General features: G+C 73.0%; 57 protein-coding genes and 5 pseudogenes (1 of these 62 running past the window's edge). 38 read left to right on the top strand and 24 right to left on the bottom strand.

What is annotated here, in order from left to right; all coding sequences use genetic code 11:
• The 3 genes and pseudogenes from ACFWPI_RS17015 to ACFWPI_RS17025 all read right to left on the bottom strand — a co-directional run.
• Positions 1-2,258, bottom strand: a pseudogene (locus ACFWPI_RS17015) (hypothetical protein); the annotation flags it as partial.
• 594 nt (positions 2,259-2,852) lie between these two features.
• Positions 2,853-3,395 (bottom strand): AAA family ATPase, encoded by a 543-nt coding sequence (locus ACFWPI_RS17020; RefSeq protein ID WP_380376132.1) that lies wholly within the window; start codon positions 3,393-3,395, stop codon positions 2,853-2,855.
• Positions 3,396-3,436: 41 nt separating this feature from the next.
• The gene (locus tag ACFWPI_RS17025) at positions 3,437-4,084 is read right to left on the bottom strand and encodes an AAA family ATPase (protein WP_380376131.1); all 648 of its coding nucleotides are present in this window, start codon (positions 4,082-4,084) and stop codon (positions 3,437-3,439) included.
• A gap of 173 nt (positions 4,085-4,257) precedes the next feature.
• Here ACFWPI_RS17025 and ACFWPI_RS17030 point away from each other — a divergent pair, with 173 nt between their 5' ends.
• Positions 4,258-4,914, top strand: a complete 657-nt coding sequence (locus ACFWPI_RS17030; protein ID WP_380376130.1) for a carboxymuconolactone decarboxylase family protein — start codon at positions 4,258-4,260, stop codon at positions 4,912-4,914.
• 73 nt (positions 4,915-4,987) lie between these two features.
• On the opposite strand, the gene ACFWPI_RS17035 is transcribed toward ACFWPI_RS17030, so the two are convergent.
• Positions 4,988-5,509, bottom strand: a complete 522-nt coding sequence (locus ACFWPI_RS17035) for a DUF6328 family protein (RefSeq protein WP_380376128.1) — start codon at positions 5,507-5,509, stop codon at positions 4,988-4,990.
• A 171-nt stretch (positions 5,510-5,680) separates the two neighbouring features.
• Here ACFWPI_RS17035 and ACFWPI_RS17040 point away from each other — a divergent pair.
• From ACFWPI_RS17040 to ACFWPI_RS17070, 7 genes and pseudogenes are all read left to right on the top strand, one after another.
• Positions 5,681-5,887, top strand: a pseudogene (locus ACFWPI_RS17040) (zinc ribbon domain-containing protein); the annotation flags it as partial.
• Positions 5,888-5,918: 31 nt separating this feature from the next.
• Positions 5,919-6,401, top strand: a pseudogene (locus tag ACFWPI_RS17045) (EamA family transporter); the annotation flags it as partial.
• 260 nt (positions 6,402-6,661) lie between these two features.
• The gene (locus ACFWPI_RS17050) at positions 6,662-7,558 is read left to right on the top strand and encodes a neutral zinc metallopeptidase (RefSeq protein ID WP_380376127.1); all 897 of its coding nucleotides are present in this window, start codon (positions 6,662-6,664) and stop codon (positions 7,556-7,558) included.
• A gap of 176 nt (positions 7,559-7,734) precedes the next feature.
• Positions 7,735-8,109, top strand: a complete 375-nt coding sequence (locus ACFWPI_RS17055; protein ID WP_063352941.1) for a hypothetical protein — start codon at positions 7,735-7,737, stop codon at positions 8,107-8,109.
• Positions 8,110-8,450: 341 nt separating this feature from the next.
• Positions 8,451-9,545 carry a sugar ABC transporter substrate-binding protein gene (locus ACFWPI_RS17060; protein ID WP_380376125.1) on the top strand — a complete coding sequence of 365 codons (1,095 nt, stop codon included), beginning with the start codon at positions 8,451-8,453 and terminating at the stop codon, positions 9,543-9,545.
• An 87-nt stretch (positions 9,546-9,632) separates the two neighbouring features.
• Positions 9,633-10,418, top strand: a complete 786-nt coding sequence (locus tag ACFWPI_RS17065) for an ATP-binding cassette domain-containing protein (RefSeq protein ID WP_063352939.1) — start codon at positions 9,633-9,635, stop codon at positions 10,416-10,418.
• Complete coding sequence (locus ACFWPI_RS17070; RefSeq protein WP_380376123.1) at positions 10,415-11,677, top strand: sugar ABC transporter permease; 1,263 nt, start codon at positions 10,415-10,417, stop codon at positions 11,675-11,677. The genes ACFWPI_RS17065 and ACFWPI_RS17070 overlap by 4 nt, the downstream gene beginning before the upstream one ends.
• A 305-nt stretch (positions 11,678-11,982) precedes the next feature.
• Here ACFWPI_RS17070 and ACFWPI_RS17075 read toward each other — a convergent pair whose 3' ends face one another.
• Both ACFWPI_RS17075 and ACFWPI_RS17080 read right to left on the bottom strand, forming a co-directional pair.
• Entirely contained in the window at positions 11,983-12,540 is a 558-nt protein-coding gene (locus ACFWPI_RS17075) for a hypothetical protein (RefSeq protein WP_380376122.1), read from the bottom strand.
• Positions 12,541-12,553: 13 nt separating this feature from the next.
• Positions 12,554-12,994: an ATP-binding protein gene (locus ACFWPI_RS17080; protein WP_380376121.1), complete on the bottom strand. Its 441-nt coding sequence runs from the start codon at positions 12,992-12,994 to the stop codon at positions 12,554-12,556.
• A 180-nt stretch (positions 12,995-13,174) separates the two neighbouring features.
• Here ACFWPI_RS17080 and ACFWPI_RS17085 point away from each other — a divergent pair, with 180 nt between their 5' ends.
• The 4 genes and pseudogenes from ACFWPI_RS17085 to ACFWPI_RS17100 all read left to right on the top strand — a co-directional run bounded on the left by ACFWPI_RS17085 (position 13,175) and on the right by ACFWPI_RS17100 (position 14,828).
• Entirely contained in the window at positions 13,175-13,966 is a 792-nt protein-coding gene (locus ACFWPI_RS17085) for a helix-turn-helix domain-containing protein (protein WP_380424880.1), read from the top strand.
• Positions 13,959-14,156 carry a DUF397 domain-containing protein gene (locus ACFWPI_RS17090; protein ID WP_380376117.1) on the top strand — a complete coding sequence of 66 codons (198 nt, stop codon included), beginning with the start codon at positions 13,959-13,961 and terminating at the stop codon, positions 14,154-14,156. Before ACFWPI_RS17085 ends, ACFWPI_RS17090 begins: the two co-directional genes overlap by 8 nt.
• 35 nt (positions 14,157-14,191) lie before the next feature.
• Entirely contained in the window at positions 14,192-14,374 is a 183-nt protein-coding gene (locus ACFWPI_RS17095; RefSeq protein ID WP_380376115.1) for a hypothetical protein, read from the top strand.
• A pseudogene (locus ACFWPI_RS17100) lies at positions 14,361-14,828 on the top strand (NUDIX domain-containing protein). Before ACFWPI_RS17095 ends, ACFWPI_RS17100 begins: the two are co-directional and overlap by 14 nt.
• A gap of 103 nt (positions 14,829-14,931) precedes the next feature.
• Here the strand turns inward: ACFWPI_RS17100 and ACFWPI_RS17105 are convergent.
• Positions 14,932-15,117 (bottom strand): hypothetical protein, encoded by a 186-nt coding sequence (locus tag ACFWPI_RS17105; RefSeq protein WP_380376113.1) that lies wholly within the window; start codon positions 15,115-15,117, stop codon positions 14,932-14,934.
• 394 nt (positions 15,118-15,511) lie between these two features.
• Between ACFWPI_RS17105 and ACFWPI_RS17110 the strand changes: the two genes are divergently transcribed.
• Positions 15,512-16,393 carry a S41 family peptidase gene (locus ACFWPI_RS17110; RefSeq protein ID WP_380346002.1) on the top strand — a complete coding sequence of 294 codons (882 nt, stop codon included), beginning with the start codon at positions 15,512-15,514 and terminating at the stop codon, positions 16,391-16,393.
• 138 nt (positions 16,394-16,531) lie between these two features.
• Here ACFWPI_RS17110 and ACFWPI_RS17115 read toward each other — a convergent pair whose 3' ends face one another.
• Positions 16,532-18,169, bottom strand: a complete 1,638-nt coding sequence (locus ACFWPI_RS17115; protein ID WP_380376111.1) for an alkaline phosphatase D family protein — start codon at positions 18,167-18,169, stop codon at positions 16,532-16,534.
• 512 nt (positions 18,170-18,681) lie between these two features.
• Here ACFWPI_RS17115 and ACFWPI_RS17120 point away from each other — a divergent pair.
• Positions 18,682-19,131 carry a hypothetical protein gene (locus tag ACFWPI_RS17120; protein WP_159398753.1) on the top strand — a complete coding sequence of 150 codons (450 nt, stop codon included), beginning with the start codon at positions 18,682-18,684 and terminating at the stop codon, positions 19,129-19,131.
• A gap of 125 nt (positions 19,132-19,256) precedes the next feature.
• Here the strand turns inward: ACFWPI_RS17120 and ACFWPI_RS17125 are convergent, their stop codons facing one another.
• Positions 19,257-20,252 (bottom strand): helix-turn-helix domain-containing protein, encoded by a 996-nt coding sequence (locus tag ACFWPI_RS17125; RefSeq protein ID WP_380376109.1) that lies wholly within the window; start codon positions 20,250-20,252, stop codon positions 19,257-19,259.
• Between the two features lie 174 nt (positions 20,253-20,426).
• On the opposite strand from ACFWPI_RS17125, the gene ACFWPI_RS17130 reads away from it, so the two are divergent.
• The 8 genes and pseudogenes from ACFWPI_RS17130 to ACFWPI_RS17165 all read left to right on the top strand — a co-directional run bounded on the left by ACFWPI_RS17130 (position 20,427) and on the right by ACFWPI_RS17165 (position 28,735).
• A complete protein-coding gene (locus ACFWPI_RS17130) occupies positions 20,427-20,741 on the top strand; it encodes a hypothetical protein (protein ID WP_380376107.1) in 315 nt (104 codons plus the stop codon).
• 195 nt (positions 20,742-20,936) lie between these two features.
• The gene (locus ACFWPI_RS17135; protein WP_380376106.1) at positions 20,937-21,200 is read left to right on the top strand and encodes a hypothetical protein; all 264 of its coding nucleotides are present in this window, start codon (positions 20,937-20,939) and stop codon (positions 21,198-21,200) included.
• 184 nt (positions 21,201-21,384) lie between these two features.
• Positions 21,385-23,151 (top strand): hypothetical protein, encoded by a 1,767-nt coding sequence (locus ACFWPI_RS17140; RefSeq protein ID WP_380376104.1) that lies wholly within the window; start codon positions 21,385-21,387, stop codon positions 23,149-23,151.
• Positions 23,152-23,284: 133 nt separating this feature from the next.
• Positions 23,285-23,618 (top strand): annotated as a pseudogene (locus ACFWPI_RS17145) (transglycosylase family protein); the annotation flags it as partial.
• 1,415 nt (positions 23,619-25,033) lie between these two features.
• Positions 25,034-25,903, top strand: coding sequence for a sphingomyelin phosphodiesterase (locus tag ACFWPI_RS17150; protein ID WP_380376102.1), 870 nt, complete (start codon positions 25,034-25,036; stop codon positions 25,901-25,903).
• A 58-nt stretch (positions 25,904-25,961) separates the two neighbouring features.
• Positions 25,962-27,119, top strand: a complete 1,158-nt coding sequence (locus tag ACFWPI_RS17155) for a hypothetical protein (RefSeq protein ID WP_380376100.1) — start codon at positions 25,962-25,964, stop codon at positions 27,117-27,119.
• A 251-nt stretch (positions 27,120-27,370) separates the two neighbouring features.
• Positions 27,371-27,913 (top strand): hypothetical protein, encoded by a 543-nt coding sequence (locus tag ACFWPI_RS17160; RefSeq protein WP_380376098.1) that lies wholly within the window; start codon positions 27,371-27,373, stop codon positions 27,911-27,913.
• Between the two features lie 156 nt (positions 27,914-28,069).
• On the top strand, positions 28,070-28,735 hold the full coding sequence (locus ACFWPI_RS17165) for a 2OG-Fe(II) oxygenase (protein WP_380376097.1): 666 nt from the start codon (positions 28,070-28,072) through the stop codon (positions 28,733-28,735).
• Positions 28,736-28,738: 3 nt separating this feature from the next.
• Here ACFWPI_RS17165 and ACFWPI_RS17170 read toward each other — a convergent pair whose 3' ends face one another.
• Complete coding sequence (locus tag ACFWPI_RS17170) at positions 28,739-29,311, bottom strand: SMI1/KNR4 family protein (protein WP_380376095.1); 573 nt, start codon at positions 29,309-29,311, stop codon at positions 28,739-28,741.
• A 175-nt stretch (positions 29,312-29,486) separates the two neighbouring features.
• On the opposite strand from ACFWPI_RS17170, the gene ACFWPI_RS17175 reads away from it, so the two are divergent.
• Positions 29,487-30,227, top strand: a complete 741-nt coding sequence (locus ACFWPI_RS17175; protein WP_363378152.1) for a hypothetical protein — start codon at positions 29,487-29,489, stop codon at positions 30,225-30,227.
• Positions 30,228-30,236: 9 nt separating this feature from the next.
• Positions 30,237-30,668: a hypothetical protein gene (locus ACFWPI_RS17180; protein WP_380376093.1), complete on the top strand. Its 432-nt coding sequence runs from the start codon at positions 30,237-30,239 to the stop codon at positions 30,666-30,668.
• Between the two features lie 45 nt (positions 30,669-30,713).
• Here ACFWPI_RS17180 and ACFWPI_RS17185 read toward each other — a convergent pair whose 3' ends face one another.
• On the bottom strand, positions 30,714-31,457 hold the full coding sequence (locus ACFWPI_RS17185; protein WP_380376091.1) for a class I SAM-dependent methyltransferase: 744 nt from the start codon (positions 31,455-31,457) through the stop codon (positions 30,714-30,716).
• A gap of 270 nt (positions 31,458-31,727) precedes the next feature.
• On the opposite strand from ACFWPI_RS17185, the gene ACFWPI_RS17190 reads away from it, so the two are divergent.
• On the top strand, positions 31,728-32,042 hold the full coding sequence (locus tag ACFWPI_RS17190; protein ID WP_380376089.1) for a hypothetical protein: 315 nt from the start codon (positions 31,728-31,730) through the stop codon (positions 32,040-32,042).
• Here ACFWPI_RS17190 and ACFWPI_RS17195 read toward each other — a convergent pair.
• A complete protein-coding gene (locus ACFWPI_RS17195) occupies positions 32,026-32,517 on the bottom strand; it encodes a Ser-Thr-rich GPI-anchored membrane family protein (RefSeq protein ID WP_380376088.1) in 492 nt (163 codons plus the stop codon). The genes ACFWPI_RS17190 and ACFWPI_RS17195 overlap by 17 nt on opposite strands.
• A 240-nt stretch (positions 32,518-32,757) precedes the next feature.
• On the opposite strand from ACFWPI_RS17195, the gene ACFWPI_RS17200 reads away from it, so the two are divergent.
• Complete coding sequence (locus tag ACFWPI_RS17200) at positions 32,758-33,018, top strand: hypothetical protein (protein WP_063352920.1); 261 nt, start codon at positions 32,758-32,760, stop codon at positions 33,016-33,018.
• A 50-nt stretch (positions 33,019-33,068) separates the two neighbouring features.
• On the opposite strand, the gene cynR is transcribed toward ACFWPI_RS17200, so the two are convergent.
• Complete coding sequence (gene cynR / locus ACFWPI_RS17205) at positions 33,069-33,977, bottom strand: transcriptional regulator CynR (protein WP_380376086.1); 909 nt, start codon at positions 33,975-33,977, stop codon at positions 33,069-33,071.
• Between the two features lie 123 nt (positions 33,978-34,100).
• Between cynR and ACFWPI_RS17210 the strand changes: the two genes are divergently transcribed.
• From ACFWPI_RS17210 to ACFWPI_RS17220, 3 genes are all read left to right on the top strand, one after another.
• Positions 34,101-34,715 (top strand): carbonic anhydrase, encoded by a 615-nt coding sequence (locus tag ACFWPI_RS17210; RefSeq protein ID WP_380376084.1) that lies wholly within the window; start codon positions 34,101-34,103, stop codon positions 34,713-34,715.
• 89 nt (positions 34,716-34,804) lie between these two features.
• Positions 34,805-35,275: a cyanase gene (gene cynS, locus ACFWPI_RS17215; protein WP_063352917.1), complete on the top strand. Its 471-nt coding sequence runs from the start codon at positions 34,805-34,807 to the stop codon at positions 35,273-35,275.
• A 77-nt stretch (positions 35,276-35,352) separates the two neighbouring features.
• Positions 35,353-35,853: a nucleoside deaminase gene (locus ACFWPI_RS17220; RefSeq protein ID WP_380376082.1), complete on the top strand. Its 501-nt coding sequence runs from the start codon at positions 35,353-35,355 to the stop codon at positions 35,851-35,853.
• A 137-nt stretch (positions 35,854-35,990) separates the two neighbouring features.
• Here the strand turns inward: ACFWPI_RS17220 and ACFWPI_RS17225 are convergent, their stop codons facing one another.
• The 3 genes from ACFWPI_RS17225 to ACFWPI_RS17235 all read right to left on the bottom strand — a co-directional run bounded on the left by ACFWPI_RS17225 (position 35,991) and on the right by ACFWPI_RS17235 (position 37,307).
• A complete protein-coding gene (locus ACFWPI_RS17225; protein ID WP_380376081.1) occupies positions 35,991-36,206 on the bottom strand; it encodes a DUF397 domain-containing protein in 216 nt (71 codons plus the stop codon).
• 68 nt (positions 36,207-36,274) lie between these two features.
• On the bottom strand, positions 36,275-36,487 hold the full coding sequence (locus ACFWPI_RS17230; protein WP_380376079.1) for a DUF397 domain-containing protein: 213 nt from the start codon (positions 36,485-36,487) through the stop codon (positions 36,275-36,277).
• Entirely contained in the window at positions 36,471-37,307 is an 837-nt protein-coding gene (locus ACFWPI_RS17235) for a helix-turn-helix domain-containing protein (RefSeq protein WP_380376078.1), read from the bottom strand. Before ACFWPI_RS17235 ends, ACFWPI_RS17230 begins: the two co-directional genes overlap by 17 nt.
• A 118-nt stretch (positions 37,308-37,425) precedes the next feature.
• Here ACFWPI_RS17235 and ACFWPI_RS17240 point away from each other — a divergent pair, with 118 nt between their 5' ends.
• The 3 genes from ACFWPI_RS17240 to ACFWPI_RS17250 all read left to right on the top strand — a co-directional run bounded on the left by ACFWPI_RS17240 (position 37,426) and on the right by ACFWPI_RS17250 (position 38,417).
• Positions 37,426-37,626, top strand: coding sequence for a hypothetical protein (locus ACFWPI_RS17240; RefSeq protein ID WP_371515316.1), 201 nt, complete (start codon positions 37,426-37,428; stop codon positions 37,624-37,626).
• A complete protein-coding gene (locus ACFWPI_RS17245; protein ID WP_380376076.1) occupies positions 37,626-37,874 on the top strand; it encodes a hypothetical protein in 249 nt (82 codons plus the stop codon). The genes ACFWPI_RS17240 and ACFWPI_RS17245 overlap by 1 nt, the downstream gene beginning before the upstream one ends.
• A 75-nt stretch (positions 37,875-37,949) precedes the next feature.
• On the top strand, positions 37,950-38,417 hold the full coding sequence (locus ACFWPI_RS17250) for an NUDIX domain-containing protein (RefSeq protein ID WP_380376074.1): 468 nt from the start codon (positions 37,950-37,952) through the stop codon (positions 38,415-38,417).
• Between the two features lie 175 nt (positions 38,418-38,592).
• Here ACFWPI_RS17250 and ACFWPI_RS17255 read toward each other — a convergent pair whose 3' ends face one another.
• On the bottom strand, positions 38,593-39,315 hold the full coding sequence (locus ACFWPI_RS17255; protein ID WP_380376072.1) for a histone deacetylase: 723 nt from the start codon (positions 39,313-39,315) through the stop codon (positions 38,593-38,595).
• Positions 39,316-39,638: 323 nt separating this feature from the next.
• Between ACFWPI_RS17255 and ACFWPI_RS17260 the strand changes: the two genes are divergently transcribed.
• From ACFWPI_RS17260 to ACFWPI_RS17275, 4 genes are all read left to right on the top strand, one after another.
• Entirely contained in the window at positions 39,639-43,622 is a 3,984-nt protein-coding gene (locus tag ACFWPI_RS17260) for a Pls/PosA family non-ribosomal peptide synthetase (RefSeq protein WP_380376070.1), read from the top strand.
• Between the two features lie 97 nt (positions 43,623-43,719).
• The gene (locus ACFWPI_RS17265) at positions 43,720-43,932 is read left to right on the top strand and encodes a DUF4287 domain-containing protein (RefSeq protein WP_063352910.1); all 213 of its coding nucleotides are present in this window, start codon (positions 43,720-43,722) and stop codon (positions 43,930-43,932) included.
• 321 nt (positions 43,933-44,253) lie between these two features.
• Positions 44,254-44,841 carry a hypothetical protein gene (locus tag ACFWPI_RS17270; RefSeq protein WP_063352909.1) on the top strand — a complete coding sequence of 196 codons (588 nt, stop codon included), beginning with the start codon at positions 44,254-44,256 and terminating at the stop codon, positions 44,839-44,841.
• 101 nt (positions 44,842-44,942) lie between these two features.
• Positions 44,943-45,449 carry a DUF6882 domain-containing protein gene (locus tag ACFWPI_RS17275; RefSeq protein ID WP_380376069.1) on the top strand — a complete coding sequence of 169 codons (507 nt, stop codon included), beginning with the start codon at positions 44,943-44,945 and terminating at the stop codon, positions 45,447-45,449.
• A gap of 108 nt (positions 45,450-45,557) precedes the next feature.
• Here ACFWPI_RS17275 and ACFWPI_RS17280 read toward each other — a convergent pair whose 3' ends face one another.
• The 4 genes from ACFWPI_RS17280 to ACFWPI_RS17295 form a co-directional block, all read right to left on the bottom strand.
• Complete coding sequence (locus tag ACFWPI_RS17280) at positions 45,558-46,199, bottom strand: flavin reductase family protein (protein ID WP_380376068.1); 642 nt, start codon at positions 46,197-46,199, stop codon at positions 45,558-45,560.
• Between the two features lie 201 nt (positions 46,200-46,400).
• Complete coding sequence (locus tag ACFWPI_RS17285; RefSeq protein ID WP_380376067.1) at positions 46,401-47,033, bottom strand: carbonic anhydrase; 633 nt, start codon at positions 47,031-47,033, stop codon at positions 46,401-46,403.
• 227 nt (positions 47,034-47,260) lie between these two features.
• Positions 47,261-47,881 carry a PASTA domain-containing protein gene (locus ACFWPI_RS17290; RefSeq protein ID WP_380376066.1) on the bottom strand — a complete coding sequence of 207 codons (621 nt, stop codon included), beginning with the start codon at positions 47,879-47,881 and terminating at the stop codon, positions 47,261-47,263.
• Entirely contained in the window at positions 47,881-48,420 is a 540-nt protein-coding gene (locus tag ACFWPI_RS17295) for a SigE family RNA polymerase sigma factor (RefSeq protein ID WP_380376134.1), read from the bottom strand. Before ACFWPI_RS17295 ends, ACFWPI_RS17290 begins: the two co-directional genes overlap by 1 nt.
• A gap of 347 nt (positions 48,421-48,767) precedes the next feature.
• Here ACFWPI_RS17295 and sigK point away from each other — a divergent pair, with 347 nt between their 5' ends.
• The gene (gene sigK / locus ACFWPI_RS17300) at positions 48,768-49,361 is read left to right on the top strand and encodes an ECF RNA polymerase sigma factor SigK (protein WP_380376133.1); all 594 of its coding nucleotides are present in this window, start codon (positions 48,768-48,770) and stop codon (positions 49,359-49,361) included.
• 188 nt (positions 49,362-49,549) lie between these two features.
• A complete protein-coding gene (locus ACFWPI_RS17305; RefSeq protein WP_380376064.1) occupies positions 49,550-50,584 on the top strand; it encodes a MerR family transcriptional regulator in 1,035 nt (344 codons plus the stop codon).
• A 597-nt stretch (positions 50,585-51,181) separates the two neighbouring features.
• Here ACFWPI_RS17305 and ACFWPI_RS17310 read toward each other — a convergent pair.
• From ACFWPI_RS17310 to ACFWPI_RS17320, 3 genes are all read right to left on the bottom strand, one after another.
• Positions 51,182-51,856, bottom strand: a complete 675-nt coding sequence (locus tag ACFWPI_RS17310; protein ID WP_380381021.1) for a fasciclin domain-containing protein — start codon at positions 51,854-51,856, stop codon at positions 51,182-51,184.
• Positions 51,857-51,929: 73 nt separating this feature from the next.
• Complete coding sequence (locus ACFWPI_RS17315; protein WP_380381023.1) at positions 51,930-53,543, bottom strand: molybdopterin-dependent oxidoreductase; 1,614 nt, start codon at positions 53,541-53,543, stop codon at positions 51,930-51,932.
• Between the two features lie 180 nt (positions 53,544-53,723).
• On the bottom strand, positions 53,724-54,293 hold the 3' portion of the coding sequence (locus tag ACFWPI_RS17320; protein ID WP_380424885.1) for an anti-sigma factor domain-containing protein. Its footprint extends 180 nt past the window's final position; the window shows 570 of its 750 coding nt (coding positions 181-750); its start codon lies off the right edge, out of view — the gene reads right to left on this strand; the stop codon is at positions 53,724-53,726.

A 54,293-nucleotide genomic window follows, 5' to 3' on the forward strand; every position in this document is an offset into this window, starting at 1 on the left:
GCCGGGCAGGTGATCACGGGCGGGGTGCCGCTGCCGGAGAACGCGGTCTCGTTCACGGTGACGTTGGTCAGCGTGACGTTGCCGGTGTTGGTCACGAGGAAGCTGTAGTCGACGACCTGCCCGACGGCGGTGACCGTGGTCGGGGACGCGGTCTTCATGATCGTGAGCGAGGGCGTCGCGGGGACGGGTGTGTTGGTGAAGGTGCAGACCACCAGCGGGCTGTTCTTGCCCTCCACCGTGGGTGGGAACGGCAGGTTGAAGGTGGTCGCGCCGGTGCCCGAGGCGACCGGGGCGTTGCCGTTGGCCGTGTCGACGCAGTCGTAGGCGGTGGTGTAGTTGGCGAGGCTGCCGGAGGCGGCGGTCTCGGTCAGCGTGTAGGTGGTTCCCGACACGGCGATGACCGGGCCGGCGGGGGGTGTCTGGATGCCGGTGCTGGTGCCGGTCGTGGTGGCGGTGTTGCCCTGGGTGATGCCGCCGCCGGTGATCGCCAGGTTGAACTGGTCGTTCGACGTGGTCGACGAGGCGAACCGGCCGACGATGTTCTTCTGCAGGGCCAGGGTCGGGTTGGTGGAGCAGGCGCCGAGGTCCACGGACAGGAACGCGTTGTTGGAGTACGGCGTGGGCCCGGCCGTGATCACGCCGGTGTTCGGGTTGAGCTGCTCCAGGAAGGTGGTGGTCCCCGAGGCGAACTCGATGTAGAGCATTCCGGCGTTGTCGAAGGCCGCCCCGTTGAACGAGTTGCTGTCCGGGTTGGGCAGGGTGCTCAGCACCGTGTCGGTCAGCGGTACGCCGGTGGCCGACCCGGTGGTGGGGATCGGCCCGGCGACCCGGCCGATGGCGGCGTCGGTGCCGACGGAGGAGAGGACGTAGAGGTTGCCGCCCGCGTCGAAGGTGATGTCGCCGTTGGGGCCGGAGGCGCCGGTGACCGGCAGGTCGAACGTGGCGATCACGCCGGGGATCGCCGTGTTGGTGGTGGTGTTGAAGCCGTAGAGGGTGGCCACGCCGGGCGTGGTCGCCGTGCCGGGCTCGAAGCTGGCGTAGTAGTAGATGCCGTTGACCGGGTCCACCGCGCCGGAGACGAAGGAGTCGGTGGTGGCGCCGGCGGATCCGGTGTAGGTGGTCCAGGTCTGGGTGGCCGCGTTGTAGCCGTACACGTTGACGGACCCGGCGACGGTCGGGGTCTGGTCGACCACGTAGGCGGCGGTGCCGCCGTCGGTGATCCCGAGGGCGTTGGTGAAGCCCGACCCGGCGGGGAGCGTGCTGACCGTCGTCGCGGTCACGCTGGATCCGCCGACGCTGCCGGCGGCCAGGGCCAGCAGGGTGCCGTTCGCGGCGGTGGAGGAGCCACGCTGGATGGCGTAGATCGTGTTGCCCGTGCAGTCCAGGGGGTCGCCGGGTGCCCGGGGCAAGCGGCCGAGCGGGGCGGCGCTCGGCGGGGCGGCCGCGCTGCTCGGCCCGGCCGGTCCGGCCGCTGCGGATGGCGCGGCCTCCGGGGACGGGGCTCCTGGAGCGCTGCTCCGGCCGGTGGGCGCGGGAGCCGCTGACGGGTCGGCCTTCGCCGCCGTGGCGTCGGTGACGGGGTCCTTCCACTCCAGTACGACGAGGCCGTTGCCGCCGTCGCCGCTGTGGCCGGCGCCGCTCTTGGCCGCGTCGGCGCCGTTGACGCCCGTGATGGACGGGGCGAGGCCGCCGAAGGCCGCCCCGGTGACGTACTGGCGCTCGGTCACGTGAGGCGCGAGGCCTTGCGACCCGTCTTCAGGACCGGCCCCGGCGGCACCGGCGGCATCGGCGCCGCTCGCGGTCTCAGTCGTGCTCGCGCTCGCGGCCGTGCCGCCGTCGGCTGTCAGCAGGGTGTCCGCGGGGGTGTGCGACTGGCCCGACCGGATGACGGAGGCGCCACCGTTGCGGGCCTCCGGGGAGTCCGAGCCGTCGGGACGCGACCGCCCGCCCTGGCCCGGTACCACCGTCAGCCGCTGTCCGGCCGTCACCTCCAGCAGCGTGGTCGCGTAGGCGCCGGCGGCGCCCGGCCGGTTCGCGTGATCGCGGCCGGCCGCGGCGGTGTCGCCGTCGGCGGCCGCACCCGCACCCCAGGCCTTCGCCCTGATCGAGGAGACCCCGGTGGGGACGGTGAAGTCCTGGTCGCTTCCGGTGTAGGCGAAGGACAGGCAGTCGGTGTAGCCGGCATCCGCCGGGCACGTCTGAGCCGCGTGCGCGGCGGGGGCGGCCAGCAGCGGGACGAGCGGCGTCGGCGCCAGCATCAGCACGGCCGCGAGAACTCCGGACCAGCCGCGCCGATGCGGAGCGGCTCTCCCTGGTGCCTCGAAGGCTCGGGCCAAGCCCCAGCGGCGTCTGACTTCAGGCATCGGGGACTCCCCAGGGTGTTCACGGGACTCGTGGATGACGTCATAAATGCGCCATAAGGTGACGAAACGACTATGCCGTATACACCATCCGGGCCGATTCGGCACGCGGGGGAAGTCATCCCGGCGGCTCACAGGGACGGGCCGACAACAGCGGACGGACCGTCAAGGTACGGCCGTCGGGTGGCGGCCGGCGCCGCGGCGATCACGGAGGTCGCGGCGCCTCACCCGCAAGCGGTGCCCGCAAACGGCCGGCCGGGCCCGGCAGGTTCGCAGAGGCGCCGTCCGAGCGAAGCCCGTCGAACGCCTGCGGGAATCTGAACTCGCCTGCCCCTGCGCTGAGTTGATCCGGCGCGAACCGCTGGGCCCACTGGCGAACCGTCACCCGCGCCTCGGCGTCATGGTCAGGCAGGCCATGATCGGGGCGCATCGCGCCCGGCGGCGATGGACGAAGAGGCCGTGTCGGACTAGGCCGAGCAGTTCGACAGCCCGTCAGGTTCCGGTGCCGGCACCGGCACCGGTGGCGAAGGCGGTGATGTCCGCCAGCGGCGGCCGGTAGCCGTGGGTGGTGTCCACGTGCAGGTGCGGCACCGGCAGGGACGGCGGGGTGAAGTCGTCCAGCAGGTTGCCCGGGCCGGGCGGGGCGGCGAGGAGCGCGCGGTCGGCGTGCGCGGCGCGGCGCGGGTGCGTCGTCAGGCGGGCCCGGATCCGGGCGCGGGCCACTGCCGGGTCCACCCGGCAGTGCACGATCCGCAGTTCGGCGTGCTCGGCCAGCGGGGTCAGGCCGGGCCGCCACAGCCGGTCCTGGAACGCGGCCTCCGCCACCACGCTCACCCCCGCGCGCACCAGGACCTCCAGGACGTCGAAGAACGCCGCGCGCACCGCCTCGTCGGGGTTCCCGGCCCGGGTGCCCGCGTGCACCAGGCCCTCCTTCAGCTCGTCCCGGCACACCGCCGGGCAGCCGAGGGCCTGTGCCAGCGCGTGGGCCAGCGTCGTCTTCCCGCTGCCCGGCCCGCCGCTCACCACGATCAGCATCTGTGGACCCCATTCGTCAGGTCAGGCCAGGCCAGGCCACGTCAGGCCAGGGCGCGGAGCAGGCGGTCGGCGAGGGTGGGGTAGGGGCGGCAGTCCAGGACGGGCAGGTGGTGAGTGCGGGCCTGGTCGGCGAGCCAGTGGGAGTAGCGGGCGCTGACGGCGGCGCGGCGTTCCTGCGGGCCACAGTCGGGCTCCCGCCGGGCGTAGTTGGCGCTGATGCCGGCCGCGTCGCCCTCGTGCAGGAACACGGCGCGCACGACGCGGCCCTGCCCGGAGGCCTCGGCGGCGGCGCGGGCGGCGGCGGCCGGGGTGAGGTAGTCGCCTTCGACGATCGCGGGCACGTCGACGGTGAGGCGGTTGCGCACCACGCCGAGCAGGGCGTCGTCCAGGGCGCGGGCGGTGGCGATCTGCAGTTCCAGGACGCGGTCGGCGGGCAGCGCGTCGGGGTCGTCGAGGCCGTCGAAGTGGTGCAGGCCGGGGTGGCCCTCGGCGGTGGTGGCGGCGTGCAGGGCGGCGACGACGTCGTCGAACTCGACCACGAACGCGCCGCTGTGCCGGGCGAGTTCGGCGGCGGCGCGACTCTTGCCGAGGCCGGAGGCGCCGCCGAGCAGCAGGACGTCCCAGGTGGGGGCGCTGCCGTTGCCGTCCCCGTTGGCGCTCCCGCTGCCGTTGGTGTCGTTGCTGTGCATCCGGGCACGGTACCCGCCGCGCGGGGTGGGGCGGTAAGCGGTTTCGGTGGCGGGCGGGCTCTGAGGGGTGAGGGAGGTGTGGGCCTTCCCCGCCTGGCCCCCGGCGCCCGACAGCCGGCCCCGGCCCGGTCCCGTCCGTCACCCGCGCCGCGCCCGCCCCCGGCGCGGCGCGGGTGACGGGAAGCGGGTCGCGGGAGGCGGAAGCGGGCGTCAGGCCTCAGGCGCCGCGCGGCGCCCCGTGCCCCGCCGGCGCGGCCCCGAGGCTCGCGCCGCGGCCCGCCTCCGAGGTCGCCGCCCTGGCCGGACGCCTGGAGGGCCCAGCGGCGCAGGTCCTCGCCGGCGGCGCCGGGCCGCTGGCGGGCCGTCCGGTGCTCAACGTCCTGGCGACCATCGGCCACCACCCCGACCTGCTGGTCGCCCTGGTGCCCCTGCTCACCCAGCTCGCCCAGGGCCTGATCCCGCCCCGCGAACGGGAACTGGCGATCCTGCGCACCGCCCACCGCACCGGCTGTGCCTACGAGTGGCACCACCATGCCCGCCTCGGCGCCGCCGCCGGCCTGACCGGGCCCGAGATCGCCCGCGTTCTCGGCGGGCCGGACGCCCCCGGCTGGAGCGAGGGCGACCGGGCGCTGCTGCGGGCCGTGGACGAGCTGTGCGGGGACCGCGCGCTGTCCCCGGCCACCTGGCGTGAGCTGGCCGCCCGCCACTCCACCCCGCAGCTGCTGGAACTGCTCGCCCTCGTCGGCGCCTACGCGCTGGTCGCGGGCATCGTCAACAGCTGCGGCGTCCCCCTCGACGACTGGCTCACCCCGCCCGTGGCGGCGGGCTGACCGTCGTCGACCGCCGTGTGGGGAACCGGAGTTCACCACACGGCGCGCCCGCGGTTCGGCCGCCGCGTCCGGTTCAGTCGTCGTGCAGCGGGCGGCGCACCGCCCAGGGCAGGACGAACCACAGCCCGGCGAAGATCAGTGCGACGACGGAGGTGATGGCCAGGGCCGTGGTGGTCCCGAGCACGACGTCCAGGACGAGCAGCACGGCGCCGGTGAGCGCGCAGGCGAGCAGCATCAGGCCCAGCTGGGCGATGTGGGCGGAGACCTTGACGATCCGCGCCTTGCCGGGGTGGCGGAACAGCCCGCGGTGCAGCGCCACCGGGGTGGCGAACACGGCCGAGGAGATGACGGCCAGCAGCAGGGTGGTGACGTAGACGTCCTGCTGGCCGTCGGTGAGGGTGGCGAAGCGCGGGGTGAAGGCGACCCCGAGCAGGAACGCGAACACGATCTGCACGCCGGTCTGCAGCACCCGCAGCTCCTGGAGCAGTTCCACCAGCCGCCGGTCGGCCCGGGCCCCCGGGCTCTCCGGGCCGGACGGGGACGGGGCGACGGGCGGCCCGGGTTCGGGCTGGGGCGGCGGCGGGGTGCTGGTCATGCGTCACCTTGATGTCGGAGGATGCCCCGGCTTTCAGGTCGGGGAGGAGCTCGGTTTTCCGCGTGGCGGGTCGGGGGCGGCCGTTTTGCCGCTCACCGGGCCGGTGTCCACCGCCCCGGTCCAAGCACCTTTGTCAGACCGTCAGGCTATGTTGCCGGTCATGGCGATCACGGCGCAGGACACGGACGGGTGTACCGGGCATGGCCGGTACACCTACCGGCTGCGATGGACTGCGCGCACTGCGATGCGAGAACCAAGCACGCACTGCCGCTGGGACTGCGCACCTATACCTGCACCACGTGCGGAGCCGTGTCCCCCAGGGACAAGAACTCCGCTTACGTGATGCTCAATCGGGCAGGTCTGAACCCGGCTGGCGCCGGCGCTCACGCTGCTCGGCGTGGGCGGCGCGGTCAGCGGGGCGGGGCTGGCGGCGTTGGCGGCGGCGATGCTGGTCTCCTGCGTCGGCTACGTGCTGGCCGCCCGCTGGCGCGAGGGCGCGGACCCACTGGCCGTCACCTCCTGGCAGCTGACCGCCGGCGGCCTGATGCTGCTGCCCCTGGCCGTTGCCGCGGAGGGCGCGCCCCCGGCGATGGACGCCCGCACGCTCCCGGCCTTCGGCTACGTCGCCCTGGTGGCCACCGCCCTCGCCTTCGCCCTCTGGTTCGCGGGCCTGCGCCACCTGCCGGCCGGCACGGTCGGGCTGCTCGGCCTGCTCAACCCGCTCGCCGGCGTCCTGCTGGGCGCCGGCCTCGCGGGGGAGGGGCTCGGCGCGCGCCAGGTGTGCGGGCTGGCCCTGGTCCTGGCCGGCGTCCTGCTCGGCCGCCCCCGCGGGCCCGCCCGCCCTGCCGAGCTCTCCGTCGCGGCCGAATCCGGTACCCGCATCCGGAGTTGACGAATTGTCAGTCCATCAGCCGGGTCGGATGGTGATCCAGGACGGCACACGCGGCCCCGGGGGAGCGGTGCCCGATCGCCACGGCCACGGCCACGGCCACGTCCGCAGTCGCCGCCCGACCCCGCCCCCGCCCTGGCCGGTCCCTGGCGCCCCCCGCCCCCGCTGCGCCGCGCCGGCGCCCGCTGCCCGTAGGCTGGGCGGGCCGTCACCGGCACAGACCGTCACCAGTACTGACAAACACGACAGAAGCGGGCAGGGGCATGCAGTTCGACGACCAGGGCGACCTCGACACCTCGCAGGTGGACGACCGGCGCGGGATCCCGGGCGGGAAGGTCGCCATCGGCGGCGGGGCGGTGGGCCTGATCGTCGTGCTGTTCGCGGTCGTCCTGGGCGTGGACCCCCAGCTGCTGGGCCTGTCCTCCGGCGGCGGCTCCACCACCTCCAACGGCGCGCACACCGCCGGCGAGGTGCAGCAGGCCTGCAAGACCGGCGCGGACGCCAACCGGCGCCAGGACTGCCGGATCGTGGCGGTCACCAACAGCGTGCAGGAGTTCTGGCGCGCCGAACTGCCCAAGCGCACGGGCACCGCGTACCGCAACGCCGAGACGGTGCTGTTCACCGGTCAGGTCTCCACCGCCTGCGGTCCGGCGACCTCCGCCGTCGGCCCGTTCTACTGCCCCGGCGACCGCAAGGCCTACTTCGACCTCGGCTTCTTCAACGAGCTCTCGGCCCGCTTCGGCGCCAAGGGCGGGCCCTTCGCCGAGTCCTACGTCGTCGCCCACGAGTACGGCCACCACATCCAGAACCTCCTCGGCACCATGCAGAAGGTGGGCGGCGACCGCCAGGGCGCCAACAGCGCCTCCGTGAAGCTGGAACTCCAGGCCGACTGCTACGCCGGGGTGTGGGCGCACCACGCCACCACCACCCCGCAGCCCTCCACCGGGCGGCCGCTGATCGCCTCCCTCACCGACCAGGACATCGCCCAGGGCCTGGACGCGGCCGCGGCCGTCGGTGATGACCGGATCCAGAAGCAGGCCACCGGCCGGGTCAACCCGGAGGGCTGGACCCACGGCTCCTCCGAGCAGCGCAAGACCTGGTTCACCACCGGCTACCGCACCGGCGACCTCGCCCAGTGCGACACCTTCGGCAAGCTCTAGCCCAGCGAGCTCTAGCCCCGCGAGCTCTAGCCCAGCGAGCCGGCGGGCCGGCTCCCGGAGTGCGGCGGCGCGCCCCTGTCAGATGTCAGGGACCGCCGCCGGGCCCGCGTTCCTAGGCTGCTGAGCACCGGCCGGACCCCACGTCAGGCCGCCCACCAGCCAAGGGAGAACCATCCATGCGCAGGATCACCCACGCCGTCGCCACCCTCGCCCTCGCGACCGCGGCCCTGACCACCCTGACCACCCTGGGCGCCGGCAGCGCCGGCGCCGCCGACGGCTCCTGGGCGGGCTGTCCGTACGGGGCGGTCTGCGTCTACCCGCAGAACCAGAACCCGGCCTCGGCCCCGAGCGAGGTGTACTGGAGCTACGGCGCGCACAACCTGAGCAACCAGTACGGCAACCACTGGGTCCTCAACAACCAGTCCGGCGGCGCCCACGCCCACCTGTGCAAGGGCTCCGGCGGCGGCAGCTGCGTCTACGACATCCCGGCGCAGAACGGCGTCTGGTACGACCTGGGCCCGATCAACTCGATCACCCTCGACCGCCCCTGACGCGTCGTTCCCGACGCACTGCCCCTGACGCACCGGTACCACCGCGCACCGGTACCACCGCGCACGGGGGCGCCCGCCGCACGGGGGGCGGCGGGCGCCCCACCTCCCTGACACCTCGACAGGTTGATCGACTCTTGAACGGCGGGCCCCGCAACGGGCGCCGCCGTTCCGTCATTTGGAGCTTCCTCCAGGTTTCAACTCCCCGTCAGTGTTCATGAAGATAACGAGTAGAGGCGCATCGCCCGCAGTCTGAATTTACTTATTGACGTCATGTACGCGTTCAGGTTTAACTCCCCCCACCCCGCCGCAGAGCCGCGGCGACGTCAGGGAGAGGCACCCCCATGAACGCAGCACTGCGTCGCGTCCTCATCGCCACCACCGGCATCTCACTGGCCCTGTCCATGGCCGCCTGCGGCAAGGCGGGCGGCGACAAGAAGGACGCGGCCGCCGCCGGAGACGGCAAGTCCATCGGGCTGCTCCTACCCGAGAACGCCTCCTCCACCCGCTACGAATCCTTCGACCGCCCCTTCGTCGAGGCCAAGGTCGCCGCCCTGTGCGCGGACTGCAAGGTCCTCTACAACAACGCCGAGGGCAGCGCCGCCAAGCAGAAGCAGCAGTTCGACACCCTCCTCGCCCAGGGCGTGAAGGTGATCATCCTGGACCCCTACAACGCCAAGTCCACCCAGGGCTGGGTCCAGGAGGCCGCCGCCAAGGGCGTCAAGGTCGTCGCCTACGACCGCCTGGCCACCGGACCGGTGGCCGCCTACGTCTCCTTCGACAACGAGAAGGTCGGCGAACTCCAGGGCCAGGCCCTCGTCGACGCCCTCGGCCCGCAGGCCGCCGACGCCAACGTCGCCATGATCAACGGCGACGAGGCCGACCCCAACGCCGCCGACTTCAAGACCGGCGCCCACAAGGTCCTCGACGTCAAGGTCAAGAAGATCGTCTACGAGCAGTCCGGCCAGTGGGACGCCACCATCGCCGGCCAGAAGATCGGCGCCGCCGTCACCCAGCTCGGCAAGAACGGCTTCCAGGCCGTCTACTCCGCCAACGACGGCATGGCCGGCGCCATCATCACCCAGCTCCAGGGCGCCGGCATCAAGGTCCCCGTCGGCGGCCAGGACGCCGGCCTCGACGCCATCCAGCGCATCGTCAACGGCGACCAGGCCTTCACCATCTACAAGGCCTACCGCCCGCTCGCCGACTCCGCCGCCGAACTGGCCGTCGCCCTCCTCAAGGGCAAGGACGTCAAGACCGTCGCCACCGCCACCGTCGACAGCGCCACCGACAAGGCCATCCCCGCCAAGTTCCTGGACGCCAAGGTCGTCACCAAGGCCAACATCGCCACCACCGTCGTCGCCGACGGCCTCTACAAGGTCTCCGACATCTGCACCGCCGACTACGCCGCCGCCTGCGCCGCCGCCGGCCTCAAGTAGCCCGGCCCGCCCAGCCCGCCCAGCCGGCCCCGCCCAGCCGCCCAGCTCGACCCGGGTCCAAGTCCACCACCGCAGAAGAAGGTTCACTTGACAGGCGCACCCGTCCTCCAGCTGCGCTCGGTCTCCAAGCGCTTCGGTGCCGTCCAGGCCCTCACCGATGTCGGCCTCGACGTCCACCCCGGCGAAGTCCTCGCCCTCGTCGGCGACAACGGCGCCGGCAAGTCCACCCTCGTCAAGACCATCGCCGGCGTCCACCCCGTCGACGAGGGCACCATCACCTGGCACGGCGAGCCCGTGCGCCTGACCCGCCCCCAGGACGCCCAGGCCCTCGGCATCGCCACCGTCTACCAGGACCTCGCCCTGTGCGACAACCTCGACGTCATCGCGAACCTGTTCCTCGGACGCGAGAAACGCCGCCACGGGCTCCTGGACGAGGTCGCCATGGAGCAGCACGCCCGCGAACTCCTCGACACCCTCGCCATCCGCATCCCCGACGTGCGCACCCCCGTCGCCGCGCTCTCCGGCGGCCAGCGCCAGGTCGTCGCCATCGCCCGCGCCCTGGTCGGCGAGCCCGCCCTCGTCATCCTGGACGAGCCCACCGCCGCCCTCGGCGTCGAACAGACCGCCCAGGTCCTCGACCTCGTCGAGCGGCTGCGCGAACGCGGCCTGGCCGTCGTCCTCGTCAGCCACAACATGGCCGACGTGCGGGCCGTCGCCGACACCGTCGCCGTCCTGCGCCTGGGCCGCAACAACGGCGTCTTCCCCGTCGCCGGCACCACCCAGGAGCAGATCGTCTCCGCCATCACCGGAGCCACCGACAACGCCCACGCCCGGCGCCAGGCCCGCCACACCGAGGAGGAGGACGCCGCATGACCACGCCCAGCACCCCCGCCGACACCCCCGCGGCCCCCGGCGCCGACCCCCGCCTGCACACCCGGGCCGCCGGCCCCGCCGGCTACCTGGAGGCCGCCCGCCGGCGCCTGGCCGCCGGCGAACTCGGCTCCCTGCCCGTCGTCGTCGGCCTCATCCTGATCGCCGTCATCTTCCAGTCCGTCACCGGCCACTTCCTCCAGGCCGACAACCTCACCAACATCACCCGCTTCATCGCCGGCCCCGGCCTCATCGCCGTCGGCGTCGTCTTCGTCCTCATCCTCGGCGAGATCGACCTCTCCCTGGGCTCCGTCGCCGGCGCCAGCGCCGCCCTCGCCGCCGTCCTCGCCGTGCGCCAGGGCGTCGCCGAATGGCTCGCCGTGCTCGCCGCCCTCGCCGCGGCCACCGTCATGGGCCTGCTGCACGGCCTCTTCTTCGCCCGTGTCGGCGTCCCCGCCTTCGTCGTCACCCTCGCCGGCATGCTCACCTGGAGCGGCCTGCAGGAGTACGTCCTGGGCGACCTCGGCACCGTCAACAACCGCCACGGCGGCCTCATCGCCACCCTCGACACCACCTTCCTCGGCGACGGCGACATCGCCTACGCCTGGGCCCTGGCGGTCCTCGCCCCAGCCCTCTACCTGCTCGCCCACCTGCGCACCGCCCGCCGGCGCACCGCCGCCGGCCTCACCGCCCGCCCCACCGCCGACACCGCCATCCGCACCGGCGCGTTGGCCGTGCTCACCCTCGCCACCGCCTACGCCCTCAACCAGGACCGCGGCCTGCCGCTGCCCCTGGTCGTGCTGGTGGGCGTCGTCGTCCTCACCGACTTCGTCCTGCGCCGCACCTCCTACGGGCGCCAGATCTTCGCGGTCGGCGGCGGCGTGGAGGCCGCCCGGCGCGCCGGCGTCAACGTGGCCCGGGTGCGGATCTCCGTCTTCATGCTGTCCGCGTTCCTGGCCGGCCTGGGCGGGCTGTTCTACGCCTCCCAGCAGGGCTCCGCCGACAAGCAACTGGGCGGCGGCAACGTCCTGATGAGCGCGATCGCCGCCGCCGTCATCGGCGGCACCAGCCTCTTCGGCGGCCGCGGCAAGACCTGGTCCGCGCTGCTGGGCATCCTGGTGATCCAGTCCATCACCACCGGCCTGGACATGGTCCACGCCGCCCAGGCCATCCAGTACATGATCACCGGCGCCGTCCTGCTCGCCGCCGTCGTCCTGGACTCCCTCTCCCGCCGCACCCGCACCGCCGCCGCCCGCACCTAGCGAAGCCCGAAAGACCCGGGCCCCCTCTCCCGGCCCGGCGCCCCGCCGCATCGCGGGGCCCGGGCCCCTGTGGAAGGTCCCAGACCTCCACAGCACGCCCGAACCCGATCCTTTGCCGGAAAGCGGCAAAGGATCGGGTTCGGGCATTTTCGATGCGGGTGGCGGTCGATCAACCTTTGGCAATTAATGGGAGTTGACGCATGAACTTACGAGTGGAGGGGGCACCGGCCAGTCACCTCAGTCGAGCCGACCGCGCTGCGCAGGAAGTCGGCGGGCCCGACTTCCTGCGCACGGTCGGGTGTTGCTCAAGAGCGGGTGGCTTGGGCGTGGGCGCGGCAGTGGGTGAGGGCAGGTTTGATGCGGGGGTCGGGGGTGGGGGCGGCGACGAGGAGTTCGCCGGCGGTGACGAGGGCGGTCCAGTAGTGGGCGGGGTCGCCGATGGTGGGGCGGGGGCGGGCGGCCGCGAGGGAGAGGTAAGCGGCGGTGAGGTTCCCGGTGGTGAACCAGCGGGCCAGGCCGTGCTGGTGGCCGGCGCGGATGCCACCCATGGCGTCGATGGCGGCCAGGAAGAGGTCGACAACGGCGAGTTCGGTGGCGTCGAGAGGCTTGGGGATGTCGAAGACGCCGAGGGCTTCGAGGAGTTCGCCGGTGTCGGCCTCGGAGCCGGGGCGGGGGTTGGCGAGCAGGGCGTCGTAGCAGTCGTCGAGGCGGCGTTGGGTTTCGGCGGCGGGGATGCCGAGGGCGGTGCAGACGGCGCGGGCGGATCGGAGGGGGTGGCGGGTGTGGCGGGCGAGGGTGGCGTAGGTGTCGGCGGGGGTGGAGCCGGTGTCGAACAGGTGGCGGGCGGTGAGGGGGAGTCGCATGGTGGGCACCTGTTCAGACGGTGAGGAGGGTGACGGGCGCGGGGGCGATGAGGGCCCAGACGAACTTGCCGACCCCGCCGGCGCGGGGGCAGCAGCCCCACTTCTCGGCGAGTTCGTTGACGAGGAGCACGCCGCGTCCGTGCTCGTCCTCGGGTGTGGGGGTGCGGAGGGAGGGGTGGCCGGTGCCGGCGTCGTGGACTTCGAGGCGTAGGCGGTCGCCGGTGAGGGAGAAGCGGACTTCGATGAGGCGGTCGGCGGGTGCGTCGGTGTGCTGGACGGCGTTGGCGAAGAGCTCGCCGAGGAGGAGTTCGGCGGTGTCGGAGTAGCGGTCGCCGGTGGGGAGCGCGGCGAGGTAGGCGCGCAGCAACTGCCTTGCGACGGGGGTGGATTCCGTGCGGGAGTCCAGGCGTGCCGCGAACGTGCGGGGGCGGGGAGCGGTACGGATTTTGAGCATGGCGAAGCACCTCAAGGGAAGGCGTATGCGAATGGAGTGCGCCCACTTCGGTCAGTAGTCGAATGACTACCAGGATGGCTCAGCCTGCTCTAGGATCGAAAGAGTTTCAAATCTCTAGTCCAGCGGATTTTAAAGAAGGCGATCTTGGTTCGTCGCACACTTGACCCAACGTCATCCCCGTTGGAAGCCCTGGCTGTTCAGATCAGCCGGTCGCGCCAGGCCAAGGGGATGACGCAGATCGAACTCGGCGTGCGAGTCGGGTACTCCAACGTCTACATCTCGAACGTGGAGCGAGCTAAACAAGCGCCGTCTTTAAAGTTCGTAGAACGCGTGGACGCCGCCCTCGATGCCGGTGGCGCCCTGACGGGACTGTGGTGGAGCTGGAAGAACGGCGCTCTGTTGCCGGGGTTCTCCGAGTACCTTCGCCGGGAGCGCGAAGCGATCACAGTCAGACTGTTCGACACGGATATGGTGTCGGGCATACTCCAACACCCGGACTACAGCGCGGCCTACGAGGCAGGCATCGTCCGCCGAGGGGAAGCGACGCAGGAGCAAGCCGACGAGAGGCTCGCCCTGCTGGCGCAACGTCAACTCATGCTCGACAGGGGCACGACGATCCACGTCGTCCTGGACGAGGGAGCCCTGCGTCGACCGATCGGCGGTCGGGAGATTATGGCCATGCAGCTCTCTCACCTGGAGAGCCTGTGTGATCACCCGAATGTGATCATCCAGATCTCTCCGTACCGCCTCGCCGAAGATCGGCCGCTGTCCCACCCCGTCACGCTCTTGACTCTCCCCAATCGTGCTTTGGTCGGGTACACGGAGACGCTTCAACGGGGATACCTGGAACAAGATGCCGAGACGGTGGCCCGATGGGTCGATAGATACGATCGACTCCAGGTCAACGCGCTCAGCCAGCCGGACAGTTTGGCTGTGATCCGGGAGACAGGGAAGGAACTGGACCATGCATGACCCAACGGGCGCCAAGTGGCGCAAGAGCACCTACAGCAACGGCGGGGGTGGTTGCGTAGAGGTTGACGATGCGCACCCGGGCAGGGTCCGTGACTCCAAGGACCCCCAGGGCCCAACGCTGGCCTTCTCGGCCGAGGGCTGGGACTCGTTCGTTGCCGCTGTCCGAAGCGGCGAGTTCGGCGAAGTCTGAACCCGAGGCCTCTGCATTCGTCGCCCCGTTTCGACATGATCGTCACGCCGATGCTGCCCGGTAGGATCGGCCACGACGCCCCGATGATGCGCTTCAGGCGGGCCCAGGACGACGGCGTGTTCGATCGATTCGCCGGTCACGTCGAGGACTTGTGGGCACGAGGGCGTGACGTGTGGGCGATTTCGGCAGTGGAGGCGGTGGATCATGCCCAGGCGTGATTACGAGGACGATCCGGACGCTCCCGAGGCGAACTCGTTGGTCCCGGCCGCGTCCGTCGTCGTGGTCGACGATGCGGGCCGCGTCCTGCTCCAGCGCCGCACCGACAACGGGATGTGGGCCCTGCCCGGCGGCAGGATGGACATCGGTGAGTCGATCGCCGGGTGAGGTATCCGCGAGACGCGCGAGGAGACCGGACTCGATGTCGAGATCACCGGGATCGTCGGCACCTACACCGACCCCGGCCATGTCTTCGCCTATGACGACGGCGAAGTCCGCCAGGAGTTCTCCGTCTGCCTCCTCGGACGTCCGGTCGGCGGGGAGCTGCGGGTGTCCGACGAGTCCCACGAGGTGGCGTGGTTCACCCCGGCTGGGACGGACGAGCTGCCGATGGTGCCGAGCATCCGCAAGCGGCTCATCGACTGGCGCTCCGGGGCGACTCCCGTGGTGCGCTAGCCGCCGGCCGTCCTGCGCGAGGCCACCCGGCGGCCCCGGGAACGGTTGGTGCCGTCCCGGGGCCCGCCGCCCCCGTGAGCGGCGGGACCCGGGGGGTGGCGGGTCAGGCGGGGCGGATGCCCGGGTTGCCGGCCTCGGTGACGAAGGAGGCCGCGGTGGTGATGGTGCCGCCGGGGCGGGTGACGTGGGAGAGCGCCCGGCAGCCGGCGCGCACCCGGTGGCGTTCCAGGGTGAGTGTGGTGCAGCCGCGGCGGCCATCGTAGAACTCTCTGTGCGGGCCGGCCGGCATCAGGTTCTGCCAGTTGGACGGCCGCTCCTCGCCGTCGCGGTCGCTGCTGATCGAGCTCTCGGTTCGTGGTGTGTGGTGCCGAGGCGAGTGGAGGTGGAGGGTGTCGGCGGATGGCGGCCCTGAGGTCCGGCCGCCCCGGGCGCCACTCGCATGTCCGCGAGTGGCGCCCGGCTGACCTGGACGAGCCGACCGCGCTGCGCAGGAAGTCGGCGGGGGCGACTTCCTGCGCACGGTGGGGTGTTGCTCATGGGTGGGCGGCTTGGGCTTGGGCTTGGGCTTGGGTGCGGCAGTGGGTGAGGGCGGGTTTGATGCGGGGCCGGGGGAGGGGGTGACGGTGAGGAGTTCGCTGAGAAACCGCTGGGCATCGGGTCGGCCGTGCCCTACGATCGCGCGAATGATCACTCATGGAGCGATACTCGACACCGCCCTCGCCCGGATCACCGCTGGTTACGTGTTCCCCGAGAAGACGGCGGCCATTGAAGTGGCGATCCGGAACCGGCTGGCGGAAGGCGCTTATGAGGGCCTGGACGAGCGGGGGCTGTGCGAGCGGGTCACGGAGGACTTGCAGGGGGTGTGTCCGGACAAGCACCTGCGGCTGTTGTGGAGCGAGGAGCCGCAGTCGATGGACGAGGAGCCGGAGGACGTCGCCCGGGCCCGGTTCGAGCGGTACGCCCGGGAGAAGAACTACGGCATCCGGCGGGCAGAGCAACTCGACGGCAACATCGGCTACCTCGATCTGCGCATGATTCCCCCGGCCGGGGTGGGCGGTCCCGCGATCGCCGCCGCGATGCAACTGGTCGCTTCCACCGAGGCGTTGGTCATCGACCTGCGGCAGTGCAGCGGCGGCTCACCGGAGGGCGTTCAGCTGTGGTGCAGCTACTTCTTCGCTGACGACGAGGTGCACCTCAACGACATCTACGACCGGGCTACCGACTCCACCCGCCAGTACTGGACCCTCGGGCACCTCGCCGCGCCGCGCTATTCGGACCGGCCGGTGGCGGTGCTGACCAGCGACTTCACTTTCTCCGGTGGGGAGGAGCTGTCGTACAACCTGAAGGTGCTCAAGCGGGCGACGCTGGTCGGGCAGACGACGCGTGGTGGCGCCCACCCGACGGCCCGTATTCCTGTTGCGCCGCATGTGACGGTGACCGTGCCGGCGGCCCGCTCGATCAACCCGGTCACCGGCACCAACTGGGAGGGCGTTGGCGTGGAGCCGGACGTGGCGGTTGCCGCTGAGGACGCGCTGGAGAAGGCACTGGAACACCTTCGCGCGTAGTTGAGTCCCCCGGCTGCTCAGTCCTGAGCAGCCGGGGGGCCTATGCGAGGCAACTGGTGCGGCGCGGTCACGCTCAAGGCTCTCAGCCGCCCCCGGGGCCCGCCGCCCCCGTGAGCGGCGGGACCTGGGGGTGGCGGGTCAGGCGGGGTGGATGCCCGGGTTGCCGGCCTGGGTGACGAAGGAGGCGGCGGTGGTGACGGTGCCGCCGGGGCGGGTGATGTGGGAGACGGCGCGGTAGTCGGCGCGGACCTGGTGGCGGTCCAGGGTGAGCGTGGTGTAGCCGCGCCGCCCGTCGTAGAACTTCATGTGCGGGTTGGCCGACATCAGGTTCTGCCAGTTGGACGGCTTCTCCTCGCCGTCGCCGTCGCTGCTGATCGAGGTGCCGACGAACTCCACGCCCACGGTGCGCGAGTCCGGCTTGTCGAAGTCGCGCTTGACGTCCAGGGCGTAGGCGACGTGGACGTCACCGGTCAGGAGCACCAGGTTCTCCACCCCGGCCCGGTCGACGGCGGTCAGGAAGCGCTCGCGGGCGGCCGGGTAGCCGTCCCAGGCGTCCATGGAGAGCTTGGAGCGCTCGGCGGTGGTGTTCTTGCGGCGGGAGAAGACGACCTGCTGCGGCACGACGTTCCAGGTCGCCCGGGAGCGGTGCAGGCCCTCGGCGAACCAGCGTTCCTGGGCGGCGCCCATCAGGGTGCGCCGCGGGTCCTCGGACTCCGGGGTGGGGTACTGCCAGCCGTCGCCGTTGGCCTGGTCGTCGCGGTACTGGCGGGTGTCGAGGATGTCGAACTGCGCCAACTGCCCGAAGTGGACACGCCGGTAGAGGGTGAGCTCGGTGCCGCGCGGCTGCGGCATCCGCAGTGGCATGTTCTCCCAGTACGCGCGGTAGGCGGCGGCGCGGCGGGCGATGAACGGCGCCGGGTCCTGGCCCTTCTCGGGGATGCCGGCCGCGTAGTTGTTCTCCACCTCGTGGTCGTCCCAGGTGACGTACCAGGGGTGGGCGGCGTGCGCGGCCTGGAGGTCGGGGTCGTTCTTGTAGAGGGAGTAGCGCAGCCGGTAGTCCTCCAGCGTGGCGGTCTCGTGGTTGAACAGCGCGGGCAGGGTGCGGTCGGTGTACTTGCGGTCGCCGCCCGCCGCGTCGATGCCGTACTCGTAGATGTAGTCGCCGACGTGGAACACCGCGGCCAGGTCCTCGTCGGCCAGGTGGCGGTAGGCGGTGAAGTAGCCGTCCTCGTAGGCCTGGCAGGACACCAGCCCGAAGCGGACGGCGTCCAGCCTGCGCCCGCGCTCCGGCGCGGTGCGGGTGCGGCCCACGGGGCTGCTCCAGGCGCCGACGGTGAAGCGGTACCAGTACACCCGGTCCGCGTCGAGGCCGTCGACGTCCACGTGCACCGCGTAGTTGAACTCGGCGTGCGCGCGGGCGCTGCCGCGCCGCACCACCTTGCGGAACCGCTCGTCGCGGGCCAGCTCCCAGCCCACCCGCACCGAGCCGGCGGGCGGCAGCCCGGCGCCGGGCTCCAGCGGGCGCGGCGCCAGGCGGGTCCACAGCACGACGGCCCCGGGCAGCGGGTCGCCGGAGGCCACGCCGAGGGTGAACGGGTTGCCGGTGATGGCGCGCGGTCCGAACTCGGCGTCCTCGGCGTGCGCGGACGGCAGGTTGACGGTGAACGCCAGCGCGGCGGCGGCCGAGGTGACGGTGAGGAAGCGGCGCCGGTCCAGCCGCGCGGCGGCCTCGCGCAGCTGCTGGTCGGGGGAGGGGCGGTCGGCAGGGCGGGTCATGGGGTGAAGGCCTTTCGCTGCTCGGCGGTGTGCGAAGGAATTCGAGTGGACCGCGCCGTACGCCAGGGGTCGGAATTCCGGCAGCCGAGTGATCATCTGATGGGGGAACCGTGAAGGTCCGACAAATCCCCCCGGGTGGACGGAAACGGACGCGCGTAGCGCCCCCCGCGCGAACCGGTCCACTTGGCCCGCGACCGCAGACCGTCCCGCCCCCGACCGGGCCCGCCGCCGGCCCCGGCCCGCCCGCAGGACCCGCCCCGCAGCCACCCGGCAAAACCCCGAACCCGCACGAGGGGACGGCTGCTCCGTACCCGGAACGGGCCGCGCGACCGGGGCCGCCCAGCACTGCACAGCGACGCTGGCAAAGTCAAGAAAAACCACCCGAACGGGTGGGTCCACTTTTACGCCGGAGCGCGGTCGTGATGTACAACACGCTGGCACCCCAAGCGAGTTGACTGATAGGAATCACCCCGGGGGACCCGCCCATCAGCTCACACCTCTGGGAGGGAACCATGAAGAACCGCTTTGTACGTCGTGCGGGTGTTGTGGTGGCCGGCCTCGCCGTCCTGACAGTCGGCTTCGGCAGCACGGCGGCCATGGCGGCCGCCCCGGCCCCGGCCCCGGTCGCAGTGGTCCAGAACGTCACGCCCGCCATCACGGACGTGCAGACCTGGACCTACGTCACCGGCCCGCTGGAGACCACGCTCACCCTCGACACGACCGCCCGCTCCGCGTCCATCGTGGTGTACGCGAACGTGCCGTTCCTCGGCAAGGTCAAGGTCGGCAGCGCCTCCGGCAGCCTGACCGAGGGCATCACCTTCCACCTGGGCCTGTCGCCGTTCGTCAACGGCACGCAGAGGTTCTACCTGGTCGGCGACGACGTGCACCTGTACTACGACTTCGACGCGCTCGGCAAGCACTACACGGGCGACGTCAAGCTCGGCACGCTCCCGCCGTTCTAGCAGCCCCGCTCCACACCACCGGCGCCGCCCGCCGCCCCCGCGACCCGGGGGCGGCGGGCGGACCCACACCCGCACCCGCACCAGCCGCCCGGCTCCCGCCACGGCCACCCGCGCGAACGCCGGCCCTACAACTGCCGCGGCAGCCAGCCGTTCTGCACCGCCCGCATCCCGAACTCGAAACGACTGCGCGCACCCAGCCGCTCCATCAGATCCGTCGCCACCCGCCGAGCCGTCCGCGACGACACCCCCAGCCGCTTGGCGATCGCCTCGTCCGTCAGCCCCTGCGCCAGCAACCGCACCACCGTCGCCTCCGGCGCACTGAGCCCGCCCTCGTCCCGCACCGCCGACGGCCCCAACTCCCGCGCCTGGCCCCACACGTGCTCGAACAGCGCACACAGTGCCACCAGCGTCCCGTGACCGGTCAGCACGACCGCCCCCGCACGGGTGTCCTCCCCGCTGACCGGGATCAGCGCCGTCGCCCGATCGAAGATGATCATCCGGGTCGGCAGCTCCGGCGCCGTCCGCACCTCCCCGCCCAGCTCCGCCAACCAGCCCACGTACGCCACCGTCGGCTGGCTGTTGCGCACACTGTCCAGGTACACCGTCCGCATCCGCACCCCCCGGCCCAGCAGATCCCGGTCATGCGGCCGGGACGCCTCGATGCTCTCCGGAGAATGCCCGCCACCCGGCGCGAACGTCATGATCTCCGCCGTCAGACCACGGGCCAGCGAAGCGATCCGGTCCCGGATCTGGTCCAGGCCCACCAACTGCTCCACCCCCGCGTGCGAGGCGGCCGGCCGCAGATCCGCGTACTCCGCGATCAACTGCGCAGCCGCCGCCCGGGACGCCTCGATCCGCAGCTGCTGCGCCGCCAGATCGGCCTGCTGACGGGCCATCAGCAACTCCATGCCGACCTGCGGCGACACCGCGCGCAGCTCGCCCTCCCGCTCGTAGGAGGGCCGGATCAGCGCCAGCTCGCTCAGCAGGTCCAGACAGCGCCGGACCTCCTCCTCGCTGCGCCCGAGCCGCTCCGCCAGCGCCCGCACCCCGTCGCCGGGATGCGCGAGCATGCTGCGGTAGACGCTCTCCGACACGGCATCCAGCCCGAGTGCGGTCAGCATGCCTCGTTACCCCCCGGTGTGTAAGGCCTGAATCGCCAATCGCTGCGTACGCGATCATCGCACGCGAGTGCGAGAGGGGGCCAGCAAGGGCCCTTGGACGGTTCCGGACACCGCCGGAACCGTCCAGGTTGATCCTCTATGCCGGGATGTCGACGGTTCGGCAGAGTCCGTTCCATGTACCTGATTCATGCCGAGATCCAGGCCCCGGTCCCGGCCTCGGGAGCGGCGCTCGCGCCCGACACCGCCGGGGCGCTGCTGGCGAGCGCGCGGCCCCAGGAGCGCATCGAACACGTCGCCGTGCACGAGGGCGCCGGCCCCGGCGCCGTCCTCGGCGTCTACCTGGTCGCCGGCCGGCTGAGCGCCGCCGAGACCGTCGTCGACACGTTCTGCCGGCGCGCCGTCGAGACCGTCCCCGCGCTGCACGGCTGGACGCTCACCCGCGTCGGCGCCCCGCTCGTCGCGCCGTTCTACGAGCGCCTGCTGGACTGATCCGGCCCGGCTGGACGGATCCGGACGCTGCCGCTTCCGTCCACCGGAGAGCCCTTCCACCCGCCCTGAACTGCGACGAAGCTAGTACTCGCCAGCAGGGCCCACCGCCCGGAGGCAAACCGGCCGAGCGTCTACCGCGGGACGCGACACCGGACTCACCGCCACCCGCCCAGTTCTCGAAAGAGGTCCACCCCCATGCTTCGCACCCCGCTCGCCAAGGCCGCCGCGGTCGCCACCCTCGCCCTCGCCGCCGTCCTGCCGATCGCCGGCCAGGCCTCGGCCAACACCATCTGGGACGGTCCCACCCCCGCCCCGGCCGCCACGACGGCGAACACCATCTGGGACGGTCCCGCCCCCGCCCCGGCCGCCACGACGGCGAACACCATCTGGGACGCCCCCGCGCCGGTCACCACCCCCGCGCCGGTCACCGTCACCCCGGCCAACACCATCTGGGACTGACCCGCCGCGCGCCGGCCACTTCCGTGAACACCATCCGGGACTGACCCGCCCCGCCGTCGCCCGAGGCCACCCGACCGCTGCTCCTGCAGGGCAGCCGTCCGCCTCCCTCCGGGCCACGCCCCTCGACTTCCCGCGCCCGCACCGGGCGCCCACCGCCGCTCTCACCCCGTCAGGACGTGTCGCCATGCCCTCCGCGCTCTCCAAGCTCGCCCGCATCACCCTCGCCGCCTCCATCGCCGCCTCCGGCGCGATAGCCGCCACGGCCGTCACCACCACCGCGGCCCACGCCGCCGCCTCGTCCACCGTCGGCGGCCAGATCACCCGGTCGGAGATCCTCTCCCGCGCCCAGTACTGGTTCAACCAGAACCCGGGCCTCACCTACAACCAGGGCGCGACCTTCCCGGACTCCAGCGGCCGCTACTACCGCAAGGACTGCTCCGGCTACGTCTCCATGGCCTGGCACCTGGGCTACAGCGCCACCACCCAGTCCATCGCCACCGACGAGAGCTACGAGATCCCGCGCAGCGACCTGCGCCCCGGGGACGTCCTCAACAGCTTCTACGACCACGTCCTGCTCTTCGAGAAGTGGGACGACCCCGGCCACACCACCTTCTCCTACTACTCCTTCGGCTCCACCCCGGTGAAGCACATCACCGGCGCCTCCATCAACGCCGCGAAGTTCGACTCGCACCCCAACGGCGACTACAAGGCGCGGCGCTACAAGAACGTCGTCGAGGACGTCAGCACCTCCCCGTCCTCGCTGCCCTCCGGCACCCTGGTCAAGTCCCCGAACGGCGCCTCGGTCAAGGTCATCATCAACGGCGCGGGCCTGCCGGTCGCCGGCTCCGACGTCGCCCCCGACGGCTACGACCTGAGCAAGATCGTCCAGGTCGACGACGGCGCCTTCAACGCCCTGCCCACCGTGCCGCCGCCCGGCACCGTGGTCCACGACCAGGCCGGCGGCTCCTCCCGCTACGTCGTGGTCGGCGGCGCGGCGCTGGTCATCTCCGGCTCGGACTGGACCGCCGACGGCTACAACACCCGCGCCGACATGGGCGTCCCGTCCAGCTGGCTGCAGGGCGCGATCAACACCGGCCCGGCCACCGGACTCGTCGTGATGGACCAGTCCGGCACCGACGCCGGCCGCTACGTCGTCGTCAACGGCACCGCCATGCACATCTCCGCCGCCGAGTGGACCGCCGACGGCTACAACACCCAGTCCCTGATGGGCGTGCCCAGCGACTGGCTGAAGGCCGCCATCGCCAAGCCCATGCCCAACGGCACCGTCCTGATGGACCAGTCCGGCACCGACCCCAGCCGCTACGTCGTCGTCGGCGGCGCCGCCCTGCCCATCTCCGCCGCCGAGTGGACCGCCGACGGCTACAACCTCCAGTCCCTGATGGGCGTGCCCGGCGAGTGGCTCAACACCACGGCCAGGAAGACCGTCCCGGACGGCACCCTGATCAAGGGCCAGGCCGGCACCGACCCGTCGATCTACGTGATGGTCAACAACTCCGCGCTGCCGATGACCAGCGCCGAGTTCACCACCACCTACGCCAACCAGCCGGTCCTGGGCGTCCCGGAGGCATGGGAGGCCGCCGAGGTCGCCCGCCCGCTCGCCAACGGCACCCTGATCACCAACGCCGCCGGCACCGACTCCACCGTCTACGTGATGGCCGGCGGCCTGGCCGTCCCGCTCACCTACGCCGACTTCACCGGCTACGGCTACGACAAGCTGCCGCTGCGCGGCGCCCCCGGCAGCTGGGAGCAGGCGGCCGCCGCCAAGAGCGCCCCGGCCGACGGCACCCTGCTGCAGTCCTCCGACGGCCCCACCGTCTGGCAGGTCGTCAACGGCGGCGGCAAGAAGGCGGCCGCGCCCGGCTCCTACAACGCCGCCGACGTGGTGAAGGTCCCGACCGCGCTGACCGCCAAGCTCCCCACCGTCGCCTGACGCGCCCACCCCGCCAGGGCGGCCCGGCCACCGCCGGCCGGGCCGCCCGGCACCCGCACACCTGCTCGCACACCCGCTCGCACACCCGCCAACCCGCTCGCCAACCCGTACCTGCCCCAGGGGGAATTCCGTCATGACCGCCGCCGCCCGCAAGACACCGGCCCTCGCCGCCGCCACCGGCCTGCTCGCCCTCGCCGCCCCGCTCGCCCTCGGCGGCCAGGCCTCCGCGGCCTCGGTGTCCACCTGGGACAAGGTCGCCCAGTGCGAGAGCGGCGGCAACTGGAGCATCAACACCAACAACGGCTACTACGGCGGCCTCCAGTTCTCCCAGAGCACCTGGCTCGCCTACGGCGGCAGCCAGTACGCCCCCTACGCCAACCGGGCGACCAAGCAGCAGCAGATCCTGATCGCCGAGAAGGTCCTCGCCGGGCAGGGCCAGGGCGCCTGGCCGGTCTGCGGCCCGGGGGCCAACCTGGGCGCCGACCACGCCAACCCCTACCCGGCCGGCACCTCCTACCCCGACCCGGCGTCGCTGCCCACCGGCACGCTCGTCAAGTCGCCCAACGGCTCCTCGGTCAAGGTCCTGATCAGCGGCGCGGGCCTGCCCGTCGCCGGCTCCGACGTCGCCCCCGACGGCTACGACCTGAGCAAGATCGTCCTGGTGGACGACGCCCGCTTCAACGCCCTGCCCACCACCCCGCCCGAGGGCACCGTCGTCCACGACCAGGCCGGCGGTTCCTCCCGCTTCGTCGTCGTCTCCGGCGCGGCGCTGTCCATCTCCGGCGCGGACTGGACGGCGGCCGGCTACAACACCCGCCCCGACCTGGGCGTCCCCACCGCCTGGCTGCAGAACGCGCTCACCAACACCCTCCCGACCGGCCTCGTCGTCCACGACCAGGCCGGCGGCAACGCCCGCTACGTCGTCGTCTCCGGCGCCGCCCTGCCCATCTCCGGCGCCGAGTGGACCGCCGACGGCTACAACACCCGCGCCGACATGGGCGTCCCCGGCGCCTGGCTCGCCTCCGCCACCCGGGCCACCGTCCCGAACGGCACCGTCGTCAACGGCCAGGCCGGCACCGACCCGTCGATGTACGTCATGGTCAACGGCACCGCCCTGCCCATCTCCGGCAGCGAGTGGACCGCCGACGGCTACAACACCAAGACCCTGATGGGCGTGCCCGAGGCCTGGCTGCAGGGCGCCGTCGCCAAGCCCCTGAAGAACGGCACGGTCCTCACCGACGCCGCCGGCACCAACTCCACCGTCTACGTGATGGCCGGCGGCCTGGCGGTCTCCCTGACCTACGCCGACTTCACCGCGATGGGCTACGACAAGCAGCCGCTCATGGGCGTCCCCGGCACCTGGCTGGGCGGGGCCGCCGCCAAGAGCGCCCCCGCCGACGGCACCCTGCTGCTCTCGCCCGACAGTTCCACCGTCTGGCTGGTCGCGGGCGGCGGCAAGAAGGCCCTCACCGCAGCCGACTTCGGCCCCGGCAAGTACAGCCTCGCCGACGTGGTCAACGTCCCGACCGCGCTGACCGCCAAGCTCCCGACCACCACCGCGTAACCCCGGCCCCCGACCACCCCCGAGCCGCCCGGCCACACCCGCCGGGCGGCTCGGACGTGTGCCGCCGCCGCGCCGCGTGCCGTGCTTGCTCCCTGCGGTCGGAGGGGCGGCTCCGCACCGGCGTGGAATCGTCCGTGCACGCCCCGCCCGGCTCTGCCGCGATCCCGCAGTGCCCCCCGCGCCCCGTGGCATCCGCCGGGGCACCGGCGCGTCGACGCCGGCGGGCGCGGGCCGACCCCCTTGACTTGGGGGGCGGGGCGCCCCGGACCGGTTCCGCCGTGTGTGCGCCCCGCGCCCGCCGGTTCGGAGAGGACGGCCTTGAAGGTTCTGACGCACAACGTGATGTTCCTGTCCGGGCTGACGCAGAAGAGCGAGGGCGACTGGAACAACGCGGCGCGCTCGCGGCTGATCGCCGAGTCCGCGTACGTCGCGGACCACGACGTGCTGGTCTTCCAGGAACTCTTCGACCCCGGCCCCTCCGAGGAGTTGATGCAGGGCCTGGAGGGCCGGGGGTACCGCCACCGCACGCCGGTGGTCGGGGTGGACGAGTCGGGCTGGGCCGCCACGCACGGCCGGCAGATCTCCCCACTGCACGCCCGCGGCGGGGTCGCGATCGTCAGCCGGTGGCCCATCCTGCGGATGGAGCAGTACGTCCACGACGTGGCCTGCGGCCGGGACGCCGAGGCCGCCAAGGGCTTCGCCTACGCCGTACTGGAGGCCGACGGCCGGCGCGTGCACGTGGTGGGCACCCACCTGCAGTCCGACGACGGCGCGTGCCCGACCGGCCGGGCGAGGATCATGCGCCGCTCCCAGCTGCGCGACATCGACGTCTTCCTGACGGACCGCCGCATCCCGGCCCACGAGCCGGTGATCGTCGCCGGGGACTTCAACACCGACCGCCACTCGCCCGACTTCCAGGACGTCCTGGGCTTCGGGAACCTCCAGGAGGCGGGCCCCCGGACCGGCTGGAAGTACTCCTTCGACACCATCGCCAACGACGCCGCCCTGCAACGCCACCCGGCCGACCCCGCCGAGGACACGGACCACGTCCTGCTCCGCAAGGGCCACGCCCCGCCGTGCGACGCCTGGACGAGCGAGGTCCTGAAGACCGCCTCGCCGACCTGGGAGGCGGGCGGCCGGGCCTTCACCGACTACAGCGACCACTACCCGGTGACCGCGGGCCGCTGAGCCCGGGCCCTGGGGCGGTCGCCCGGCAAGCGCGAGTCGTCCGACAGGAGGAGCGGAAATGAGCTACTCGGCACCACAGCAGTTCGGCGAACTCACCTTCGTCTTCAGCACCGGCGAGACGAGACCGCCCGAGGGCTACCACGCCCTGTGCAGCGTCATCCCCGACGACGCCCCGATGACCTGGGTGCGGGGGAGCACCGCCGGCTCGGCCGCGCTGGCCGAGCCCAGGCAGTGGCGCAAGGTCACCGACTCCGACGGGGTGCTGCGCGGCCTGGTGCCGGTGGCCCCTCCCGGGTACCGGGCGCTGAGCGCGCTGTGGTCCTCGGACACGGTCCACGGGCCCCGTGACGTCCTGCGCGACCTCGGCGGCGCGGCCTTCGTCGCCCAGGGCGACCTGCGCTGCGTGAAGGAGGAGATCGGCGGACGCCCCTACGTGGCCGTCGGCGCCTGGCGCGGGCGCGGCGGGCTGGAGATCCCCGAGACCGTCCGCCCCGAGACGATCCCCGGCGGCACGGGCTGCCTGCTGACCCCCGGCATCGCGACCTGGATCTCCTACTTCGACGGCGACTACGAGGGGGAGGACCCCGGCGACGTCCACGTGCTGGACGTGCCGATGCGGCAGGTCCGGCAGGGGACGGCGAAGGGCCCGGCCGTCACGGACGGAGGCGACGCGCCCGAGCGGACCGAGCCCGTCGTCGACCGGGAGGTGGTCCTCCCGTGCACCGCCGTCCTCGACCGGGGCGCGTCCACGGAGTGGATCCTGCGCAACTCGCCGACGTACACGGTGCGGCGCCAGCGGTTCTACACCCGGGTCGCGGTCACCGACCTGCGGGAGGACCCGGGCCCGGGCACGGTCGGCGCCACCGTCCCGTGGGGGGTGGACGAGGCGCAGTCGCAGGCCTGCCGCGAAGCCGTCGGCCTGTCCGTGGGGTTCGAGGCGGGCGTCGAGATCGAGGGCCGCGGAGCCAGGGCGGCCGCGTCCCTCAGCCGCGAACTCGGCTACGACAGCACGCGTTTCGTCACCGCCATGACCCGGGAACGGCAGGAGGTCCGCGCCCCCGCGCCGGGCCTGCACCTCACCGCGCTGTACGTCGAGAGCCACCGCATCGAGGTCGTCCGCAACGACCCGGACCACACGCCCCCCTCGGACCGGGCGGGCCTGACGTTCAACGCCCACGCGTCCTGGACGGCGCCCACCCACCCGCCGCGCCACTGAGGGGCCGGCGCCGCCGGCCCCTCGGCGCACCGGCCGGTGCGCCCCGAATGCCGCCGTCACCACTCTGTTGACTGTTCATCAGATCTTGCGAACTCGTGGTCGTCGGCTGGTTGGGCCGGACGGGCGGTGGCTACGCTCGGCCGTGTCGTCCGATGGGGGGCGGCACCCGTCGCGTGCCGCGCGCGCCCGGCCCTCGTGGCCCTCGGGCGTCACAGCGGAGCACGCGCGGGCGGTTCCCACGGGAGTGGATCATGAGCTCTGTTGGTCGCAAGACCGTCGCGGTGATGGCCGCGGCCTTGGCCTCGCTGGGTGCGGGGAGCGCGGTCACCGCGTCCGCGGCCGCCTCGTCGGCCCCGTCGTGCAGCGGGGCGGCGGAGTGCCCCAGCCTCAAGCCGACCAGGCTCACGACCAGCCAGGCGAGCCTGAACGTCACCCAGATGCAGCTGGAGAACATCCACGCGATGGCCTCCGACGCGGTGACCGGGGAGCCCATCCGCGGTGCCCGGATCGTGTTCGCCACCGTGGGCGGCCGGACGCTGGGCGCGGCCTACACCGACTACGACGGCATCGCCGCGATCACCGCCCCCGAGAACCTGGGCCCCGGCACCTTGCAGGAACTGCTGGGCGGCTACGAGGCCGCGATGGTCGGCGACGGCGTCCACGCCCCGGCCGGCGCGCACGGGGCCATCACCATCGGCACCGACCAGGGCCCCGGCGTCCCGGGAGGCCCGTGTGCCGTGTGCAGCGACCGCGGGCTCAAGCAGGACGTGGTCCCGGTGGACTGGAGCCGGTAGGGGCGCTGGTGCGGCACCGGCCGATGCGGCCCCGGGCGTGAGCGCGTCCGAGGCCGCATGACGACGAGAGGGCGGGACACCATGACAGGGCCGGACACCGCGACGGAGCGGGGTACTGCGACGGATCGGGACACCGCGACGGAGCAGCCGTCGCCGGTGAGCACGGACGCGATCTGGCGGCTCCCGGTGACGGTCTGCCGCATCACCGGGCTCCTGGGCGAGCGGACGGCCGGCGCCCTGCTGGAACGCGCCGTCGCCGTCGCCTCCGCAGGTGAGGCGTTGCAGCCCTCCCTGATCGGGGACCGGGAACTGGACCCCGGCTTCCGCCGCTCCCGCTCGTGCCGGGAGTTCGCCGCGCCCGAACTGCTGGCGGCCATCGACGAGGTGCTGGAGGCGGTCGAGCACACCCTGGGCGTCTCCTGCCGCGACACCGAGCCCGACTACACCCTCAACGTGCACAACGACGGCGACTTCTACCGGCCGCACCAGGACACCAGCGCCGAGTTCTCCCCCCGGCGCCTGCTCACCTTCGTCTACTACCTGCACGGAACGCCCCGGCCGTTCGGCGGCGGCGAGCTGCGCGTGTTCGACGCCGCCCTGCCGCTGTACGGCGGGACGACGGGGGAGTGGGAGAAGCGCACCTGGCGGGACTGGGAGCCCGAGCACGACAGCATCGTGTTCTTCCGCCCCACCGCCTGGCACGAGGTGCGCCCGGTGCAATGCCCGAGCCGGCAGGCCGAGGACAGCCGCTTCGCCGTCAACGGCTGGCTGTGCAGCCCCGATCCGGCGAACGGGGCGAGTGGGGCGAGCGGGGTGCGCTGACGCTCAGTCCTTCAGCATCACCAGCGGCAGCCCGCTACCGTCCCAGGCGCGGCGCGTCTCGTCGGCCCGGTAGCGGTCGGCTTCCAGGTCGGCGGCGAAGGCCTCCAGGAACTCCCGCAGGCCGGCGGCCTCGTAGCAGGCCCGCCAGCCCTCGTGCGACCAGTCGATGATCTGGCCGCGGCGCTGCGGGGCGGGCGGGTCCAGGTCGATGCAGATCACGTCGCCGTTGCCGATGGAGATGAAGGGGATCCATCCGGCGGACCAGGCGACGTCCCGGCGGATCACGCCGTCCTCCGCCCGCTCGTCCCAGGGCGGGTCCCCGGCGTCGGCGGACCGTTCGCGCCAGTCGTCCACCATCGCGTCGAGCGGGTGGAGCGCGGTGTGTAAACCGATCAGGACCCCGGGCAGGCCGTCGTGGCAGCGGTAGGACTCCCGGACGTCCGGCGGGAGTTCCACCCCCATCGCGGCCTCCGCCGCCCGGATCTGCCCGTCGGTGGCGCCGGGCGGCATCGCGGCCGCCACCTCCGGGGCGATCCGTTCCAGCGCGGCCTCGATCCGCGCCCACAGCTGCTGCATCGGGAAGCCCCCTTCGTCGTGTCGAGTGATCGAGTCGAGGACCGGAACGTAGCACCGGCCACCGACAGTCATCAGTCATCGGGCGGTGCCAGGGCTCCTGTCAGAGCCACCTGGTAGGAAGGGGCTGATCGTCAGCCGACCGGCCGTCGATGCGTGGTCACCGAAGGAGGTCCGGATGTCCGTGGAAGACACTCCCGTGCGGGAGGACGTCATGACGGCCGGGGCGGCCCTGCGGATCTACCCCGATCCGGCGGACGTCTTCGTCGCCGACCAGGCCGAGTTGGCCCGGCACCTGCACCCGCTGGTATCGATCGACCTGGCCCAGGTCAACCCGGCCTGGCACGGGTGGATCCACCTGCTGAGCCCGCTGGAGCCGTCGGAGGGCTGCATCGGCGACCACACCTCGGCCTTCCACACGGGGCTCCAGGCGTCCAACTGGCTCGGCTTCACGCTGGAGGGCGACCGCTTCCGCCTGGCCGGAGACCTGCGCTACTTCGCCCGGGCGGCGGGCCCGGGCGAAGTCCCCGACCCCTGGCCGGGGTTCCACGCCGACCTCGCCGAGCACTGCGAACGCCAGGAGCGCAGCTACCGGGCGCACCGCGACAGCTTCCGCCGCGAGGGCCGGCTCGTCCACCTCGGCGACGACGGCCTGCCGTACCCCGGCAGTACCGGCGAGATGGCGCTCCTGGACCAGCTCGGCGGCTACGCCGACTCCGCCGGCAACTGGATCGAGACCGACGTGTTCCCGCTCGACTACGACGGCGACCGCACCTGGCCGGTCGGCCCGTCCGGCCGCCGCTTCGAGTTCGTGGCGGCGGTGCCCGGCTGGCACTACCGCAGCAGCGGCGCCGACTGGATCATGCTGTTCTTCGAACCCGTCGACCGGCTGGCCCTGTTGACCTTCGACTGGAGCTGAGGCGCGGCGATGCCACCGGAGGAGCGGCAGGGCGGTCAGGGTGGTCAGGGTGCGGCAGGCGCCCGAGCGGCCGCGCAGGACTTCTTCGACGAGATGCGCCGGTGGGAGGAGTGGATGGCCTCCTGCCGGCACGACACCACGGGCGGCGAGCAACTGGCGGCGGTGAAGGAGGTGTTCGCCAGGCATCTGGCGGCCAGGGCGCTGGCCCGGCACCAGTCGCGCTACGACCTGCTGTGCTTCGGCACGCCGCCGGAGTTCGAGGCGCCGATCCTGCGCGTCGAACAGGAGTCGCCGGTCAGGTGCTGGGTGTACGTACCGGAAGGGCTGATCGGCGGCGAGGCCCGCTACGCGATGGTGCGCGAGGGCGGTGCGTGGAAGGCCGCGTTCAAGGAGGCCGACATCGCCCTGACGGGCCGGTGGAAGAGGTGGCCGGATCTCTGACACCCGGGCCGGGCCGGCCGCTCCGGGCCGACGGCTCCGGGCCGGTCAGGCGCGGCAGCGCAGCAGTTCCAGCGGCGGGCTGGCGAGGAGGTCCGCCCAGAAGTCCTCGCCGAACTCGCGCAGGCCGGCTTCGGACACCTGGAGCGGGACCCACTCGGCGTCGCCGAACCCGGCCGCCCGCAGGCACTCCTCGTAGACCTCGCGGCGCGGGGCCGCGCCTACGATGCTGATCGGCTGCGGGTCGAGGAGGGCCGTGATCCGCACCCGCGGGCCCGTCTCGATCTCCTCGCCGGTCGGCTCGCAGCGGAACCCGTACTTGTCCAGGGAGGGGCAGTCGAAGCGGTAGTCGGGCTTCTGGGCGAGCACGAAGAACTCCCCGCCCGGTACCAGGCTCCGGTGGATGTTGCGGCACATCCGCTCCATCGCCGCGACGTCCTCGGCGTAGTTGAGGCACTGCACTCCCAGTGCGATGTCGAAGTGACGGTCGAGGGGCCGTAGTTCGGCCACGTCGCCGACCTCGTAGCGCACGCCCAGCGGGTCGCGCTGCTCGATCGTGCGCGCGGCGGCGACCATCTCGGCGGAGATGTCGACGCCGAGGACGTCGGTGGCGCCGCGCCGCTTGAACTCCCTGCTGTAGAAGCCGGTGCCGCACGCCAGGTCGAGGACCGACCGGCCGGCCACGTCCCCGACCAGGCCCAGGAAGCTCGGCACCTCCCCGTAGCGGATCAAGGGCAGGGACTTGAACCCCTCGAACGCCTCGCCGATCCCGTCGTACTGCTGCACGCCCACGTGCCGCCCCTCCTGTGTGTCGCCCGCCGGGTCGCGGCCGTGGCGGAAAGTCTCCTCCGCCCCGCCGGGCCGCCGTACTGGCAGATGACACAAAGAAGTTGGCCGGTGGCGGCGGCTCGGGGTGCGCACCCTCCTATCGCCCGACACCGCTCTTCGGGGGGCGGGGAAACGCCGTCGAAGGTCCATTCGGGTGACGTCCCGCGTCCTCGCGTGTCCGAACGGCCACACTGGCAGCGCTGAGGAAGCCCGCCGTTCAAAGGAGACGAGTCCGTGAAGAGCCTCGGAAGGACGCTGGTCACCGTCGGTGCCGCTGCGGTTCTGTGCATCGCGGTCCCGGCCAACGCCCAAGCCGCGGAGGGGACTTTCACCTACATCAGCAACAACCAGGAGCACACGCTGGAGAACCCCGAGGGTGACCGGTGCTACGACCTCGGCCGCCGTGTCGCCGAGCTGTACAACGACACCGACGCGGAGGTGGCCGTCTTCCTCGGCGCCGGTTGCCAGGACGAGATCGGGACCATCAGGTCGGGTGGTTCGAGCACCCGAAGCGGCATCGGTTCGGTCAGTTTCACCGACGCCGAGTAGTCGGCGCACCCGGCGGTGGGGCGGCCCGGCCGTCCGACGTGATCGTGAAGGGCTCGGACCAGTTGCCGGAATCACCGGACAGGACGACCCGGTAGTCGTCTCCAGGGGGGACGTCCGGCACGGTCACCTCCATCCGTCCCAGCAGGATGTCGAAGTCACTGGCGAGGACGCGGTCGAGGAGGGTGACGCCGCCCGCGCGCAAGGTGATGGACCCCGTGCGGTTGGTGATCTGCGCCGGCGGATCCGAGACGTCCCAGGTGACTTCGACCCGCTCGCCGACCCGCCAGAGCGCCCCCGCGCGAGGGGAGAGAATGCGCGGCACGTAGACGTCGCGCCGGGACGTGCGCTCGGCGGAGTGGGCGGCCACCGCCGGACCGGCGGCCTGCGCCTGGGCCGGCACCGTGGTGAGCAGGCTCGGCATGGCGGCGGCGGCCAGTGCCACCATGCCCAGGACGGGGCCGTTCCAGATCCTCATGGCCCCAGTGTCTCGGTTCGGCCCCCGACGAGCGCACGGACGGGCGCCCCTTCCCTCGATCGGGGGAACGGCCGTCGGTGACGGACGGCCCGTGAGGGGGGCGTGGCCCGGGGCCTGAGGGCGGCAAGCGGCCCGTCAGCCGCCTGGCGGGGTGTGAGGTGCGGGCGTCGCGGCTCCTTTTTCGGTGCGGGTCGGTCGCCTACGGTGGGTCACCCCGAAGACGAGGAGCGGAGGTTCCCTGTGGCGGACGAGGCGACGACGCAGTACCGCAGCTATGCCTGGGAGGACGAGCACGGCGTCAAGTACGTGGCCGCCTACCCGGGCGACGAGGAGGCCGACGAGGAGCGCAAGGCCGAGCTGCGGGCGTTGGGCGCCCGCGTGTCGGCGGACCTGGTGGCCGAACAGGAGGCCGAGCGGGAAGCCGAGCGGCGCAGGGCCGGGCGAGGGGCCGGGCGTGCGGGGCCGGCGCTGCGGCTGATCCGCGGTGAGGGTTCGTCCTGAGTGCGTGACCGGGCCCGCCGGTCCGCAGGGCGCGGACGGGCGGGCCCGCTTCAGGCCGGGCCGTCGGGGGTGTGGTCGAAGGTGTGGGCGCGGTGCCGGGCGAGGTCGCTGAAGGAGCGGGCGGCGGCGCTCTGGTAGGCGGTGTCCCGGCGGAGCAGGGCGACGGCGCGCGAGGGGAGCGGCGGGTCGACCGGGACGGAGCGCAGGTGGGGGTGTTCGCGGGTGGTGGCGTCGGGTAGCACGGTGGCGAGGCCGGTGCGTTGGACGATCGCGACGAGCGCGCTGACGGAATTGGCCTCGATGGCGATCCGGGGCCGGACCCGGTGCTCGGAGAGGAACCGGTCGATGTGCTGCCGGGTCGCGAAGTCACCGCTGAGCAGGGCGAGTTGCTGGTCGCCCAGTGCGCGGACCGGGATCGGGCCCGAGTGGGCCGCGTACGGGTGGTCGGAGGCGACGACGAGGCCGAGGTGCTCGGTGAACAGGGTGGTGGCGGTGACGGCCGGCAGGTGCGCTCCGCCGAAGGCGATGCCGAGGTCGAGCTGGTCGGCGGCCAGCTCGGACTCGACGCGTTCCTGTGCCATCTCGCGGACGTCCAGGCTGATCCCGGGGTGGCGCGCGTGGAAGTCCCCGATGAGGGGCCCGGTCAGGTAGGCGGTGAAGGTCGGGGTCACGGCCAGGCGCAGGGTGCCGCGTGAGAGGTCCTTGACGTCCCGCACCGCGCGCTCGGCCGCCGCGAGGTCGCGCAGGGCCCGGCGCGCGTAGTGGGCGTAGGCCTGGCCGGCGTCGGTGAGGCGCACGGTGCGCCCGGAGCGGTCGAGGAGCTGCACGTGCAGCGAGCCCTCCAGCTGCTTGATCTGCTGCGAGAGGGTCGGCTGTGAGACGTGCAGGGCTTCGGCGGCGCGGGTGAAGTTGGCGTGCTCGGCCACGGCGAGCAGGTACCGGAGGTGGCGCAGTTCCATGAGCCAACTATAGGCAGCACTGATGGCAATGATGGCTACCGCGTCTTGGACACTATAGGACCAGGTCATGCATCGTTGAGGTCATCGGCAGGCACCAACGGTCGTCGAAGAAGGAGTGACCTCATGAACGAGATGGCGCAGGGTTTCCAGCGGTTCAGCCGGGAGGTGTTCCCGGCCCGGGCGGCACTGTTCAAGAGGCTCGCCACCACCCATCAGCCGACCGCGCTGTTCATCGGCTGCTCGGATGCCCGGGTCGTGCCGGAGCTGATCACCCAGACCGATCCGGGCGAGCTGTTCGTCATCCGCACCGCCGGCAACCTCGTGCCCCCGTACACCCGGGGCGCGGACGGTGTCGCGGCGAGCATCGAGTACGCGGTCGGCGTGCTCGGGGTCACGGACGTGATCGTCTGCGGGCACTCCGCGTGCGGCGCGATGACCGCCCTCGCCTCCGGCGGCGACCTCACCGGCCTGCCCGCCGTCGCCACCTGGCTGCACCACGCGGACGTCGCCAAGGCCCGCACCGACGCGGGCGGGCACCCGGCCGGCGCGGAGCGGGTCGCCGCCCTGGTGAAGGACAACGTCCTCGCCCAGCTGGCCAACCTGAAGACCCACCCGTCGGTGGCCAAGGCCCTGGTGCAGGGCAGGTTGACCCTGCACGGCTGGGTCTACGACATCGGATCCGGCTCCGCCGAGACGCTCGACACCGACAGCGGACGGTTCGTCGCCCTGGCAGGCTGACCACCGCGTCCCCTCCGACCACTCCCTCCCACCACCCCCAGACCAGGTCCGGGCACCCGCCCCGGACCCATCCCCGAAAGGCCCACCCCATGGTGCACGCGCAGTTCGACCAGACCGCCCGTCAGCAGCTCGCCCTGGAGGTCGTCGACGCCAAGATCCGCAAGGACCTCACCTGGCAGGAGCTCGCCGACACGACCGGCCTGTCCGTCGCCTTCGTCACCGCCGCCCTGCTCGGCCAGCACGCCCTGCCCGCCGACGCGGCCAAGGCCGTCACCGAACTCCTGGGCCTGGACGAGGACGCGGCCCGGCTGCTCCAGACCATCCCGCTGCGCGGCAGCATCCCCGGCGGCATCCCCACCGACCCGACCATCTACCGCTTCTACGAGATGCTCCAGGTCTACGGCACCACCCTCAAGGCCCTGGTCCACGAGCAGCTCGGCGACGGCATCATCAGCGCCATCAACTTCAAGCTCGACGTCAAGACCGTCGAGGACCCCGAGGGCGGCCACCGCGCCGTCATCACCCTGGACGGCAAGTACCTGCCCACCAAGCCGTTCTGATCCCCGGGCGGGCCGGGGCGGACCGACAGGTCCCCCCGGCCCGCCGTCCCGCCCCTGACCAGCAAGGAACCGCCACCGTGGACTTCGCCCAGCACACCATCGACCTCGCCCGTCGCAACGTCGCCGAAGGCGGGCGCCCGTTCGCCACCGTCATCGTCAAGGACGGCGAGATCTTCGCCGAGAGTGCGAACAAGGTCGCCCAGACCGGCGACCCCACCGCGCACGCCGAGATCCTCGCCATCCGCGACGCCTGCACGAGGCTCGGCACCGAGCACCTGACCGGCACCACCATCTACGTCCTCGCCCACCCCTGCCCGATGTGCCTGGGCTCGCTCTACTACTGCAGCCCCGACGAGGTCGTCTTCCTCACCACCCGCGACGACTACGAACCGCACTACGTCGACGACCGCAAGTACTTCGAACTCGCCACCTTCTACACCGAGTTCGCCAAGAACTGGGACGAGCGACGGCTGCCGATGCGCTACCGGCCCAGCGACGCGGCCATCGACGTCTACCGGGCGTGGCGCGAGCGCAACGGCGGCGAACGCCGCGTCGCCGGCGCGCCCGTCGCGGCCTGACGAGGGCGCACACGATGCCCGAGCCGATCGAGAAGGCCGCGTGGATCCGGCCGGAGACCGGCCGGGTCCACGCCGCCGCAGGTGAAGCATGGGGCAGCCCGGTCGCGTCGGCGCCCGGGTCGATCAGGTCGCCGCAGTCAGCCTTTCGCCGAGAGGCGGGTCTCCCGGGCGTCGAACTCGCCGACGCGGACGGCGGTGACGAAGGCCTGCCAGGCGGGGGTGGGGAAGCAGAGGACGGGCCCGTCGGGGTCCTTGGAGTCTCGGACGGGCTGCACGCCACTGAAGCCGTCGGCGATCTCGATGCATTCGCCTCCGCCGCCGCTGTAGCTGCTCTTGCGCCAGGTGGTTGCCATCGCGTTGCCTCCTGCGGGTGGAGTGGGAAGTCGATGGGGATGACTTCCCACTCCGGCGTCAGATAGGCCTAGTTGGCGTCGAACTCGCCAGCGCTGATGGCGGTGACGAAGGCCTGCCAGGAATCGGCGGGGAAGGCGAGGGCGTGGCCGTTGGGGTCCTTGGAGTCGCGGACCGGGACGATGCCGGGGAAGCCGTCCGCTACCTCGATGCATTCGCCGCCTTGGCCGCTGAACGTGCTCTTGCGCCAGCGAGCGCCGGATAGGTCAAGGTGCACTTTCAAGTTCCTTCCGTACTGCGCGGATCAGCTCAAGCGACGGGGCCAGAGGCAGTGCCTCGGCTTGCAGCCGATCGTACTCCCTGGCCCAGCCTGCGAGGGTTTCGGCGTCGCGCTCCAGATGGCCGCGCAGGTGGCTCTCCGAATAGCCGAGCAGCGAACGATTCGGCATCGTCAGAAGCGTCACCGGGTGTGCGAACGGCCGGTGCTCTCCGAGACCGAGCGGAGCTACCTGGATGGTCATGTTCGGTAGACCGGCCAACTCCTCCAGGTGGGCCAGCTGGCTCACCATCACCGCTGGTCCGCCGATTGGCCGTCGCAGGCTCCACTCGTCGAGTACGGCCTGGACGTATGGCGGAGACGGTCGGTTGATCCGTTCCTGTCGGGTGAGGAGGAACCGCATGCGCTCGTCGGCCTGCTGCTGAGTGACGGTCCCGCGCGTGACCGGTGCCTGTTCATAGGCTGCCGCATACTCGGGAGTCTGCAGCAGCCCTGAGATGACCCCGATCTGGAAGGGCCGGATGGCGGTCGCTTCGGCTTCCTTGTCGGCGTACTCAGGGAAACCCTCTATCAGGATGCTGTGTTCGAGCTGGTCGAGCATCAGGCCGAGCGTGCCGCCGGTGGCGAGGTGCTCGTCCACGAGATCGACGAATCGGCGGCTCGGCGCGCGGATGCCGCGCTCGATGCTGGAGATGTAGGCGCCGGAGTAGGCGATGACCTCTCCGAGTTCCGTCTGGGTCAGGCCGCGTGCCTCGCGTGAACGGCGGAGCTGAATCCCGAGGGTCGCGTACGGAGATGACGCAGGATCAAGCTTCTTACGGTTCATGATGCTTCCCAACTGAACCATGCTGAACTGGCGACTTCAGATGCTTCCCTAGGAGGGGGTCGTTCCGCAAGTCTTTCCCACACAGAACGTGAAGGATCGACTGCGGAAGGTTATTCCCATGGGTGATGTCCAAGTGCCCCGGTTGCACGGCTACGGGGTGCGGTGGGACCCGGAGGGCCGGTGTTACCGGGTGCGGAACGAGACGACGGGGGAGTGGCTGCGCAGCGGTACCTCGGGTGGGCTGGCCGCCTTCTCCTCGTTCTCCGCCGCCTTCAGCGCCTGGCGGGGGTTCGAGGTTCGGCGGCAGGTGGGGGCGTGATGGGATCCGCCCTCAACCGCGCCACTGTCGACCAGCGGCGGCAGGCGGCCGACGTCCTGGACGACCTGACGGCCGTCCTCGCCCTGTCCGGGGTGAAGTTGCCGTCCGTCGAGGTCGACTGGGAGCACGGCCGCAGAACGGGCTGCTACCTCATCGGCCTCGGCTGCGCCCGTCCGTCCGAACTCCTGCGGGTCGTCGACCTGTTGCGCAAGGGCCTGCGTTACGAGCGCCTGACGCGTGACGGCTGAACTCCTCGTCCGCCTGCTGTGGTGGGCGGGCTTCTCCCTCGTACTCCTTGCCGCCCTCAGGAAGTGAACCCCCCGATGCGCGACCCCCGCCTTCTCGCCAAGCCGCCGGTGTGCCGGCTCGGCTGCCTCGTCCTCGTCCGCAACCCGCGCGGCGACGTCCTGCTCGTCGACCCGGACTACATGGACGGGATGATCCTGCCCGGCGGCGCCGCCCAACCCAACGAGCCCCCCAACCTCGCCGCCGCCCGCAACCTCCACGCCGAGACCGGCCTCAACCTCCGTCTCGCCGACGTCCTGGCTGTCGACTTCACCCCCGCCGACCGCTACCTGGAACGCCTCAACCTCGTCTTCGACGGCGGCACCGTGCGCGACGACACCCGCCTCACCGTCCCACCCCGGCACCACAGCGGCCTGTTCGGCGCCCGCTTCGTCCCCGCCCACGAACTCCCGGACGTCATGGCCCCCGCCCAGGCCGCCCGCGCCGCCGAAGCCCTCGCCAACCGCGCCGTCCCCCTCCTCCTCCATGGCCAACGCTCAAGCTGAAGGGCGTGATCTTAAAACCGCCTTTGACGAAGCCGCCGAGTGGCCGGCGCCTCCCGCCGCCAGCCGCCGGCGGGAGGCGCCGGTTCGCCCGTGCGGTGGCCTGGCGTTTCCTTTGCCTGATGTGGCCGGAACCCGCGCAGTTGTCACCGTACGGTCACCACGGGGTGAACAACACCTAAAGGTCCAGACCACCGCCCAGTGCGGCCAGGACGTCCGCCGGGTTCCAGTGCCCGGCGGCGCCCGGGCGGGAGGCCAGGTAGTCGGCGCAGTGGCGCGCGTTCCAGCCGTGGGACTCGGCCAGGCCTGCGGCCAGGGTGCGCAGATAGGGCGCCGAGGGTGGATTGAGTGCGGCGCCGGCCAGGCCTTCGGGGGCGGTGAAGGTCAGCAGCGGGTGTCCGTCCAACTCGCCCGCGTGTACCAGCGTCTCGTACCGGCCGGGCCCGAGCCGGTCGCGTCCGTGCGCGAGGGTGTGGGTGAGGTCGAGGTCGGCGCCGGGGGAGCGGCGCATCTCCTGGGCGGCGATGTCGCTGAACTGACTGACCGTCATCAAGTAGATGCGGCAAGGAAGTTCGCCCGGTGCGTCCGGATCGTAGAAGCCGCTGCCGCCGCCCCACACCGCCGACTCCCGCGCGAAGTACAGCGTGCCGGGCAGGGTCGTGGCCACGTCCCGGCGCGGCGGGTGGTGGTCGCGGCAGCCGGGGTAGGTGTGCGCGCCGCCGTCGGGGCGGCCGCCGCGCAGGTAGCAGGCGAGCCGGGCGGCGTGCAGGTTCGACCCGTACGCCGCGTACCAGACGAGCCGCACGCCGCCCTCCGCGCCGCCCTCCGCACTGCCGGACGCGCCGTCCCCGAGGCCGCCCCCACCCCCGGCGGGCCACCGGCGGGATCCGGCCACCATCATCGCTAAACCTCCAGATCTGGCGGGTCCGCTTTCACTACCGGTAGTGTCCCCGCCGCTATGGCGTAGACCACTCTTCGCCTTCCCGTCATATGCCTCCTGCCTCCGGCGATTACCCTTCGCCACCGAAAGCGATCGAAAAACCCCGAAATGACTTTCGAATCGTTCCCTGATGCCCCCATATGTCGCCGAAAATGAAAAGTTCCTTTGACTCCACCTCCACGGCATCCAGCGGGCTCCCAGTGGAGTCATGGTGAGTGAGGCACCACGCAAGGTGACTCCCCGCATTCATCCTTAATGACTACTCCCAGCCGAGGACACTCCTTATGGACGCACGCCAGGACATGGCAGGCCCGGGAACGCTGAACCGTCCCGGGCCTGCCCACGCCGCCGGTTGGCCGGCCGTCCGGCCCGCGCACCCCCGCAGCCTGCTCGACATCGTCACCGCCACCGCCGACGCCCACCCGCACGCACCCGCGCTGGACACCGGCACCGCCGTACTCGACTACCGCGCCCTCATGCACGAGGTCGACACCCTCGCCGGCGTCCTCGCCGGGCACGGCATCGGCACCGGAGACCGGGTCGGCGTGCGCATCCCCTCCGGCACCGCCGACCTGTACGTCGCCATCCTGGCCGTGCTGCGCTGCGGCGCCGCCTACGTGCCCGTCGACGCCGACGACCCCGACGAGCGCGCCGACATGATCTGGCAGGACGCCCAGGTGTGCGCCGTCCTCGGCGCCGAACGCCGGCTCGCCCCCGGCTCCGGGGCCGGGCCCCGCGGCAACCCCGTCTGGCCCACCCCCGCCGACGACGCGTGGATCATCTTCACCTCCGGCACCACCGGCCGCCCCAAGGGCGTCGCCGTCACCCACCTCTCCGCGGCCGCCTTCGTCGACGCCGAGGCCCGCCTCTTCCTGCGGCAGCAGCCGCTGGGCCCCGGCGACCGCGTCCTGGCCGGCCTGTCGGTGGCCTTCGACGCCTCCTGCGAGGAGATGTGGCTGGCCTGGCGCCACGGCGCCTGCCTGGTGCCCGCCCCCCGCTCCCTCGTCAAGGCCGGCACCGACCTCGGCCCCTGGCTCGTCGAACGCCGCATCACCGCCATCTCCACCGTCCCCACCCTGCTCGCCCTGTGGCCGCAGGAGTGCCTGGACGCCGTGCGCCTGATCATCGTCGGCGGCGAGGCCTGCCCCGCCGAACTCGTCGAGCGCCTCGCCACCCCCGGCCGCGAGTTCTGGAACACCTACGGCCCCACCGAGACCACCGTCGTCGCCACCGCCGCCCGCATGCTCCCCGGCCAGCCCGTACGCATCGGCACCCCCCTGGACGGCTGGGAGATCGCCGTCGTCGACGCCGCCGGCCACCCCGTCCCCTGGTACGAGACCGGCGAACTCCTCATCACCGGCATCGGCACCGCCCGCTACCTCGACCCCGCCAAGGACGCCGAGAAGTTCAGCGCCCACCCCGCCCTCGCCTCCCCGCGCGTCTACCGCAGCGGCGACCTCGTGCGCAACGACCCCGAAGGCCTCGTCTTCGTCGGCCGCGCCGACGACCAGATCAAACTCGGCGGCCGGCGCATCGAACTCGGCGAGATCGACGCCGCCCTCCAGGCCCTGCCCGGCATCCGCGCCGCGGCCGCCGCCGTCCGCAAGAGCCCCGCCGGCGCCGACCTGCTGGTCGGCTACCTCGTCGCCCAGCCCGGCACCACCCCCGACCTCACCGCCGCCCGCCAGCACCTGCTCGGACGCCTGCCCGCCCCGCTCGTGCCCGTCCTCGCCCTCGTCGACTCCCTGCCCACCCGCACCTCCGGCAAGGTCGACCGCAACGCCCTGCCCTGGCCGCTCGCCACCACCGGCACCGCCACCCCCGGCACCGCCGCCCCCCTGGACGGCACCGCCGGCTGGCTCGCCGGCCGCTGGGAGAGCATGCTCGGCACGGCCCCCGGCCACGGCGACGACTTCTTCGCCCTCGGCGGCTCCAGCCTCACCGCCGCCCGCCTCGTCTCCGAACTGCGCACCCGCCACCCCGGCGTCTCCGTCGCCGACCTCTACGCCCACCCCGTCCTCGGCGACCTCGCCGACTACCTCGACAACCTCGCCGGCCCCCCTCATACCGGCGGCGCCGCACACACCCCCACCCCCGCCCCCGTCCGCACCGTGCGCCGCACCCCCGCCAGCGCCGGCCTGTGGCAGACCCTCATCCTGCTCGGCGTCTTCGGCATCTCCGGACTGCGCTGGATCCTCGCCCTCACCGCCTTCGACAACCTCATCGGCAGCCAACTCAGCTGGGCCCCGCACAGCTCCTGGTGGCCCGTCGCCGCCGGCCTCCTCCTCTTCTACAGCGCCCCCGGCCGCACCCTCCTCGCCGCCGGCAGCGCCCGCCTGCTCACCGCCGGCCTGCGCCCCGGCAGCCACCCCCGCGGCGGCCAGGCCCACCTGCGACTGTGGGCCGCCGAACGCGCCGTCACCCTCTTCGGCGTCGGCGCCCTCGCCGGCACCCCCTGGGCCCGCCGCTACGCCCGCGCGCTCGGCTGCCGCATCGGCGCCGGCGTCCTCCTGCACACCCTGCCCCCCGTCACCGGCCTCGCCCGCATCGGCGCCGGCGCCACCGTCGAACCCGAAGCCGACATCGCCGGCTGGTGGCTCGACGGCGACACCCTCCACCTCGGCCGCATCGACATCGGCGACGGCGCCCGCATCGGCGGCCGCTCCACCCTCATGCCCGGCGCCCGCATCGGCGCCGGCGCCGACATCGCCCCCGGCTCCTGCGTCACCGGCGCCGTACCCGCCGGCGAACACTGGCACGGCTCCCCGGCCCGGCCCTCCACCGAGGCCCGCACCACCTGGCCCGCGGCCGCCGCCACCCCCCGCTCCCGCTTCTGGAACCTCGCCTACGGCGTCGGCCTGACCGTCTTCGGCCTCCTGCCGATCATCGCCGCCCTCCCCGCCCTCGCCATCGTCTTCACGATGGTCGACACCGACCGCACCCTCACCGCGGCCCTCCTCCAACTCCTGCCCGCCACCATCCCGCTGGCCGCCCTCACCCTGGTGTGCCACGCCACGCTGATAGCGATCATGGTCCGCCTCCTGTCCATCCCGCTGCGCCCCGGCTTCCACCCCGCCCACGGCCGCGTCGCCTACTGCGCCTGGGCCGTCACCCGGCTCAGCGACACCGCCCGGCGCACCCTCTTCCCCTTCTACGCCAGCCTCTTCACCCCGGTGTGGCTGCGCCTGCTCGGCGCCAAGGTCGGCCGCCGCGTCGAAGCCTCCACCGTCCTCGCCCTGCCCGGCCTGATGCGCGTCGACGACGGCGCCTTCCTCGCCGACGACACCCTCGTCGCTCCCTACGAACTGCGCGGCGGCTGGCTGCACATCGGCCCCTCGCACGTCGGGCGCCGCTCCTTCGTCGGCAACTCCGGCATCGTCGGCCCCGGCCGCCGACTGCCCGACAACTCCCTCGTCGGCGTCCTGTCCGACACCCCCGTCAACGCCCCCGAAGGCTCCTCCTGGCTCGGCCGCCCCGCCTTCGCCCTGCCGCGCGTCGCGGCCGCCGGCGGCGACGCCCGCACCTACAACCCGCCCCGGCGCCTGATGTGGGCCCGCGCCGGCGTCGAACTGTGCCGCCTGCTGCCCATCGTCCTCGCCGCCCTCCTCGGCGACCTCGTCCTCGCCACCCTCCAGGAACTGCGCGACGACTACGGCCTGCCGCGCGCCCTCGCCGCCGCCGGCCTCGTCCTCATCGGCGCCGCCCTCATCGCCTGCCTGGTCACCACCGCCGCCAAGTGGCTCCTCGTCGGACGCTTCCGCGTCGCCGAACACCCCCTGTGGTCCACCTTCGTGTGGCGCAACGAGCTCTACGACAGCTTCGTCGAGGAACTCGCCATGCCCTTCGGCGGCTCCAGCATCACCGGCACGCCCTACCTCAACGCCTGGCTGCGCAGCCTCGGCGCCCACATCGGGCGCGGCGTGTGGTGCGAGACCCACTGGCTGCCCGAGAGCGACCTCGTCACCGTCGAGGCCGGCGCCAGCGTCAACCGCGGCACCGTCCTGCAGACCCACCTCTTCCACGACCGGGTCATGCGCCTGGGCCCCGTCCACCTCGGCCCCGGCTCCACCACCGGCCCGCACTCCATCGTCCTGCTCAACTCCTCCCTCGGCGCCGGCACCACCGTCGGCCCCGCCTCCCTGGTCATGCGCGGCGAGAACGTCCCCGGCACCACCCGCTGGCTCGGCAACCCCGTCGCCGCCTGGAACGCCGACCCCGCCCTCGCCCCCGTCGCCGGGCGGCGGGCCAAGCGCAAGGTCGGAGTGTGACGCAGATCACTTCGGCCGGGCGATGAGTTGACGATGCGGTCGCGGTCCTACCTGGGTAGACCGCGACCGCATCCGTTCCCGAAAGGGCGTACCGACCATGACCGCCACCCCCGCCAAGGGCCCCGCCAGCTACTTCCCGTCCATCGAGAAGAAGTACGGCCGACCCGTCGCCGAGTGGAAGGACCTCATCCGGGCCTCCCCGCTCGGCAAGCACATGGAGCTCGTCGCCTGGCTCAAGACCGAGCACGGCCTCGGCCACGGCCACGCCAACGCCCTCGTCGCCCACACCCTCGCCGAAGCGGCGGCCTGAGCCCGCCGTGCGGCTCTGCCGGTGACGCCCGGCCCCCGGCTCTGCTGGTGACGCCCGCCTGCGCCCCGTGGCGGGTGGTGGGCCGGCGGACGACGACGGGGCCGGGGCCGCCTGCGGCACGATCGGGAAGCAGGCGGCCCCGGACCCGGGTCGTTCCGTACGGGCGGGGCATCGACCGCGATGCCCGTACGGCTGCGGTCGGGACCCATTCGACGACTTCAACAGCACTTGAAGTCAAGCCCCCGGCGGCCCGAGGCGCCGGAGGGCGGGGTAGCCTCGCTCCCGGCGGGGGCCGGCGGACGAGGTTTCAGGGGCGGTCGAATGGAACAGCAACAGCGCGGCTACTGGCGGGTCGCGGACGGTTCGGCGGTCAGCTCAACCCAGGCCCAGGTCGCCTGGACCAGGGCCGCCTACCCGGCCCTGGTGGACGTGGCCCGCCGCTACCACGCGGTGATCACCTACTCCGAACTGGCCGAGACCGTGCAGGAGGCGGCCGGCGTGCGCACCCGGGTGCACCAGCGCACCTGGATCGGCAAAGTCCTGGCCCTGGTGGTGCGCGAGGCACACCGCCGCGGGGACCCGCCGCTGACCGCACTGGTGGTCCACTCCACCGACGGCATGGTCGGCGTCGGCTACCAGGAAGTACTGGCCGTGGCCGGACAGCCGCCGCTCGCAGCGGACATGGACCGCGAACACCACGCCGCCGCCGCCCGCCTCGCCTGCTACCGGCACTTCGGCGCCCAACTGCCCGCCGACGGCGGCACCCCCGCCCTGGCCCCGCGCCTGCAAGCGGCCGTCAACCGCAAGGCGGCCGCCGCCACCCCGCCCCGCCCCCCGGCGATCTGCCCCTCCTGCTTCCTCCAACTGCCCGCCACCCGCATCTGCGACTCCTGCGGCGCCAGCGCGTAGGGGCTCTCTTCCGGATCACGCCGGGGTGGGGCCGACGGGCCCGGACGGAGCAGCAGGCCGGATGGGATGATCTTGCCGGCAGTTCCGTACGAGGAGGCACGGTGGACGACCACTCGAAGCACGACCACTCCCGGTGGGAGGGCGTCGTGATCGCGGCCCGCGAACGTGCCCGCGCGCGGCAGGCCCTCACGGTCGAGCGCTTCGGACTGTCAGGCGACGTGCAGTACCACTGGTCGATGGACGACGCGCGGATCACCTGGTCGCGCAGGAGGAAGTGGTCGCGCAAGAGCGAGGTGTTCCTCACCGGCCGGCTCACGATGATCGGCAGCGTCAGCCTCGCCCGGCAGACCTGGCTGTGGTCCTGGGCGAATGAGTCGCTGCCGCCCGCCGTCCTGGGCGACATCGAACAGGTACGGCGCTTCGGCGAGGACAACGACTTCCCCGTCCTGCCGTGGCCGGGCTTCGACTCCCACCCCGAACTCGTCGCCGAGGCGCGGGTGGTCGCGGCCTCGGTGCTCGACGCCGACGGGCTGTGGGCGGAGTCGACGGACGACACCGAGCTCCACTTCCTGCTCCACGACCTGGTGCCCGCCGCGGCGGGCGACTAGGCGGTCGGTCGGACGGTCGGACGGCTGCTCGGCTGGGTGGTCGGGTAGGCGGGCGGTTCGTCGGACGGCCGGGCGGGCGGCGGGGGCTCGCGGACCTGCGGCGGGGCGTCAGGCCCGGACACCGACGGGCAGACGGCCCGGCATCTGCCAGCCCTCGGCGAGGCGGGAAGGGGCGAGCCGGCGCCCGTCGCCGAAGAACTCGCAGAACTTCATGATCAGCGGATCCCAGCCGAGCGGGTCCACGTAGTGGTCCGTGCCGGGCACGAGCAGGCGCTCCTCGACGTGCGCGCGCACCACGGTGACCTCGAAGGCGGTGCAGTGCGGGTTGCCCGCCAGCGGCGCGGCCGCCTCCAGCCGGCACTCCAGCTGGACCGGGCACTCGGCGACGCGCGGCGCCCGCACCAGCTCCGACGGCTGCTCGGTGAGCCCGGCGGCGGCGAACTTGCCCCGCTCGAAGCGGTAGCCCTGCTGGCGCCGGCGCTCGGTCAGATCCGGATTGGCGGTCAGCATCGCGAGGGCGTCGACGGCGTCCACCTGCCCGGAGGAAGGCAGGTTGAGCACGCACTCGCCCTCGCGCCGCAGGTTGACGGCCGTCTGGGCGGTGTTGCCGAGGCCCAGCACGCAGGACTGCCCCAGCCACCACGCCGAGGACATCGGCGCCAGGTTGGCGCCGCCGTCCTCGTTGCGCGAGCTGATCAGCACCACCGGGGTGCCGAAGTAGAGGACCTTGAGATCGGTGGCCTTGTGCACGGGAATGCCGTCCTTGGGTGGGAAACCGTTGCCGACCTCCGACTCTGCCCCCGCCCGGGTGCGGGCGCTGGCGGTGATCGGACACGGCGTTCCCGGCCCCCGGCGTTCCCGGCCCCGGCGGGGGCAGACGGCCCTACGTTGGCCGGCCCTACGCGCCGGTTCGGCCGTACGGGCGGGTTCAGCACCGGTACGGGCCGACGGTCAGAACGCGGCGCTGACCGCACCGCGAGCGGCCACCGTACGGGCCTGGCCGTCGCGCAGCCGGTAGGACAGGCCCACGACGGCCGCCGAGCCCTCGGCCACCTTGGCGGCCAGCAGCTGGGAACGCTCCAGCAGCAGGTCCACGGTCTGGCGGATGTGCTCGTCGACGATCCCGTCCGGGTCCTCGATGCCCGCGGCCCGGGCCGACACCACGCTCGGGGTGACCCGCTCCACCACGTCCCGCACGAAGCCGCCCGGCAGCTGCCCCTGGTCCAGTGCCTCGATCGCCGCGCCCACCGCGCCGCACGAGTCGTGCCCCAGTACCACCACCAGCGGACACTCCAGCACGCTCACCCCGTACTCGATGCTGCCCAGCGCCTCCGCCCCGGTGACGTGCCCGGCCGTCCGCACCACGAACAGGTCGCCCAGCCCCCGGTCGAAGATGATCTCGGCCGCCAGCCGGGAGTCCGAACAGCCGAACAGCACCGCGAAGGGCCGCTGCGCCGGCGCGAGGGCGGCCCTGCGCCCGGCGTCCTGGTTGGGGTGCTCCGGGCTGCCCGCGACGAAACGGGCATTGCCCTCCATCAGCACCTGCATCGCCTGGTCGGGGCCGGATATCGGTGAGGAGATCATGCCTGCACCCTAGATCGCCGCAGGTGGGGCCCGCAGCAGGGGGCCGGGGCAGGGGGCCGCCACCGCGTCGCTCCTCACCCGGCCGGCCCAGTCCACGGCCCAGTCCACGGCCCGCCCACCCTGCTGCGCACGGCCTTGCCCGGCCGCTTCGCCGCCCGTGTGGCGGGAGGCCGGAGGATATCGTCAACTCGCAGCTTGCGTAGCGGCGTTGGACGCGACAGTGCCGGTCATCGGCCCGGCCTGCCCTTGGAGACGAACACCTGGACCGTCGAGTGCGCAGGTACGGTGTGGCCGGCCTGCGGCACGGAGTTGATGACCGACCCGGCGGGCACGTTCCAGTCGGTGAACTCGTGCACCTCGTAGCGCAGTTCCGCCGTCTCCAGCGCCCTGATGGCCGCGTCCTTGGCCAGATTGGCGACCGGCGGCACACTCACCTGCACCCCGTCGGTCGGCTGCATCGGCGGCGGCGTGGGGGTGCCGAAGGCCATCGAGGGCCCGGGCGCGGGAGCGGACCCGGTGGGGGAGGGCGTGCCGGAGGACATCGGCGCCGAGGCGTTCGCGGGGCCCGCGGGCAGGCCGCCGGAGGGCGACGGACCCGAACCCGGCGCGAGCAGTGCCGCACCCGTGCCGATGGCGACCACCGCGGCCGCCGCCACCGCGCCGCTGAGCACGGTGCGACGGCGCACCGTGCGCCGGATGGCGAGGGCGTCGATGACGGGGGCCGGGGTGTTGTCGGCGAATGCGGTCATGGCGGCGAGGAGTTCCTTGTCGAAGTCGGGGTCGAAGTCGGGGGCGGAGCCGGGGCCAGGGGAGGGGTGGTCGGGATCGTGGGACGGGAAGCGGGTCATCACGCACCTCCGCGCGAGGTCGGCGGCGCGGACGGGACGTCCTGCCGGGGCAGTGCGGACCGCAGTTTCGCGAGGCCGCGGGCGAGTTGGGAGCGCACGGCGCCGGGGGAGATGTCCAGCGTCTGCGCGATCTCCTGGTCCCCCAGGTCGTGGAGGTAGTACAGGACGACCACGGTGCGCATCCCCATCGGCAGCGTGTGCAGCGCCGTGACGAGCTCCGCGCGCAACTCCACCGACCGGTAGGCGTCGCGCGGGTCGGCGTGCTCGGCGCCGGGCGCCGCGCCGGGCCGCTCACCGGAGCGGCTCAGCCGCCGCCAGCGGTCGTTGACCAGGTTCACCAGGATCCGGCGCACGTACGCCTCGGGCGCCTCCGCGGCCGCCACCCGCCGCCAGTTGCGGCAGGACCGTTCCAGCGCCTCCTGGACGAGGTCCTCCGCGGTGTGTGCGTCCCCGGTGAGCACGTACGCCGTCCGGAACAGCGCGCCCGAACGCTGCTGTACGAACTCGACGAAGTCGATCCCGGGACTGGCCCTGCGCAGCCTCACCCGCTGCCCTCGCTCTCTTCACTCTTCTCACTCTTCCGCCGTCGCCTTCGCCCCCATGACGGCCCCCGGCGCCGCCCTGCTGCACCGCCACCGCGAAAGTGACGCGGCTCACAACGCTTCGAGGCCGAACGGGTCGAACGGGCCGGGACCCGAGGCAGCCCGGGGGGCGCGCGTGCACAACGATGCGCAAACGATGCGAGTAGCCCGGGCGATGGCCGCTCCGAGACGGTCGCAGTGTGCACGCACTGATCGACCGGCCGGCCACCCGGCCCCCGGCAGACAAAACTCCCGGCACCGAACCCCCCGGCAGTGAACCCCCGGGCGACGGCGGGCAGGCCGGGCTGCGCGCCCTGGCGGCACGCGTTTCCGGCGGCGACGAGCGGGCCTTCGAGGAGCTGTACGCCGCCACCGCCGGAACCGTCCTGGGCCTCGTGCTGCGGGTGCTGCGCGACCACGCCCAGGCCGAGGAGGTCACCCAGGAGGTGTTCCTGCAGGTGTGGCGGGAGGCGGCGCGCTACCGCCCCGAACGCGGCGAGGTCCTGCCCTGGATGCTCACCCTCGCCCACCGGCGCGCCGTCGACCGGGTCCGTTCCGCCCAGGCCACCGCCGACCGCGACCGCACCGCAGCCCTGCGCGCCTACACCCCGGTCTTCGACGAGGTCGCCGACCAGGTCGAACGCGACCTGGACCGCGGCCGGGAACGCGAACGGGTCCGCCGCGCCCTGGCCACCCTCAGCGACGTCCAGCGCGAATGCCTGCTGCTGGTCTACTACGGCGGTCGCACCCAAGCCCAGGCCGCCGAAGCCCTCGGGGCCCCCCTCGGCACCGTCAAGACCCGCATCCGCGACGCCCTGCTACGCCTGCGCACCCAACTCGCCGACTCCCCGCCCCACCCGGCACAGCCCCGAGCCCGCACCTGCCTGCCGAATCTGTAGACCGACCTACATATTCTCCCCGGACCTGCGGTCGTGGTGCGCACAGGAAGTCGACGGGTCCGACTTCCTGTGCGCGCCGATGGCTTCCGCGGAGCGAGCCCTGCTGCGCCGCCCCGCATCCGCGACGCCCGCTGCCCCGGCCCGCCCCGCATAGGCTCACGCATGTGCCCGTCCCGGTCCCCGTCCCCGTGTCTGCCTCCGCCGGCCGGCCGCCGGCCCAGGCCAGCCTGACCACCGGTGCCCTCGCCCGCATGCTCGGCGTTTCCCCGACCACCGTCCGCTCCTGGGAACGCCGCTACGGCATCGGTCCCGCCCAGCGTGACCCCGGGCGCCACCGCCAGTGGAGCCCGCGGGACGTTGCCGTCCTGGCGGAGATGTGCCGCCTGACCGCCCGCGGCGTCACCCCGGCCGAGGCCGCCCGCCTCGCCCTCGCCGCCGAGGCTCCAGGACCGTCCGGACCGTCCGGGCCGTCCGGGCCGCCAGAGACGTCCGGGCCGCCAGAGACGTCCGAGGTGTCCGGGCCGTCCGAGCCGCCGGGGCCGCCTGCCGGTGGGCCGGCCCCCGGTGGCGGGAACGCCCTGCCCGTCGGCACCGTCCGCCCCGAATGCCGGGGGCTGGCCCGCGCGGCCGTTCGCCTCGACGCCCCCGAGCTCGCCCGGATCCTGCGACACAGCGTCGACACCCTCGGCCCGGTCGCCGCCTGGACCGAGGTGATGATGCCCGCGCTGCGTGCCGCCGGCCGCAAGTGGGCCGCCGAGGGCGAGCGCTACGTCGAGGTCGAGCACCTGCTGTCCTGGCACGTCGCCGCCGCTCTGCGCCGCGCCGCCGACCGGGTCGAGCCGCCGCAGGGTCCGGCCGTCCTGCTCGCGGGCATGCCCGCCGAACTGCATGCCCTGCCACTGGAGGCACTGGCTGCGGGGCTGGCCGAACGGGGCCTGCCGTTTCGGATGTTCGGCCCGGCCCTGCCGACCGAAGCCCTGTTGGAGGCGGTCCGCCGCACGGGCCCGCCCGCCGTCCTGCTGTGGTCCCAGGTCGCCCGCACCGCCGACCGGGCCCTGGCCCGCCGTGTCGCCGAGACCGCTTGGGGCCCCCACGGTGCCCGCACCCGTCCCGTCGTCCTGACCGCCGGCCCCGGCTGGACCGGCCCCCGCCGCCCCCCGGGCGCCCTGCGCCCCCGCGACCTGCCCACCGCCCTCGACCAGCTGGAGCACCTGCTGCGCTGAACCCCGCCCTGCGGAACCGCGACACGTGCGCCGTACAGCCTTGCCCGCAGGCTCGCGCTGCTGGCTCCGGAGTGAATATACCGACCGGTCTACAGATTCGATCGTGCCCGCAGTGCGCACAGGAAGTCGGCCTGCCCGACTTCCTGTGCGGGGCGGCTCACCCTCGGCCTTGCCGCGCGACGAGGCCTGCGAGCGGAGTCCTGAGAGCGGAAAAATATATCGGTCGGTCTACATATTCGGCTGCGCGCACAGTGGGCGGGCGGGGAGCCGGGAAGTGGGAGCGGTTCGGCGCGCGCGAGAAGTCGGACCTGCCGACTTCTCGCGCGGCCGGAACTGTGGCGCAGGAGAAATATGCCGGTCGGTCTACATATTTCCCTGGTGGGGGCAGAAGCGCCGCCATGCCACCGTGCACAGGAAGTCGGCGGGTCCGACTTCCTGTGCACGGGCGAGCCTGCGAGACGCGGGAAGAATATGTCGGCCGGTCTACATATTCGGTCGCCGGGCAAGCGGGCAAGCGGGCGGGGGAGGTGGGGGGTGCGGCCCCCGGCTACCGGGGGGTTGTTCGTCGGGGGCCGCGGTTCATGGGCTGATGCCGGGTCAGGAGGCGGGCATCAGGACGGTGTCGACGATGTAGACGGTGGCGTTGGCGGTCTGGACGTCGCCGCACAGCACCTTGGCGGCGGAGTTGACGGTGAAGTCCGGGGCGGCGCCGGTCACGGTGAGGTCGTCGGCGGCCAGGGTCTTGTGCCCGCCGGCGAGTGCCGCGGGAGCCAGGCGCTGGGGGACGACGTGGTAGGTGAGGATCTTGGTGAGCTTGTCCTTGTCGGCGAGGACGGCGTCGAGGTCCTTCTTCGGGAGCTTGGCGAAGGCGTCGTTGGTGGGGGCGAAGACGGTGATGTTCTTCGCGGAGTTGAGGGTGTCCACCAGGCCGGCCTGCTTGACGGCGGTGACGAGGGTGGACAGCAGCGGGTTGTTGGAGGCGGCGGTGGCGACCGGGTCCTTGGCCATGCCGGTGAAGCTGCCCGCCCCGTCCTTGGGGACGGCCGCGCACGCGGTGCCGAACGGCTGCCCGGCCGTCACCTGCTCGGCGGCCTGGGCACCGGAAGCCTGGGCACTGGAAGCCTGGGGTGCGGCGGCCGCGGTGGTGCTCTTGGCCGTGTCCGAGGACTTCGCGTCGCCGCCGCTGCTGCTGCACGCGCTCAGGGAGGCGGCCAGCAGGCCGGCGGCGAGGACGGCGGCGAAGGGCTTGCGGACCAGGACGGTCGTGTTCATGGACGGATTCTCCTGTCAGGGGGCATCGGGCGGATCCCGGATGCCGAAGGGGTGGGGAGGTCGTGAGGTGGGGTCAGGTGACGGTGACGACGACGCTGTGCCAGCCCGTCGCGCCCGAGGGATAGGGGGGTGTGCGGGTGGCGGGCTGGACGGCCCCGGTGCCGTCGGTGGCGCGGGCCTCAAGGCGGTGGGTCCCGGGGGCGGCGCCGGTCCAGGTGTGGGTCCACTGGCGCCACAGGTCGGGCCCGGCGTCGGCGGCCAGTTCGGCCTGCCGCCAGGGCCCGCCGTCGACGCGCACCTCGACGGCGGCGATGCCGCGGTGGGTGGCCCAGGCGGTGCCGGCCACCGTCACGTCACCGGGCGGCACGCGGGCGAACGGCGCGGGCACGTCGATCCGCGAGGCGGTGCGGACCTCGCCGGTGCGGTCCCAGCCGCGCTGCACCCAGTACGGGTCGCGGGCGGCGAAGGTGGTCACCTCCAGGTCGACGAGCCACTTGGTGGCCGAGGTGTAGCCGTAGAGGCCGGGCACCACCGTGCGGCACGGGAAGCCGTGTTCGACGGGCAGCGCCTCGCCGTTCATCGCCACCGCGAGCAGCGCCCGGCGCCCGTCGAGGAGCGTCTCGACCGGGGTGCCGATCGTCATGCCGTCCTGCGAGCGGCCGACGAGCTGCTCGGCGCCGGAGCGGACGCCGGCGCGGCGCAGCAGGGCGGGCAGCGAGGCGCCGAGCCAGCGGGTGGTGCCCGCGTAGGGGCCGCCGACCTCGTTGGAGACGCAGGACAGGGTGTGGTCCAGCTCCTCCAGCCCGAGGGCGAGCAGGTCGTCGAAGCCGATCACCAGCGGGCGGTCGACCATGCCGTGCAGCCGCAGCGACCAGGCGCGCGGGTCGATGCGCGGCAGGGTCAGGGCGGTGTCGACGCGGTAGAAGTCGGCGGTGGGGGTGATGAACGGGGGCAGGCCGGGGACCGTGGCGCCGACGGCGCGCGGCAGCGGTGGCGCCGGGCGCAGCGGCGGCGGCAGGCGGACGGCGGCGCGGGCCGCGCTGACGTCGCCGCGCCGGTCGGACAGGACGCGTCCGGCCGTGCCGAGGGCGGCGGCCGCGCCGATCGTGGCGCCGGCCGCCAGGACGCGCCGCCGCTCGGGCCCGGCCGGCCGGACCGGGCCCGAACGGCGGGAAGAGCCAAGGAAAGGGCCAAGGGAGAGGGCGGGTCCGGTCAGCCACCACAGCACGGCGACCGCGCCGCCCGCCGCGGCGGCGGAGGGCAGCAGGTCGGTGGGGACGGCCTGCGGGCGGGCCAGCGCTGCCCAGGCACCGAGGCCGCCGAAGGCCGCGAACAGGGCGGCGGCCGCGCCGCGACGGCGTCCGGCCAGCACGCCGAGGGCCGCGGCCGCGAGGCCCATGACGGTGTAGATCCCGCCCAGCAGGACCGTCTTGTCGCCGGTGCCGAACCGCTGGACCGCCCACGCCTTGACGGCGGTGGGTGCGAGGTCGATCGCCGCCGAGCCGATCGCCACCACCGGTGAGGCCTGGGGGCGGGTGAACGCCGCCGCCGCCTCGCCGGCTCCCACGGCCGCGGCGGCGGCCGCCAGCCCGCACAGCGCCGCGACGGCCGGCCCGGCGGCACGGGTGCGTGCTCGGGGGAGGGCGCCCGGCGGGCTGCTGCTCGTCTCATCGGTCACGGTCCTCATTCGGTGGTCCGGCTCCACCGGATGGGTGCGAGTCCGGATACCCCCCGATCGGGTGACACTGCCCTGGCCGGGTGACACCTCCCGGCCAGGGCTGAGGGCCGCGGACGGGCGGCGGAACGGGTGGCGGAACGGGCGGCGGAACGGGCCGGACCGCCGGGAGGCCCGACCCGGTTCGGCCGCTCAGGTGAACGGGATCAGCAGGACCGGCGCCCCCGTGGGGTGAGCGGAGCCGGCCGAGGGCTCCACCGTGACGCCGATGCCGCGCGCACCGTCCAGGGGGCCGTCCAGCAGGAACGCGCCGTCGCCCCGGGGCATCAGCCCCGCCGGGCGCATCGCGGCGCCGTCGTCGAACCACAGCTCGTACGCCGTGCCCTCCGCCGGGGCGGGCAGGCCGGAGGCCAGGAGGACGGCCCGGCCCCGGCCGTGCGACCAGACCACCGCCCCGCTGCCGGTGCCGCCGGCCGCCGGGCCGCTCGCCCGCCGGGCGTCGGGTGCCGCCAGCAGCCCGGTGACCTGGTCCTGGTGCCGCTGCAGCGCGGCGGCGAGGGCCCTGGCCCGGTCCGCCTCCCGGTGCTGCTGGACGGCCACGCCGCCGAGGGCCGCGGCCGCCGCCAGACAGGCCGCCAGCGCCAGCCGCGGCCAGCCGCGGGCGGACCGCCCGGGGCGCCGGGCGCCGTCGGGCCCGGCCGCGGCGCGCGGGGCCTCCTGCCGGACGGTGTCCAGCGCGCCCATCACCCGCGACTTCAACTC

Origin of the sequence: Kitasatospora sp. NPDC058492 (assembly GCF_042720685.1) — a bacterium.
GTDB lineage: Bacteria > Actinomycetota > Actinomycetes > Streptomycetales > Streptomycetaceae > Kitasatospora.

Bases quoted from the DNA above. Each gene is read 5' to 3' on its own strand.
- ACFWPI_RS17020 (WP_380376132.1), bottom strand. From the start codon at position 3,395: ATGCTGATCGTGGTGAGCGGCGGGCCGGGCAGCGGGAAGACGACGCTG.
- ACFWPI_RS17025 (WP_380376131.1), bottom strand. From the start codon at position 4,084: ATGCACAGCAACGACACCAACGGCAGCGGGAGCGCCAACGGGGACGGC.
- ACFWPI_RS17035 (WP_380376128.1), bottom strand. From the start codon at position 5,509: ATGACCAGCACCCCGCCGCCGCCCCAGCCCGAACCCGGGCCGCCCGTC.
- ACFWPI_RS17050 (WP_380376127.1), top strand. From the start codon at position 6,662: ATGCAGTTCGACGACCAGGGCGACCTCGACACCTCGCAGGTGGACGAC.
- ACFWPI_RS17055 (WP_063352941.1), top strand. From the start codon at position 7,735: ATGCGCAGGATCACCCACGCCGTCGCCACCCTCGCCCTCGCGACCGCG.
- ACFWPI_RS17060 (WP_380376125.1), top strand. From the start codon at position 8,451: ATGAACGCAGCACTGCGTCGCGTCCTCATCGCCACCACCGGCATCTCA.
- ACFWPI_RS17070 (WP_380376123.1), top strand. From the start codon at position 10,415: ATGACCACGCCCAGCACCCCCGCCGACACCCCCGCGGCCCCCGGCGCC.
- ACFWPI_RS17075 (WP_380376122.1), bottom strand. From the start codon at position 12,540: ATGCGACTCCCCCTCACCGCCCGCCACCTGTTCGACACCGGCTCCACC.
- ACFWPI_RS17080 (WP_380376121.1), bottom strand. From the start codon at position 12,994: ATGCTCAAAATCCGTACCGCTCCCCGCCCCCGCACGTTCGCGGCACGC.
- ACFWPI_RS17090 (WP_380376117.1), top strand. From the start codon at position 13,959: ATGCATGACCCAACGGGCGCCAAGTGGCGCAAGAGCACCTACAGCAAC.
- ACFWPI_RS17095 (WP_380376115.1), top strand. From the start codon at position 14,192: ATGATCGTCACGCCGATGCTGCCCGGTAGGATCGGCCACGACGCCCCG.
- ACFWPI_RS17105 (WP_380376113.1), bottom strand. From the start codon at position 15,117: ATGCCGGCCGGCCCGCACAGAGAGTTCTACGATGGCCGCCGCGGCTGC.
- ACFWPI_RS17110 (WP_380346002.1), top strand. From the start codon at position 15,512: ATGATCACTCATGGAGCGATACTCGACACCGCCCTCGCCCGGATCACC.
- ACFWPI_RS17115 (WP_380376111.1), bottom strand. From the start codon at position 18,169: ATGACCCGCCCTGCCGACCGCCCCTCCCCCGACCAGCAGCTGCGCGAG.
- ACFWPI_RS17120 (WP_159398753.1), top strand. From the start codon at position 18,682: ATGAAGAACCGCTTTGTACGTCGTGCGGGTGTTGTGGTGGCCGGCCTC.
- ACFWPI_RS17125 (WP_380376109.1), bottom strand. From the start codon at position 20,252: ATGCTGACCGCACTCGGGCTGGATGCCGTGTCGGAGAGCGTCTACCGC.
- ACFWPI_RS17130 (WP_380376107.1), top strand. From the start codon at position 20,427: ATGTACCTGATTCATGCCGAGATCCAGGCCCCGGTCCCGGCCTCGGGA.
- ACFWPI_RS17135 (WP_380376106.1), top strand. From the start codon at position 20,937: ATGCTTCGCACCCCGCTCGCCAAGGCCGCCGCGGTCGCCACCCTCGCC.
- ACFWPI_RS17140 (WP_380376104.1), top strand. From the start codon at position 21,385: ATGCCCTCCGCGCTCTCCAAGCTCGCCCGCATCACCCTCGCCGCCTCC.
- ACFWPI_RS17155 (WP_380376100.1), top strand. From the start codon at position 25,962: ATGAGCTACTCGGCACCACAGCAGTTCGGCGAACTCACCTTCGTCTTC.
- ACFWPI_RS17160 (WP_380376098.1), top strand. From the start codon at position 27,371: ATGAGCTCTGTTGGTCGCAAGACCGTCGCGGTGATGGCCGCGGCCTTG.
- ACFWPI_RS17170 (WP_380376095.1), bottom strand. From the start codon at position 29,311: ATGCAGCAGCTGTGGGCGCGGATCGAGGCCGCGCTGGAACGGATCGCC.
- ACFWPI_RS17175 (WP_363378152.1), top strand. From the start codon at position 29,487: ATGTCCGTGGAAGACACTCCCGTGCGGGAGGACGTCATGACGGCCGGG.
- ACFWPI_RS17180 (WP_380376093.1), top strand. From the start codon at position 30,237: ATGCCACCGGAGGAGCGGCAGGGCGGTCAGGGTGGTCAGGGTGCGGCA.
- ACFWPI_RS17195 (WP_380376088.1), bottom strand. From the start codon at position 32,517: ATGAGGATCTGGAACGGCCCCGTCCTGGGCATGGTGGCACTGGCCGCC.
- cynR (WP_380376086.1), bottom strand. From the start codon at position 33,977: ATGGAACTGCGCCACCTCCGGTACCTGCTCGCCGTGGCCGAGCACGCC.
- ACFWPI_RS17210 (WP_380376084.1), top strand. From the start codon at position 34,101: ATGAACGAGATGGCGCAGGGTTTCCAGCGGTTCAGCCGGGAGGTGTTC.
- cynS (WP_063352917.1), top strand. From the start codon at position 34,805: ATGGTGCACGCGCAGTTCGACCAGACCGCCCGTCAGCAGCTCGCCCTG.
- ACFWPI_RS17225 (WP_380376081.1), bottom strand. From the start codon at position 36,206: ATGGCAACCACCTGGCGCAAGAGCAGCTACAGCGGCGGCGGAGGCGAA.
- ACFWPI_RS17235 (WP_380376078.1), bottom strand. From the start codon at position 37,307: ATGAACCGTAAGAAGCTTGATCCTGCGTCATCTCCGTACGCGACCCTC.
- ACFWPI_RS17240 (WP_371515316.1), top strand. From the start codon at position 37,426: ATGGGTGATGTCCAAGTGCCCCGGTTGCACGGCTACGGGGTGCGGTGG.
- ACFWPI_RS17245 (WP_380376076.1), top strand. From the start codon at position 37,626: ATGGGATCCGCCCTCAACCGCGCCACTGTCGACCAGCGGCGGCAGGCG.
- ACFWPI_RS17250 (WP_380376074.1), top strand. From the start codon at position 37,950: ATGCGCGACCCCCGCCTTCTCGCCAAGCCGCCGGTGTGCCGGCTCGGC.
- ACFWPI_RS17255 (WP_380376072.1), bottom strand. From the start codon at position 39,315: ATGATGGTGGCCGGATCCCGCCGGTGGCCCGCCGGGGGTGGGGGCGGC.
- ACFWPI_RS17260 (WP_380376070.1), top strand. From the start codon at position 39,639: ATGGACGCACGCCAGGACATGGCAGGCCCGGGAACGCTGAACCGTCCC.
- ACFWPI_RS17265 (WP_063352910.1), top strand. From the start codon at position 43,720: ATGACCGCCACCCCCGCCAAGGGCCCCGCCAGCTACTTCCCGTCCATC.
- ACFWPI_RS17270 (WP_063352909.1), top strand. From the start codon at position 44,254: ATGGAACAGCAACAGCGCGGCTACTGGCGGGTCGCGGACGGTTCGGCG.
- ACFWPI_RS17285 (WP_380376067.1), bottom strand. From the start codon at position 47,033: ATGATCTCCTCACCGATATCCGGCCCCGACCAGGCGATGCAGGTGCTG.
- ACFWPI_RS17290 (WP_380376066.1), bottom strand. From the start codon at position 47,881: ATGACCCGCTTCCCGTCCCACGATCCCGACCACCCCTCCCCTGGCCCC.
- ACFWPI_RS17310 (WP_380381021.1), bottom strand. From the start codon at position 51,856: ATGAACACGACCGTCCTGGTCCGCAAGCCCTTCGCCGCCGTCCTCGCC.
- ACFWPI_RS17315 (WP_380381023.1), bottom strand. From the start codon at position 53,543: ATGAGGACCGTGACCGATGAGACGAGCAGCAGCCCGCCGGGCGCCCTC.